This window comes from Laceyella putida (assembly GCF_042665195.1).
GTDB lineage: Bacteria > Bacillota > Bacilli > Thermoactinomycetales > Thermoactinomycetaceae > Laceyella > Laceyella putida.
Map to the genome: position 1 here is coordinate 1 of NZ_JBHTBW010000012.1, position 57,671 is coordinate 57,671.

General features: G+C 47.0%; 52 protein-coding genes and 3 pseudogenes. 20 read left to right on the forward strand and 35 right to left on the reverse strand.

Annotated elements, in window-relative coordinates; genetic code table 11:
* From tnpA to metA, 5 genes and pseudogenes are all read right to left on the reverse strand, one after another.
* Nucleotides 1-372 (reverse strand): annotated as a pseudogene (tnpA, locus tag ACFQNG_RS04620) (IS200/IS605 family transposase); the annotation flags it as partial.
* Nucleotides 260-595: a hypothetical protein gene (locus tag ACFQNG_RS04625; RefSeq protein WP_379863775.1), complete on the reverse strand. Its 336-nt coding sequence runs from the start codon at nt 593-595 to the stop codon at nt 260-262. The pseudogene tnpA and the gene ACFQNG_RS04625, both read right to left, overlap by 113 nt.
* A 78-nt stretch (nt 596-673) precedes the next feature.
* Nucleotides 674-886 carry a hypothetical protein gene (locus tag ACFQNG_RS04630; protein ID WP_379863700.1) on the reverse strand — a complete coding sequence of 71 codons (213 nt, stop codon included), beginning with the start codon at nt 884-886 and terminating at the stop codon, nt 674-676.
* A gap of 115 nt (nt 887-1,001) precedes the next feature.
* Nucleotides 1,002-1,898 (reverse strand): hypothetical protein, encoded by an 897-nt coding sequence (locus tag ACFQNG_RS04635; protein WP_379863702.1) that lies wholly within the window; start codon nt 1,896-1,898, stop codon nt 1,002-1,004.
* 475 nt (nt 1,899-2,373) lie between these two features.
* Nucleotides 2,374-3,291: a homoserine O-acetyltransferase MetA gene (metA, locus tag ACFQNG_RS04640; protein WP_379863703.1), complete on the reverse strand. Its 918-nt coding sequence runs from the start codon at nt 3,289-3,291 to the stop codon at nt 2,374-2,376.
* 427 nt (nt 3,292-3,718) lie between these two features.
* Here metA and ACFQNG_RS04645 point away from each other — a divergent pair, with 427 nt between their 5' ends.
* Complete coding sequence (locus tag ACFQNG_RS04645; protein WP_379863704.1) at nt 3,719-8,035, forward strand: alpha-amylase family glycosyl hydrolase; 4,317 nt, start codon at nt 3,719-3,721, stop codon at nt 8,033-8,035.
* 356 nt (nt 8,036-8,391) lie between these two features.
* Entirely contained in the window at nt 8,392-9,408 is a 1,017-nt protein-coding gene (locus ACFQNG_RS04650; protein ID WP_379863705.1) for an acyltransferase, read from the forward strand.
* Between the two features lie 51 nt (nt 9,409-9,459).
* Here the strand turns inward: ACFQNG_RS04650 and ACFQNG_RS04655 are convergent, their stop codons facing one another.
* Nucleotides 9,460-10,701, reverse strand: a complete 1,242-nt coding sequence (locus ACFQNG_RS04655; RefSeq protein ID WP_379863706.1) for an NAD(P)/FAD-dependent oxidoreductase — start codon at nt 10,699-10,701, stop codon at nt 9,460-9,462.
* A 146-nt stretch (nt 10,702-10,847) separates the two neighbouring features.
* Between ACFQNG_RS04655 and ACFQNG_RS04660 the strand changes: the two genes are divergently transcribed.
* Nucleotides 10,848-11,534 (forward strand): Crp/Fnr family transcriptional regulator, encoded by a 687-nt coding sequence (locus ACFQNG_RS04660; protein ID WP_379863708.1) that lies wholly within the window; start codon nt 10,848-10,850, stop codon nt 11,532-11,534.
* Nucleotides 11,535-11,800: 266 nt separating this feature from the next.
* Here ACFQNG_RS04660 and ACFQNG_RS04665 read toward each other — a convergent pair whose 3' ends face one another.
* Both ACFQNG_RS04665 and ACFQNG_RS04670 read right to left on the reverse strand, forming a co-directional pair.
* The gene (locus ACFQNG_RS04665; protein ID WP_379863710.1) at nt 11,801-12,031 is read right to left on the reverse strand and encodes a GNAT family N-acetyltransferase; all 231 of its coding nucleotides are present in this window, start codon (nt 12,029-12,031) and stop codon (nt 11,801-11,803) included.
* A 92-nt stretch (nt 12,032-12,123) separates the two neighbouring features.
* Nucleotides 12,124-12,261: pseudogene (locus ACFQNG_RS04670) on the reverse strand (GNAT family N-acetyltransferase); the annotation flags it as partial.
* 282 nt (nt 12,262-12,543) lie between these two features.
* Between ACFQNG_RS04670 and ACFQNG_RS04675 the strand changes: the two are divergent.
* A complete protein-coding gene (locus ACFQNG_RS04675; RefSeq protein WP_379863712.1) occupies nt 12,544-13,245 on the forward strand; it encodes a CAP domain-containing protein in 702 nt (233 codons plus the stop codon).
* Nucleotides 13,246-13,430: 185 nt separating this feature from the next.
* Here ACFQNG_RS04675 and ACFQNG_RS04680 read toward each other — a convergent pair whose 3' ends face one another.
* Nucleotides 13,431-14,777: a vWA domain-containing protein gene (locus ACFQNG_RS04680; protein ID WP_379863713.1), complete on the reverse strand. Its 1,347-nt coding sequence runs from the start codon at nt 14,775-14,777 to the stop codon at nt 13,431-13,433.
* 235 nt (nt 14,778-15,012) lie between these two features.
* On the opposite strand from ACFQNG_RS04680, the gene ACFQNG_RS04685 reads away from it, so the two are divergent.
* Entirely contained in the window at nt 15,013-15,489 is a 477-nt protein-coding gene (locus ACFQNG_RS04685) for a hypothetical protein (RefSeq protein ID WP_379863714.1), read from the forward strand.
* Nucleotides 15,490-15,652: 163 nt separating this feature from the next.
* Here ACFQNG_RS04685 and ACFQNG_RS04690 read toward each other — a convergent pair whose 3' ends face one another.
* Complete coding sequence (locus ACFQNG_RS04690) at nt 15,653-16,483, reverse strand: aldo/keto reductase (protein ID WP_379863715.1); 831 nt, start codon at nt 16,481-16,483, stop codon at nt 15,653-15,655.
* Nucleotides 16,484-16,653: 170 nt separating this feature from the next.
* Here ACFQNG_RS04690 and ACFQNG_RS04695 point away from each other — a divergent pair, with 170 nt between their 5' ends.
* On the forward strand, nt 16,654-17,319 hold the full coding sequence (locus tag ACFQNG_RS04695) for a DUF2690 domain-containing protein (RefSeq protein ID WP_379863716.1): 666 nt from the start codon (nt 16,654-16,656) through the stop codon (nt 17,317-17,319).
* A gap of 85 nt (nt 17,320-17,404) precedes the next feature.
* On the opposite strand, the gene ACFQNG_RS04700 is transcribed toward ACFQNG_RS04695, so the two are convergent.
* Nucleotides 17,405-17,614: a cysteine-rich CWC family protein gene (locus ACFQNG_RS04700; protein WP_379863718.1), complete on the reverse strand. Its 210-nt coding sequence runs from the start codon at nt 17,612-17,614 to the stop codon at nt 17,405-17,407.
* Between the two features lie 181 nt (nt 17,615-17,795).
* Nucleotides 17,796-19,016, reverse strand: a complete 1,221-nt coding sequence (locus ACFQNG_RS04705) for a cytochrome P450 (protein ID WP_379863720.1) — start codon at nt 19,014-19,016, stop codon at nt 17,796-17,798.
* A gap of 103 nt (nt 19,017-19,119) precedes the next feature.
* On the opposite strand from ACFQNG_RS04705, the gene ACFQNG_RS04710 reads away from it, so the two are divergent.
* From ACFQNG_RS04710 to ACFQNG_RS04720, 3 genes are all read left to right on the forward strand, one after another.
* Entirely contained in the window at nt 19,120-19,647 is a 528-nt protein-coding gene (locus ACFQNG_RS04710) for a PadR family transcriptional regulator (RefSeq protein ID WP_379863722.1), read from the forward strand.
* A gap of 296 nt (nt 19,648-19,943) precedes the next feature.
* Entirely contained in the window at nt 19,944-20,870 is a 927-nt protein-coding gene (locus ACFQNG_RS04715; RefSeq protein ID WP_379863724.1) for a DUF4349 domain-containing protein, read from the forward strand.
* 258 nt (nt 20,871-21,128) lie between these two features.
* Nucleotides 21,129-21,548 (forward strand): hypothetical protein, encoded by a 420-nt coding sequence (locus tag ACFQNG_RS04720; protein WP_379863726.1) that lies wholly within the window; start codon nt 21,129-21,131, stop codon nt 21,546-21,548.
* Between the two features lie 50 nt (nt 21,549-21,598).
* Here the strand turns inward: ACFQNG_RS04720 and ACFQNG_RS04725 are convergent, their stop codons facing one another.
* The 4 genes from ACFQNG_RS04725 to ACFQNG_RS04740 all read right to left on the reverse strand — a co-directional run bounded on the left by ACFQNG_RS04725 (nt 21,599) and on the right by ACFQNG_RS04740 (nt 25,122).
* The gene (locus ACFQNG_RS04725; RefSeq protein ID WP_379863728.1) at nt 21,599-21,841 is read right to left on the reverse strand and encodes a hypothetical protein; all 243 of its coding nucleotides are present in this window, start codon (nt 21,839-21,841) and stop codon (nt 21,599-21,601) included.
* Nucleotides 21,842-22,168: 327 nt separating this feature from the next.
* The gene (locus ACFQNG_RS04730) at nt 22,169-22,987 is read right to left on the reverse strand and encodes a YitT family protein (RefSeq protein ID WP_379863769.1); all 819 of its coding nucleotides are present in this window, start codon (nt 22,985-22,987) and stop codon (nt 22,169-22,171) included.
* Nucleotides 22,988-23,197: 210 nt separating this feature from the next.
* Entirely contained in the window at nt 23,198-24,043 is an 846-nt protein-coding gene (locus ACFQNG_RS04735) for a YitT family protein (protein WP_379863770.1), read from the reverse strand.
* A 224-nt stretch (nt 24,044-24,267) separates the two neighbouring features.
* Entirely contained in the window at nt 24,268-25,122 is an 855-nt protein-coding gene (locus ACFQNG_RS04740) for a tyrosine-type recombinase/integrase (RefSeq protein ID WP_379863731.1), read from the reverse strand.
* 213 nt (nt 25,123-25,335) lie between these two features.
* On the opposite strand from ACFQNG_RS04740, the gene ACFQNG_RS04745 reads away from it, so the two are divergent.
* On the forward strand, nt 25,336-25,578 hold the full coding sequence (locus ACFQNG_RS04745; RefSeq protein ID WP_379863732.1) for a hypothetical protein: 243 nt from the start codon (nt 25,336-25,338) through the stop codon (nt 25,576-25,578).
* A gap of 83 nt (nt 25,579-25,661) precedes the next feature.
* On the forward strand, nt 25,662-26,669 hold the full coding sequence (locus tag ACFQNG_RS04750) for an endonuclease/exonuclease/phosphatase family protein (protein WP_379863771.1): 1,008 nt from the start codon (nt 25,662-25,664) through the stop codon (nt 26,667-26,669).
* 301 nt (nt 26,670-26,970) lie between these two features.
* Here ACFQNG_RS04750 and ACFQNG_RS04755 read toward each other — a convergent pair whose 3' ends face one another.
* The 9 genes from ACFQNG_RS04755 to ACFQNG_RS04795 all read right to left on the reverse strand — a co-directional run bounded on the left by ACFQNG_RS04755 (nt 26,971) and on the right by ACFQNG_RS04795 (nt 37,177).
* Nucleotides 26,971-29,652 carry a S8 family serine peptidase gene (locus ACFQNG_RS04755; protein ID WP_379863733.1) on the reverse strand — a complete coding sequence of 894 codons (2,682 nt, stop codon included), beginning with the start codon at nt 29,650-29,652 and terminating at the stop codon, nt 26,971-26,973.
* Nucleotides 29,653-29,933: 281 nt separating this feature from the next.
* Nucleotides 29,934-30,326: a hypothetical protein gene (locus ACFQNG_RS04760; protein WP_379863734.1), complete on the reverse strand. Its 393-nt coding sequence runs from the start codon at nt 30,324-30,326 to the stop codon at nt 29,934-29,936.
* A gap of 28 nt (nt 30,327-30,354) precedes the next feature.
* The gene (locus tag ACFQNG_RS04765) at nt 30,355-30,819 is read right to left on the reverse strand and encodes a protease complex subunit PrcB family protein (RefSeq protein WP_379863735.1); all 465 of its coding nucleotides are present in this window, start codon (nt 30,817-30,819) and stop codon (nt 30,355-30,357) included.
* 591 nt (nt 30,820-31,410) lie between these two features.
* Nucleotides 31,411-32,250 carry a 1,4-dihydroxy-6-naphthoate synthase gene (locus tag ACFQNG_RS04770; RefSeq protein WP_379863737.1) on the reverse strand — a complete coding sequence of 280 codons (840 nt, stop codon included), beginning with the start codon at nt 32,248-32,250 and terminating at the stop codon, nt 31,411-31,413.
* Nucleotides 32,247-32,951: a futalosine hydrolase gene (locus ACFQNG_RS04775; RefSeq protein ID WP_379863738.1), complete on the reverse strand. Its 705-nt coding sequence runs from the start codon at nt 32,949-32,951 to the stop codon at nt 32,247-32,249. Before ACFQNG_RS04775 ends, ACFQNG_RS04770 begins: the two co-directional genes overlap by 4 nt.
* A 273-nt stretch (nt 32,952-33,224) precedes the next feature.
* Nucleotides 33,225-34,283 carry a HEAT repeat domain-containing protein gene (locus ACFQNG_RS04780; protein WP_379863740.1) on the reverse strand — a complete coding sequence of 353 codons (1,059 nt, stop codon included), beginning with the start codon at nt 34,281-34,283 and terminating at the stop codon, nt 33,225-33,227.
* Nucleotides 34,284-34,574: 291 nt separating this feature from the next.
* A complete protein-coding gene (locus ACFQNG_RS04785) occupies nt 34,575-34,835 on the reverse strand; it encodes a hypothetical protein (RefSeq protein WP_379863742.1) in 261 nt (86 codons plus the stop codon).
* A gap of 162 nt (nt 34,836-34,997) precedes the next feature.
* The gene (locus tag ACFQNG_RS04790) at nt 34,998-36,044 is read right to left on the reverse strand and encodes a DNA polymerase IV (protein WP_379863743.1); all 1,047 of its coding nucleotides are present in this window, start codon (nt 36,042-36,044) and stop codon (nt 34,998-35,000) included.
* A gap of 230 nt (nt 36,045-36,274) precedes the next feature.
* Nucleotides 36,275-37,177: a LysR family transcriptional regulator gene (locus tag ACFQNG_RS04795; protein ID WP_379863745.1), complete on the reverse strand. Its 903-nt coding sequence runs from the start codon at nt 37,175-37,177 to the stop codon at nt 36,275-36,277.
* 380 nt (nt 37,178-37,557) lie between these two features.
* Here ACFQNG_RS04795 and ACFQNG_RS04800 point away from each other — a divergent pair.
* The 6 genes and pseudogenes from ACFQNG_RS04800 to ACFQNG_RS04825 all read left to right on the forward strand — a co-directional run bounded on the left by ACFQNG_RS04800 (nt 37,558) and on the right by ACFQNG_RS04825 (nt 46,890).
* Nucleotides 37,558-39,558 (forward strand): annotated as a pseudogene (locus ACFQNG_RS04800) (YhgE/Pip family protein).
* Nucleotides 39,559-39,835: 277 nt separating this feature from the next.
* Nucleotides 39,836-41,053: a cytochrome P450 gene (locus ACFQNG_RS04805; protein WP_379863746.1), complete on the forward strand. Its 1,218-nt coding sequence runs from the start codon at nt 39,836-39,838 to the stop codon at nt 41,051-41,053.
* A gap of 655 nt (nt 41,054-41,708) precedes the next feature.
* Nucleotides 41,709-43,133: a PTS mannitol transporter subunit IIBC gene (locus ACFQNG_RS04810; protein ID WP_379863747.1), complete on the forward strand. Its 1,425-nt coding sequence runs from the start codon at nt 41,709-41,711 to the stop codon at nt 43,131-43,133.
* Between the two features lie 64 nt (nt 43,134-43,197).
* The gene (locus ACFQNG_RS04815; protein ID WP_379863748.1) at nt 43,198-45,291 is read left to right on the forward strand and encodes a BglG family transcription antiterminator; all 2,094 of its coding nucleotides are present in this window, start codon (nt 43,198-43,200) and stop codon (nt 45,289-45,291) included.
* 5 nt (nt 45,292-45,296) lie between these two features.
* Complete coding sequence (locus ACFQNG_RS04820) at nt 45,297-45,728, forward strand: PTS mannitol transporter subunit IIA (RefSeq protein WP_379863749.1); 432 nt, start codon at nt 45,297-45,299, stop codon at nt 45,726-45,728.
* Between the two features lies 1 nt (nt 45,729).
* Nucleotides 45,730-46,890, forward strand: coding sequence for a mannitol-1-phosphate 5-dehydrogenase (locus ACFQNG_RS04825; protein WP_379863750.1), 1,161 nt, complete (start codon nt 45,730-45,732; stop codon nt 46,888-46,890).
* A 101-nt stretch (nt 46,891-46,991) separates the two neighbouring features.
* Here the strand turns inward: ACFQNG_RS04825 and ACFQNG_RS04830 are convergent, their stop codons facing one another.
* Nucleotides 46,992-47,240, reverse strand: a complete 249-nt coding sequence (locus ACFQNG_RS04830) for a hypothetical protein (protein WP_379863751.1) — start codon at nt 47,238-47,240, stop codon at nt 46,992-46,994.
* A gap of 264 nt (nt 47,241-47,504) precedes the next feature.
* On the opposite strand from ACFQNG_RS04830, the gene ACFQNG_RS04835 reads away from it, so the two are divergent.
* Nucleotides 47,505-47,915: a VOC family protein gene (locus ACFQNG_RS04835; protein ID WP_379863752.1), complete on the forward strand. Its 411-nt coding sequence runs from the start codon at nt 47,505-47,507 to the stop codon at nt 47,913-47,915.
* A 117-nt stretch (nt 47,916-48,032) separates the two neighbouring features.
* On the opposite strand, the gene ACFQNG_RS04840 is transcribed toward ACFQNG_RS04835, so the two are convergent.
* From ACFQNG_RS04840 to ACFQNG_RS04870, 7 genes are all read right to left on the reverse strand, one after another.
* Nucleotides 48,033-49,193 carry an NRAMP family divalent metal transporter gene (locus ACFQNG_RS04840; protein ID WP_379863772.1) on the reverse strand — a complete coding sequence of 387 codons (1,161 nt, stop codon included), beginning with the start codon at nt 49,191-49,193 and terminating at the stop codon, nt 48,033-48,035.
* Nucleotides 49,194-49,270: 77 nt separating this feature from the next.
* A complete protein-coding gene (pxpA, locus tag ACFQNG_RS04845) occupies nt 49,271-50,035 on the reverse strand; it encodes a 5-oxoprolinase subunit PxpA (RefSeq protein ID WP_379863753.1) in 765 nt (254 codons plus the stop codon).
* A 22-nt stretch (nt 50,036-50,057) separates the two neighbouring features.
* The gene (locus ACFQNG_RS04850) at nt 50,058-51,071 is read right to left on the reverse strand and encodes a 5-oxoprolinase subunit C family protein (protein ID WP_379863755.1); all 1,014 of its coding nucleotides are present in this window, start codon (nt 51,069-51,071) and stop codon (nt 50,058-50,060) included.
* On the reverse strand, nt 51,068-51,766 hold the full coding sequence (gene pxpB / locus ACFQNG_RS04855; RefSeq protein WP_379863756.1) for a 5-oxoprolinase subunit PxpB: 699 nt from the start codon (nt 51,764-51,766) through the stop codon (nt 51,068-51,070). Before pxpB ends, ACFQNG_RS04850 begins: the two co-directional genes overlap by 4 nt.
* A gap of 16 nt (nt 51,767-51,782) precedes the next feature.
* Nucleotides 51,783-52,574, reverse strand: a complete 792-nt coding sequence (locus ACFQNG_RS04860; protein WP_379863773.1) for an IclR family transcriptional regulator — start codon at nt 52,572-52,574, stop codon at nt 51,783-51,785.
* 782 nt (nt 52,575-53,356) lie between these two features.
* On the reverse strand, nt 53,357-53,920 hold the full coding sequence (locus tag ACFQNG_RS04865) for a GDYXXLXY domain-containing protein (protein ID WP_379863757.1): 564 nt from the start codon (nt 53,918-53,920) through the stop codon (nt 53,357-53,359).
* Complete coding sequence (locus ACFQNG_RS04870; RefSeq protein WP_379863758.1) at nt 53,917-55,020, reverse strand: DUF2157 domain-containing protein; 1,104 nt, start codon at nt 55,018-55,020, stop codon at nt 53,917-53,919. Before ACFQNG_RS04870 ends, ACFQNG_RS04865 begins: the two co-directional genes overlap by 4 nt.
* A 110-nt stretch (nt 55,021-55,130) precedes the next feature.
* On the opposite strand from ACFQNG_RS04870, the gene ACFQNG_RS04875 reads away from it, so the two are divergent.
* Complete coding sequence (locus tag ACFQNG_RS04875) at nt 55,131-55,322, forward strand: IS3 family transposase (protein ID WP_379863759.1); 192 nt, start codon at nt 55,131-55,133, stop codon at nt 55,320-55,322.
* A 90-nt stretch (nt 55,323-55,412) separates the two neighbouring features.
* Nucleotides 55,413-55,847, forward strand: coding sequence for a VOC family protein (locus ACFQNG_RS04880; RefSeq protein ID WP_379863760.1), 435 nt, complete (start codon nt 55,413-55,415; stop codon nt 55,845-55,847).
* A gap of 385 nt (nt 55,848-56,232) precedes the next feature.
* Here the strand turns inward: ACFQNG_RS04880 and ACFQNG_RS04885 are convergent, their stop codons facing one another.
* Both ACFQNG_RS04885 and ACFQNG_RS04890 read right to left on the reverse strand, forming a co-directional pair.
* Nucleotides 56,233-56,514, reverse strand: a complete 282-nt coding sequence (locus tag ACFQNG_RS04885) for a hypothetical protein (RefSeq protein WP_379863761.1) — start codon at nt 56,512-56,514, stop codon at nt 56,233-56,235.
* Between the two features lie 109 nt (nt 56,515-56,623).
* A complete protein-coding gene (locus ACFQNG_RS04890; RefSeq protein WP_379863763.1) occupies nt 56,624-57,076 on the reverse strand; it encodes an SRPBCC family protein in 453 nt (150 codons plus the stop codon).
* Nucleotides 57,077-57,671: the final 595 nt, after the last annotated feature.

Sequence of the window (57,671 nt, forward strand, 5' to 3'; positions counted from 1 at the left end):
TTTCACTTGATACATTTCCTTCTGTACTAACGAAAAAAGAACGTGTCCAAAGACTTACCAGATGGACAAGTGCTTAAATTCTTGTCTCAGTCTTCTTGAAGTCACTCCTTTCACTTTTGCCATGATATCAGATGGTGAATGAGTGGGAAGACAGTTCAATAACAAATGACAATGATCAGGCATGACTTCCATAGCGACAATCACCCATTCATTCTCTTCACAAATTTCGGTCACCCGTTCCTTGAATCGCTCTTCTACTTCATTCACCAGTACTTTTCTTCGATAGCGCGGACAGAAAACAAAATGATAGTTGATTAAAGAGACGTTGTTCTTCTGTCGTCTTGTTCCATATCCAGATCCTAACCGTTCGATCCGCAAACTGCAACATCAAAAGATAAAAAATAGTTGCTCTAAGCATCCCCTTTATGGGATACCGAGCAACGCCGTCTTTCATCCCACGATTGAAACCGTGGGCTTTCAGCCAGCAAAAATCTGTAATACAATAAGAAAAATCAAAAGGCGGTGAAGACACTCCCATGGATAACCAACGCTTTCCCAAAAAATGGGGTTGTACAACTGGCACTGCGATCATCACCTGGCCCACATCCAAATGCTCAAGCGGCGACTAGGTTGGTGACAAACCAAGCGGCCAACATGCCGGCCGCTTGGTTTATCAATATTCGCCCTTGTCCTCTATCTCCCCGAGCTCATGACTCATCAAATATTCCGTCGCCTCTTGGGCATCCCTCGTTAAAAATGGATTTTTGCCCGGTTTGTAAATAATCCACCCCAGCAGTTCCACATCAGCCACATAGCGATCAATCGTAAACGGACCAAAACGAACAGGTTCTCCGATCTCAATCCATTCCAAGATCCATTCTATCATCGCCGCCAACTCCGCACATCATTTTACAATATTAGACGAGCTTTCATGCTATTTTGTTTCAATTTTCATCAAAAAATCCCCTTTTTTTGTTCGCTATAAAACCCTTTGATTTTTTTCAGCAATTGAACGTCTCACTCCACTTTTTTTCATCAACTTTCTCATTCTCATAAAACTCCCTGTTAACGAAAATGATTTCCTCCTGTGTCACTTCCATTTCCCATTGCTTGACAAACCCGTCCTCTTCATCAACCTCTTGGTATGTCACCACACCCAAGCACTCTGTTCGGTCACCATCCACATAGGGATGAATCCAATGCAGAAACAAGCGGATATAATCGGGGCCGCAGTCATGTTGCGGGATATAGGAATTCAGACTGACAACATATTGACCTTCCCGTTTCACCAATTCGTGAAAGGAATCCTTCGTCTCATTCGCCACAAAAGCAAACATCTTTTCCCAGCGTGAATCTTTTTCGAAAAAGCGGTGTTCAGGCACCGGAAAGTCTGGTTTCTCTTTTGGATAAGACATGAGATAACGCAAAACTTGCACAACTTGATGTGTCACATCCTTTTTCAACCAGATGGTGGTCCGAAAATGTTTAACCACCATGGGCGGCCCCATCAACTGTTCATCGATCCATTCACGCTCCCGCAGGTCAAACACCCTGCCCGAATCGTGAAAACCGATATAAGCCGGCAACGGCCAATCCATTCCGCCCGCATCAAGCCAACAATCGGCGATCCAGTCAATCATGGCATATTCCGCTACATAAAAATCGTCATCTTCCCCGACATCATCCCAACCAATATTATCAATGGAAATGACCTGTCCGATTTCACCCACTTCACTCAAACATGTATCCATCAAGGATAGAGTGAATCCGTAATGACCGTCATATCCATGAATCTCCATATACACATATACCGCCTCTTCCGGCAACTCCACTACTCCCGCGAACGCGGTTCGGAACTTCTCAATCGTTTCCTCCCTTTGCGGCCATAGCTTTTTCATGGCGAGCGCTCTGATCTCGCCATCCTCCTTATCTCAGCAAGAGTATATCATTTTTCAACCAGATTCTAATCCGCATATGACAAAACAGACTGCCGCAAACACCTGCGGCAGTCCATATCCAACCTAATCTAATCAAACACAAGCGGCAACTCTTTCTCCACTGGGTAAAAATTGTTCAGCATGACCAATTCCACTTCGACTGCATGATCCAAATGCTTGACCGTTCAGAATCGGCTCATTTCGTCTTTGTCATATCGCTTCATCCTTTGTCTCCTTGTTCATGTGTTCGCTAAGCCGGATTTCTCTTATTCAACAGTTTTCGCAAGGGAAGGATTGTCCAAACGCTGGGTTTAGCATGAACCTGCCCATCACCTGCGGATTCCCATCGGTTGGGATGCCCAATCCCTTACCCCCTGATGCACACGGCAAAAACGGCCTGCAAGCGCTTAGGCGAGCAGGCCGTTTGCCAACCCTATCATTTAATTTGATTCAAGTCATATGGCGTCTCTTGATACACGTAATAGTTTAGCCAGTTTGAGAACAACAGGTTTCCATGGGCGCGCCATCTTTGCATCGGCTGCTCTTTGGGGTCATCATGCGGGAAATAATGTTTAGGGAGCTGGATGTTGATCCCTTTGCTCAAATCACGCTCATATTCTTCTTTCAACGTAGTTAAATCATATTCGGAATGGCCCGTCACAAAAATCTGACGCCCGTCTTTACTCATCACGATATAGACGCCCGCTTCAGGTGATTCCGCCAAAATCTCCAACTCCTCCACCTTCTCGATATCCTCCCTGCGCACTTCGGACAAGCGGGAATGCGGCACATGGAAACAATCATCAAATCCACGCAACAATTTGGTGTTTCTCTTGCAGATGACATGCTCAAACACGCCGAAACACTTTTCCGCCAACCTATATTTGGGGATGCCATAGTGATGATACAAAGCGGCATGCGCACCCCAACAGATATGCAGTGTGGACGTCACATGATGAAGCTTCCAATCCATAATCTGCTGCAACTCTTTCCAGTAAGTCACTTCCTCATATTCCAAATGCCCCACCGGTGCGCCCGTAATAATCATGCCATCATATTTTTGGTGCTCTATCTCATCAAACGTTTTATAAAACATGGCGAGATGTTCGGGTGGTGTGTGTCGGGTGGTATGGGTTTTGGGATGAATCAGGTCAATTTCCACCTGTAAGGGCGAATTGCCAAGTAACCGCAAAATTTGGGTTTCTGTTGTGATTTTGATTGGCATCATATTCAGGATGACGATTTTCAACGGGCGGATGTCTTGCCGAAACGCATCGCTCTCGCCCATGACGAATATATTTTCGTTATTTAGAATTTTGATCGCTGGCAATTTGTCTGGAATCTTAATCGGCACCAGTATCCCCCCCTGCTTCCTTATCCATCGAGTTGGCTCCAAATCTACTTTCACTATCATAACACAAACGGGCGATAATGAATTTCTACAAGTTATTTCAAAAGTCGAGAGCGGAAAAACCTTATCCCGATGAGCGCCGATGGACAAGTGATGCGAATGGGAAAGCGGTTTTGGAGCGATCGCCATAGCCATTTCTCCATCCAAAAGATGGTTTTGAAATCGCTTCTAGTTATTTCAAACAATGAGCCCCCCTTTGCCAAGCGATGCGCTTAAAAAACGGCCCCTCATCCTTTTTCCCTCCTTGGCACGCCATTGTTTAATTAATTAAAAAAATGCGATTGACTCTATTCTTCTCTTTATTTGTTATGATATAAATAAATTGAATAATGCAAACGATTTCATGACGACACAAAGGAGGTCTCACACCTTGTTCAATAAATCCTTTCATTTATTGCTCCTTATTTTTTGTCTAGTTGTGCAAACGATTTCATTAACAAGTAGCCCTACCCTCTTCGCCGCGGAACGAACCGTCACCTTAGTCGGAACGCTGCAGGATGAACTGGGTGGCTCAAGCGAATGGAATCCCGCCGATCCCAAGACCCTCATGGCCAAGCAAGCGGACGGCACCTACCAACTCACCGGTGTTCTTCCCGCTGGAACCTATGAATACAAAGTCGCCCTTAATGGCACATGGGATGAGAATTACGGTTTGGGCGGCAAACAGGGCGGCGACAATTATCAATTAACGGTCGATAAAGAAACCCCATTTACCTTCATTTACAATGATGAAACCCACCTCATCACCATCCCCCTGCCCAAAGACCAACAACCGCGCATCGTGGGGGATCTTCAGCCCGAGTTGGGAGCCGGCGCTGAATGGTCACCGGCCGAATCGACCGCCATATTGACAGATGATGATCACGACAATCTCTACACCTATACCGTCAAGGTTCCCAAAGGAAAGCATGAATTCAAGGTTGTTTTGGGCCACAGCTGGCAGGCGCCCGCCTACCCCTCGGACAATGTCGTCCTCCAAGTGCGGGAAGATGCGATCATTACCTTCACCTATAATCACGACACCAAAGCCGTCTATACCGATTACGACCCCGGGGTTCCCGATGGTTCCGTTCAGGCGAACGAACTCCGCCACGACACATGGGATGTGGTATACCGCAAGCCCTTCGGCGCCATTAAAACAGGCCAATCCGTAACTTTGCGGCTCGGCACCAAGAAAGGCGATTTGTCGCAAGCCAAATTATTCACCCGTAACTTGACCAGCGGCAAAACTTCGCTGATTCAGATGAAGCGGGCGGGTTGGACGGAGTTGGGCAAGAAACGGATCGAATATTGGGAGGCGACGTTTGCCCCCACGGAAAAAGGGGTGTTTGGCTATAAGTTTATCGCCCGCGATGGAAACAGTGTGAAAGAATATGGGGACGATCCCAAACAAGGCCACACCGGAACATCGGCGGATGCCAATGCGTCCTTATTCCAGCTCACCGTTTATGATCCAACATATCATACGCCCGATTGGATGAAAGAAGCGGTCGTCTATCAAATCTTCCCCGATCGCTTCTACAACGGCAACAAGCAGAACGACCGGGCGAAAGCCAACGCGCGCGGGCAAGAACCGATCGAGCACCGCAAGTGGAGTCAGTTGCCGGACAACCCCCGCATGAAAGAACAGGAGGGGTACGATGGGGACGGCATTTGGAGCAACGACTTTTTCGGCGGGGATCTCAAAGGGATCCAAGCCAAGTTGGATTACATCCAATCCTTAGGCGTCAATACCCTCTACCTCAACCCGATTGCGCAAGCGGTATCCAACCATAAATATGATGCCACCGATTATCAGGCCATTGATCCCATGTTTGGTTCACCCGCCGAGTTCCAAGAATTTGTCAAAGAGTTGCGCAAACGCCATATGCACCTGATTCTCGATGGTGTCTTCAACCATGTCGGAGATGACTCCATCTACTTTGACCGCTATGGAAAATACAAGACGGTGGGCGCATATGAATACTGGTCGCGTGTATATGACTTGGTCAACACCGGCGTCAAGGAAGAGGACGCGAAAAAACGTGCGGAAAAACAATTGCTGGCCGAAGGGCAATCGTTTAGCCCATACGGTTTCCACAACTGGTTCAACATCGAGAACAAAAAAAAGAACGGCGTCTACTCATACCAAGCGTGGTGGGGTTTCGACTCCTTGCCAGAGATTAAGGCCATTCCGGGTGAAGCGGTCGATCATCCGTCAGAGCTTAACAACAAGGATTTTGCCAACTATATCATGTATGACGATCACTCTGTCGCCAAGTCATGGCTGAACCGCGGAGCGACAGGTTGGCGCCTGGATGTGGCTAATGAAGTGGATCTCGAATTTTGGCGTGAGTTCCGCAAAGAGATCAAACAAGACAAAAAGAAAGAACCACTGATTCTGGGAGAAATCTGGGATGACGCTTCCGCTTATTTCTTGGGCGACTTGTTTGACTCCGTCATGAACTATCGCTTCCGGGAGGCGATGATCGATTATCTCAAAAACGGCAACGCGGAACACACCGCAGAGTCACTCACCGCCATTCAAGAAGATTATCCGCCGGAAGCCTTCCATGCGCTCATGAATCTGCTCGGCTCCCATGACACCCCTCGGGCGGCGTTCGTTCTGGGCAATGGCACAGATATCTATGAACGGGCGGAACAAGACCCGGCTTATGACCATGCCTTGGGCATCAAGCGTTTAAAGCTCGCTTCGATCATTCAGATGGGCTATGCCGGAGCGCCAACCATTTACTATGGTGATGAGGCTGGCATGACCGGTTCCAAAGATCCCGATGACCGTCGGACTTATCCATGGGGCAAGGAAGATCACGACTTGATCCGGCATTACCAGAAGATCGGACAGGTGCGCGGAAAGCATCAAGCCTTGTTTGCCCACGGTGATTTGCATCACCTCTATGCCCAAGACGACATTTTGGTCTTCAGCCGCAGCAAGGGCAAAGAATTCGCTTTGATCGCGACCAACCGGGGAAATAAAGCGAAAACGGTGGAGTTGGATGTGAAAGGCCTGATGGTCAACCACACCACGCTGGCCGACCAATTGGACACAAAGTATGTCACCCGTTCACATGATGGCAAACTGACGATCACCATCCCGGCCATGAGCGGCCGCATGTTGGTGAGCACCAAGCCGGTACAAAAACCGCCCAAACCGGTTGCCCAGTTGAAGGCGACAGCGGGAAATCATCAAGCCGTTCTGCACTGGAAAGGCGCCGCAAAAACGTTTCATGTATATCAATCAACGGTCCAAGGCGGCCCCTACCAAAAAGCGGCAACGACGAACCGGACACAAATCACCCTGAATGGATTACACAACGGACGCGCTTACTACTTTGCGGTCACCAGTGTGGACCAAGCGGGAAATGAATCGGCCAAAACCGTCACCGGCGCCGTTATTCCCCATATTCCGTTAACATCGGACAACACAAGCATAACCCATCTGACTTCGCTTCAGGACAGTGTGCTTGATTTGGCGAGTAACCAACGCGTTGCTGCGGAAATCTCGATCAAAGGCGCCACCGAACAAGGACAGGCGGAAGGCTTGTGGGCCCGGCTGGAAGTGAAAGAGCCGGGGTCCACTGAATGGACGCCTTATGAAGCCGTTTACTCGGGACAAAATGAGACGGCTAATCGTTTTGTGGCGGAATTTACCCCATTTGGCGACGGCACGTATTCATATCGGTTCGCTTTTTCTTCCAACCTGGGACACACATGGTTAACCAGTGAAACCCAAGAAGTCACGTTTCGGCAAGGGGAAGATCGTACGCCGCCCGCCACCGGTGTGACGCTGAAGCAACCGACACAGGAATCCGGACAAGTCAACCTATCCTGGAGCATCCAAGATGGCGATGATCCTTATCTCGCCGTCATCACACGGGACGGGAAGCCAATCACCACCTTGGCAGACATGTCGCAAAGCCACTATCAAGATCTGGACGTGTCCAACGGCACCACCTACCAGTACCAAGTCAAGCTGTATGATCGATATGGCAATGCCGTTTCATCCAATATCGTGAGCGTCACCCCCGACTTGGTCATGGTAAAAGTGACGTTTAAGGTGCATGTGCCGGATTATACCCCGCAAGATGTCAATATCACGATTCCCAACAGTGAAAATGGCTGGAACACGGAAGCTTGGACGATGTCGCGCAATGGGGCGGTCACGAATGATTTTGAATATACGACGGAACTCCCCGAAGGGGAACAAATCACCTATAAATATGTGAAGGGCGGCAGCTGGGAGCAAGAAGGCTTGGCCGATCATACACCAAACCAACCGGATGACGATGATGTGAGCTATTATGGATACGGGGCCACAGGAACTGATCTCCACCTCACCGTCACCAACCAGGGCGGTAATCAAATGATTGTACAGGATCACATCCTGCGGTGGATCGATCAACCCGTGGTGATCACTTCCCACACTGACGGGCAAACCGTCACATCCCCGACCATCACCTTAAGAGGAAACGCGATTAAAGAAGGGATGCTCACCATTAACGGGGAAAAGGTCACCATCCAACCCGACATGTCCTTTGCCCATACCCTCAACCTGAAAGAAGGAACCCATTTGATTCAACTCCATATTGAACCGTCTGAAGAAAACAAATCAACTATCTTCAAAAACGACGGTGGAGCCATCGCCAAAAACACGAAAGACCTTGCGTTCACGATCCACCGAAAATGAACCTCCCTCCGCCTGAAGAGGCGGAGGTTTCTTACCATCAGGAGCAACAGCACTTCTGCGTGGGTACCGGAATCATTTTACGTGATGACTGCTTATCCTCACCACAACCCCATATGATTCAGTTATCGCGGCTACAACACATTTTGTGTGATTTTTAGAATATTAATTCAAGAAAAACTGTTTCAATCAGACGTTTATTCACATGGATCAAAGGGTAAACATGAAAAAATACCCCAATGGTTAGAAATCTACCAACAACAAACCCCATTGGAGAACCAATTCAAATCGCCTGAAAAAGAAAAACAGAGGAACTGGTTCACTCTGTTTTTCTTTTTGTTGGCAGAAAGGAGCCTACTGTGAAAGAACGGATTGAAGAAATCCATGCATTAAAAGGCATCTGCATCCTGGCGGTCTGTGTCATTCATGCAACTGGGACATTTCTCTCTTTTTCCGCTGAACCCCAGAATGTTTTTTTCTTTCTGAACCACCTGAGCCGTTTTAGTGTACCCGTTTTTTTCCTTGCCTCCGGCCTTCTCCTCTTTTACCAATATCACGATCGCCACCCCTTTCCCTTGCGCCACTTCTGGCAGAAGCGGAGCGCTTTCATATTAATCCCCTTTGTGGTGTGGTCACTCGTGTACACCGGATATCTTTGGTGGGAAAATCCACATAACCTGGCTGTATCTTGGATTGACAATCTAACCCATATCGCGTTGGGACAAGGCTATTATCATCTATACTTTCTCTTTGTGCTGGTTCAGCTTTATGTGATTTTTCCCATCCTATTAAAGATGTTCCAGCGTTGGCCTGACTCGCTCGTACTGGTCACAACGCTCTGGGTCTCGATTCTGGCCCTGAGCGGCAATTGGCGCGAATGGACTTCCATGTGGGGGATTACCGTGGAAGAATACAGCATCCGTCGCTTTTTTCCGGTTTGGTTGTTCTACTTCAGTTTCGGAGGTTGGTTGGGCATCCATTGGCAGCGGGTGCGCGAAAGAATCCATCGCATCTCCTTCCCTGCCCTTGCCCTGACCGCGATCCTGCTCGCTTTTCTGATGACCTTGGAAGTGGGAATCGAACAGCGGAGCGGGTTCTACTCACTGGTGACCATCCCTTATTCAATCATCCTGTTTCTCCTTGTATACCGGCTCGCCAGAACCTTTTCTTTAACCGGATTGTCGCTGATTGGCCGTAACTCATTCGGCATCTATCTCATCCATCCCTTGATTCAGGCGCTCCTGGTGCAATTCAAACTCGTTCCCACCCCGTTTTACGGCTTTTTATGGCTGCTGTTGGCCATGGTCATCATCCCCCTATTCCTGACCATGGGCATCCTCAAGTGGCGATGGGGCGGTTATGTGGTGGGAAAATAGCCTTGCGATTGCCGAAATGCCCCAAACCAGCCTTGACGGCTGGTTTGGTTTTTACCCTTCCCCCATCTGCCGCTTCCAACCTTCGGCCACCTTCGCTTGATAATCCTCCACCTTAAATGCCCGATTATACAGCCCGATAAATCGTTCCTTCCCTTCATCATTCTCTTCAAGCCATTGGAAAAATCGTTTTTGTTCCGCCGTCAACGGGTGAAACTTGGTCATGGTCAAGGCCCACTTAAACAAAGAGCCAAAGTGATGGTCCAGTCGCTGTTCATACTCACCCGCCAGCGCGGCCTCCTGTGACTGCCAATCCGGATACTTGATCAACACTTCGGCCAAAAGTTCGGCACCCCATACAGCATCATGAATTCCCTGCGCCAGCGCCGGGTCCTTAAACATGGCCGCATCGCCCACCAACACCCAACCGGGACCCATCGCCGGATACCATACATTATCATAGAAAGGCAATCCCCGGACCGGCTCCTCCACTACCGCCCGCGCCAGCCGCTGATGGAAGGAAATCGGCTGAAAATTCTCTTTCAAAAATCGCTCGTACGCTTCCATCGGATGGCGTTGAAAGGCTTTCATCCAGGGTTGGTCCGTGTTGGGAAAGGAAACATAGACAACCGATTGTTGATGAGAAGTGGGAAAAACGACCAGCGTATAATCCCCGATCCGGTTCACCTCAAACGCCGGGGGACCTTCCCTCTCTAGGTGTGAAAGATAGCTGAAATAACAGGCGAAATCGGAAGGAACCGCCTGCTTGGGTGAAAGCGACAATTCCCGCCGCACCACGGAATGCCGCCCATCCGCTCCAATCACCATGCGCGCCGAAATGTCGCGCACCCTCCCTTGCCCATCACGCCCCCGGACACCTACCACCCTCCCCGCCCGCTTAAGTAGGGACTGAACACGGAACCCCTCTAAAAAAGAAACCGTCGGATATGAGACAGCTTTCTCCAACAAGGCCTGATCCAGCTCACTCCGCCGAATGCAATAGCCGTGGGACTCTCCCTGGACGATTGGCAAGTTGCCTTGAATCGACACTTCATCAAAACGCATGATCACTTCACTTACCGCCGGAGCGGACGTCTCCGCAAACAGTTTGCCGATGCCCAACGCTTTCAGATGATGAACCGTATTGTTGAACATCGCATGGGTGGATAGCGTCTCGCTGGGAAAGCGGGCGGCATCCACCAAACAGACCCGCACCCCGCTTTGGCCCAACCGCATGGCCAGCGTCGCCCCCGCACACCGGGCACCGACAATGATCACATCCACTTCTTTTGGCATGTGGCACCCCATTTCTTTTTCAGTCTTTCACAAGCTTCCATTCGTATTTTTGCAAGAACGGATCGCTTGTACGATAATAAAATAAAGCCAGATTTACATTGCACCCTTTTCCCGCACCCTATTCCAGCAGATGGAGGCGTTCACCCATGCATCATCCGATTGATCTTTTGCAAGGAGTCCCTTTGTTCTCCGGCCTGACAGACTCAGAACTGGAGAGGCTTTGGGAGATAGCGGACCATCGCAACTTCAACAAGAAAGAGGTCATCTTCACCGAAGGCAGCGAAAAAACGGCCGTTTATCTTATTAAAAGCGGGCTCGTTAAAACATATAAAACAGACGAGCGCGGCCATGCGCATATCGTCTCTTTGCTCCGCGATGGGGATCTGTTTCCCCACACCGGTTTTTTCAGCCAACACCCCTATCCGGCCACAGCCGAAACCATCGATCAGACGGAACTGATCGCCATTCCCGTCAAATCATTTGAAGCGCTCATGCTTGCCAATCCCTCCATGGCGGTGAAAGTCATGCGCGTGATGAGTGATAAAATCCTGGACTTGCAAAAGCAACTCCAGGAGTTAACGGGTTACGCCGCACAAAATCGGGCCATCACTTTTTTATTGGGACTGGCGGATAAATATGGGAAAAAACGAGAGGGAACCATCCGGATCGACATCCCGCTCACCCACCAAGACATGGCCAGCGCGATCGGCACCACCCGCGAAACGGTAAGCCGCCTCTTAAACCAACTCCGCAAAGACGGGTTGATTGATGTGGGGCGAAACCAATTCATCATCCTCGACAAGGATGCCTTAAGCCGTTGGGCAGGCCCATAATGGGTCATCCTGCTATCCTCTTCCCGTTCTGATTCCTTTTCGAACCACAGCTTGCCGGATTTCCCTTTTCCTTCAAAGGAGAACATCCAATCAACAGAGAGGGATTGTCCCGTTGCCAAAGAAACGATTCATCCGATCCAAGAATCAGTCCCACCACTGCGTGTATATGGGCGCAAAATCACGAAGCTTTTTTACCAACGGCCGTTTCAAAATCATCCCGATCGTTTGCATATCTTCAACCACGCCAATCAGAAAACCCGATTCTTTCAAAATCCATCCAATCGACTGGCGGGAGCGAGCGACTTGAAAAAGCCCACGCTTTTCTTCACATAGCCCAGCTTGAGATAAAAGCGGTGCGCCCCTTGACGTTGTTCGCGGTTACCGCTGTTGAGGGCAACGGCAACCGCCCTCTGACGTTTGGCCCAATGCTCCGCCTCTTCCACCAACGCCTTGCCGATTCCCCGCCCTTGATATCGCGAATCCACCACCAATGCCATGATGCGCAATAACATCCATCCCGCTCATACAACAAGTGAGTACTCAGGCCAACCATCCCGACAACCTGGCCATCCGTTTCCGCCACCAGCGTATGGTTATGCGGATCAGCGGCGATGCGCCGGTATCGTTCCCGCATCTCTTCCTCTGTGGTTGGATAACCCAATTCCTCCATCAATCGAGCAAGCACGGGTACGTCATGCATGTTGGCTTCTCTTATCCTCATCCCCATCCTCCTTTTGATCAATAATGGTTTACAAAAGCTTTGTTTCGTAAATCATTTTATGTACATCGATAAAAACCCTTTTCCCAAACATATAAAACACTTAGGATAGCGCCCTCATTCCATCCTTAAACAGGAGGTCAATCCCCCTGTGACTAGGGAGTGTCTGGCAAAACCCCGTTTTCATTTCCAATCATTTCTAAATAATTAGCCCTCTCACTATGTTATCCTTTAATAGAACAAGCTCAGCAAGCCTTGGCACGAGCGAATCTAAGCATAGGAGGGCTACTAATGAAGAAATATCGTTTCATAGCCGCACTGGCAATCACCGGCGCATTGATCGCAACCAATCCGGTCAGCACTTTCGCCGCCGACCAACAAGGATCGGGGACAGTCGAGAAGCTGAGCCCATCCCATTGCACTACCATTGATATAAGAACATTCCGAGATTTAGATATCGAAGCGCTTCTTAAACAATATGGCTTTCAATTGAATTCCCAATCCAAACCAGCGGCAATCACGGCGCAACCGCAAAAACAACCAACCGCCAGCAAAACAACGAAGCCAACATCCAATCAAGCAAAACCATCCCCAAGCCGACAAACAAGTTACAGCCTTAACCAATTTGAACAGCAAGTGGTTGATCTCACCAATAAAGAGCGCGCCAAATACGGTTTGCCCGCGCTGAAAATCGATGCCAAATTAAGCGAAATGGCACGCGCCAAATCGCAGGATATGCATGATCAAGGCTACTTCGACCACAACAGTCCCACCTACGGTTCGCCATTTGACATGATGAAGAAATACGGCATCCAATACCGAACAGCCGGCGAAAACATCGCCATGGGACATCGCACTCCTCAAGAAGTGGTAACCGGCTGGATGAACAGCGAAGGCCACCGCAAAAATATTTTGAACAAAAACTTCACCCATATCGGTGTGGGGTATGTTAAAGACGGCAACTATTGGACCCAAGAATTCATCGGCAAATAATGGATCCAAGGCGCCAAAAAAGAAGTGCGGAAAGCATATAGCCATAGGGGATCGTCCTTGACACACTGCACAATGGGGATGATCCCTTTTTCTTTTGCCATGACCACATTTCACAAGATGAAAAAGCCCACCCGGTCAAACCAGGCGGGCTTTCCCTTAATACCCCATTCGGCCGGGCACTGCCATTAAAAATTGACTTCACGTGAGTCCAAATCTTTTTGCGCTCCCTTGGTGATTTCATCCATCCGCTTTCTTAAACGATCATAATAGGCATCCAACTCTTTTGACTTCTGTTCTTTCAAATTGGAACGGAATCGGTCCAACAACTCTTCCCGCTTATCCACCCGGGCAAGCAATTCTTGCGCCACTTTCGCTGTCACGATTTGATTCTGTTCCAGCACTTCGACAGCATCTCTCAAGTGTCTCAGCTCAGGCTCCAAAACTTCCTCAAAATCACTCTTATAAAGCGGATGCCCCCTTTCCAACAGCCCTTCGATCGCCTTATCATCATCCATGGAACCCCATAAAATGCCATTATTATTCTCAACGCTCCACCAGTTGATCTGATTTTGGCGGCCAACATAATCCCAAATGCCCATGCCTTTTTTGATATCCGCACTGGACTTGGCGTCGGTGAATTGACCCCCTCCTGCTTCGGCCACTTCTTTCAATGCTTGTTTGCTCTGTTCATCCAAGTCGAACCCGATGATGTTCACCACCGCTTGGATGTTGGACTTATGTAACGCTTTCGCCTCTTTGACCGGATTTCCCCCGCAAGTTTCCAACCCGTCGCTCACCACATACACGATATTTTCCGCATTGGGATCATTCCCCAGGTCTTGCTTGGCCGCACGAATCGCCGCCGCGACGGGAGTCCACCCAACCGGTTTCAATTGATTTACCGCTTGGTTAAAAGCGTCCGCCCGATAAGGCCCGAGCGGATATAAAGTGTCGGTGCTGGCGCAAGAAACCGCTTTGTCCGCATCCTTGTTGCTCCCTTTATGTCCATACACCCGCAATGCCACTTGGGTGTCTTGTTCAAGGGAAGCGGCAAAGTCCAACACGGCTTTTTTGGCTTCTTCCATCTTGGTATTGCCATTCACTTTCGCTGCCATGCTGCCGCTGGCATCAACCAACACCACGACATGTTTTTCTTTTTTCTGCTTTTGTTCCTTTTTCACAATGCCTTCGTTGGGGTCAAAGTCCCCCAATTTGGTCAGCTTATACCGGGGTTGATATTGTTTCGCCTTTTTCACGACGGGTTCATAGTCCTCCGCCAACAGTTCGATCAAGCGATCATACGCTTCCTGTTCATCCATCTTTTTCGGCCATTTTTTCAGTTCCGCCGTCACTTTCGCTTCATCATATTTTGTTCCGGCATATTTTCCCGGCCCTTCAATCAGCATACCCTCCACCGTTGTCGCAGCATGTTTCTCTTTTGGCGGTTGGGCTTTATCCGCCATCCCCGAACAAGCGGATAGAACCAGCAATGAGCCGCAAAGCATGGCCGAGATTGCGCTTCCAGCTTTCATCCATTTTCTCTCCTTTAACTCCCTTGAATCGACTAGTCTACCAGTTCAAATATGTATTATATACAAGAAAATGACATGGGCAGAGACGCTTTTTGTCAAAATAATAAAAAATAAGCCAACCGTCCACTTCACTCCCATCCTAAAAGTTTATCTCCTGTTCAGCTTTCATTCATCTGTCATTCAGCTTGGCTTAGTATGATGGTGGCAATCGAGCTATTGCAGGAGGAATGGTAGGATGAATCGACTATGGCGGGCATTGCGCAAGTCCGTGCCGATGACGTTTCGTTGGTTTATGGCGTTCGAGTTTCTTATTTATGGAGGGGTCAAGCTGGCATTTGGGCAGTTCGGCCATATTCCGTTGGATGAAATCGCGCGGGTTGCGGCCGTGAAAGGGGAAGGCTTTGCCATCACCTGGGCTTTTTTCGGCCATTCCCGCCCTTATGAACTCTTCGTCGGCTGCGGGGAAGTGGTTTCAGGCCTCCTTCTACTCATCCCCCGCACAGCCACCCTGGGCGCGGTGGTTTATTTCCCCATCGCCCTCAATGTCATGTTTGTGAACTACTTTTACCGCATCGGGGTACATGACCTCAGCACGTTGCTGGTCATCATGAACCTTTTTCTTTTATGGTTGGATCGGCAGAAGCTCCTGATGATTTTCTGGAACAACGAATCATTGCCCACCCTTGAAAAGAAAGGAAGAAAAGCGGCATGACCCCCTTTGTGACCAATACGTTGATCATCCTGTTTGTGGTTATCACTCTTTTCTACCTTATCAAAGATTACATGGAAGAAAAGAAAAAAAACTAAGCATCCTTCCCATTCGCGAACAAGATCAATCCCCGGCCTCTTGATCTGGCCGGGGATACCATGGCAAGTTAAAATTTGAAATGGTCGGGATTTTGCCCGAAGCGTTGGTTCCGATTCAACCCGTCCAATTTCTCCATATCCTCCGTCGAGATTTCAAAATCGAAGATATCCGCGTTTTCGACAATCCGGCTGGGGGTGACCGATTTGGGTATCGTCACCACTTCATGTTGCAAATCCCAACGCAACACCAATTGCGCCGGCGTTTTTTGGTATTTTTCGGCCAGTTCCATAAGCACCGGTTGATTCACGACATTTCCCCGCATCAAGGGACTCCAAGCTTCAAACTGAATCGACTGCATCCGGCAGAAATGGCGCAGTTCCTGTTGCGTCAGCAAAGGGTGAAACTCCACTTGATTTACCATCGGTGTCACTTCAGAGTCCCGCAAAAGCTCTTCCAGGTGGTGAATGTGGAAATTGCTGACCCCGATCGCCCGGACCCACCCATCCCGGTACAGCTTCTCCAACGCCCGCCAGGTTTCTTTAAACAACCCTTTCACTGGCCAATGGATAAGATAGAGGTCCAGATAATCCAACCCCAACTTTTTGCGGCTGGTTTCAAACGCGGTTAACGTGGTTTCATACCCCTGGTCCGTATTCCAAACCTTGGTGGTGACAAAGAGGTTTTCCCTCGGTATCCCTGATCGTTTGATCGCGTTGCCCACACCCGCCTCGTTTTGGTAAAAAGCCGCCGTGTCAACGCTTCGATAGCCTGTTTGCAAAGCCACTTCCACCGCCCGCTCCACTTCACTCCCCTCTTGCGCTTTATACACGCCCAAGCCCAGCCACGGCATCTTTACCCCATTGTTTAACACAACGCCGTCCGCTATGTGATGAGCCATCTCGTTCTTCCTTTCTTATTCAACTTCTCATCGTTATTGAGGATATGATTATTATATCCTTCAGAACCCTCCCGAAAAAAGGAAGAAAGCAGATGGATGTGGCATATAAACCCACTGTTTATTGCGAATAATCATATAAAGGGATTTACCCAGAAGGAGGCTTCATCCATATGAAAAAAAGATGGGCGATATTTGCCGCCACTCTGCTCACTTCCAGCCTACTGGTGGACATGGCCGGTGCGGCGGAACAGGACAAGCCGGCCCCATCCAAATCAAAGGAACCCGTGAACGTCGAAGTGAAAGGCGATCTTATCCTAGAATATTATGAAGGGCCAAGCACCGTAAAACTCCCTTCGGAAAAAGAAATCTTCAAAAGACAAGGAAAACGCGCAACTGCCAAATCCCCGCAACCGTCCATCCAAGCTCTCGCATATGACAACACCGATCCTGAAACGACAGGTTGCGCCAACAATGCGATCACAGCCAGAAGCGTGTTGGTCAAGAACAAGTCCGGCACGGTCTTATCCACCACTGAACTCCGCTACAGTCCCGCCTGCCGCACCGCATGGGGGCGGATGTACGTAAAAAATTATCAATCCACGAACTATGGACAAGTCGTGTTGTATCGGTTGGAACAGCCCTATCCCGATGAAGCGCCCTACAATTGCCCCGACACCTGGCCGGAATGTTACCATTGGAAGACCGACACGTATGTTTCACCCGGAGACAGCAATTACACCAACCAATTCAATGATGCCGGAACGCTTTCTTTTGCCCACGGCATGATTCGCACCCGCACGGGAGGCATTTTCGAAGCTACCACCGCATCTTATTGATTGCGAGATTCCCTAACCATCCCACAAACAAATGCAGCCCGCAATCAGGCTGCATTTGTTTTGCCATGAATCGCTTTTGCACCGTTTATTCCTGAGGGATTCGCTGTATGAACCGATCGAGGCATGCTTTGCATATGCAAGCTTTTCCCCTTTGGTCCGTCGGCACGAGCGCCAACAGCCCGGCAGGAAAACGCTCCCGACTGCACCAGCATGAACCGATCGGCTGGCCCGCCAAGTTGCAACCGTTGCCCTTGCCGCAAATGGGGCAGGTAAACGGATTCTTTTCCCCGCTCAACCGACGCCCTCCTTTTTGCTCGCCCATGCTTGATATCCAGCCTTCGTGAATGCTCTTATCCGCCTCTTCCTTTTCATGATGCCAGATGATCATTTATACTTGATTCGAGTATACCGCACAGCGGTTGTTTTTATCATTGCATCGAGAATGTATCTGACAGTAACCGTTTCGCCTCTGCTGTTCAATCCTTTTCCAATCGGAGGGGGAAGCTCTTGAGAGATTGGCCCGACGCCGAATCTGTCAAATGTTCGGTCACCTCGAACGCCTCCACCATACGAATGTCGGCAAACCGTTTCACAAATGTGGTCAAAGCAATGTTCGCTTCCATTCGAGCCAGCGGAGCGCCCAGACAAAAATGCGGGCCAGCTCCAAAAGTGAGGTGGTGTTGATTGCCCGGACGATGGATATCAAACTCTTCCGCATGGGCAAATTGGGATTCATCCCGGTTGGCGGCGGCAATCCACGCCACAACCATTTGCCCCCGCTTCATTTCATGCCCAAAGACGGTGGTGTCTTGAGCCACCTTGCGGTCCATGGCGATCGGAAAGCGGAAGCGCAACACTTCCTCAATCATTTTGGGAACCAATGACAAGTCGGCCCGCAACTCCTGATAGATGCCCGGTTGATCAATCAACAAGGAGTAAAACACATTGGAAATCAGCGTAGTCGTGGTTTCATTTCCCGCGGCCAGCAGTCCCCTGCTGGTCATGACCACTTCTTCATCCGTTAATTGTTCGCCCTCAACCTCGGCTTTGGTCAAATCGGAGATGATGTCATCGGTGGGATGCTTCCGTTTCTCTTGCACGATGGGATACAAGTAGTCATGAAACTCCTTCACGGCCCGCGCTTTTTGCTGGACGATGTCACCATACGTTTCTTTCGCATACGGGAGAAAGAGGATGTCTGACCAGGTTTTGAACAGCTCCCGGTCTTTGGAAGGGACACCCAACAAATCCGCGATGACAATAATCGGCAGGGGAATCGCCAACTTCTGCACAATATCGACGGTCGTCTGGCCTTCCATATCCGCGACCAATTCGTCGGCAATGGCTTGGATTCGAGGCACCCACTCTTGCAGACTGCGGGGAGTGAACGCTTTGGCAAGAAGTGCGCGTCGATTCCGATGTTCCGGCGGATCGGAAAAGTTGACATTGCTTCGGTTATTGTTTCTGGGAACAGGAATCAAACTTCGTTCTTTCTTGTTGGAAAATAACTGGTGGTCAAACAACACGCGCTTGACATGTTCATATAAAAACACATTCCATACGTCTTGCTCGGCATCATAATACACAGGGCTATTTTCTCTCATCTCTTTATACCAAGAAAAAGGTTCCCATTGCGCTTGCTTTGATTTGAGCTTCGATATTTCGTGCAAGAGGATCGTTTGATTCGTTGTGTTCACAACAACCCCTCCTATCAGCAGCATCCCTTACATATGTTAATTTAACATATATAAAGGCACAGCGGAACTCATTCGAGCAAAAATTCCGAAAAGGGTGATATCGGTGTATGTGGAGATCTTAATATTGGAACAACTCCTGTCAGGCCCCAAACATGGCTATGAAATAAAGAAAAACATTCAAGAGGCGCTGGGGGAGGCGTTTGAAATCAACAACAATTTATTGTATCCCGCTTTGCGCCGCTTCCTGGAGATGGGCGCCATCTCCAAAGAAGTGGTCAAGCCTGAAGGTAAACCAAATCGCCACATCTATCTTTTGACCGATGTCGGGGAAGAAATTTTTTGTGAAATGATTCGCGAATTCCCAAGTAAAATGGCGGCCAACCGAACCGAATTTTTGGTGCGGGTGGCGTTGTTTGGCCGGTTGGAACACGAAATGCAACAAGAGATTCTACAAAAGAGACAGGAAGTGTTGGAAAAAGAACGGAATCATTATCACCATATTGAGAATACCCATCCGAAAAACCCCTTTGTCATCGAGGTGATTCGTTTCCAAAAGACGCAGGTTGAACATGAATTGGCCTGGATCGCGCACTTGAAACAACAAGTAGACACTATGGCCAACCATAGCTGAATACAGGGCCATCTTGGCCCCTTCTTTACCAGGTTGATGCATGTTTCCTTTTCTTTATCACATTCGTCAAAATTTAAAGTGAAAAACAACCAAAAAATCCGTTATATGCTCGAAGTATTTTAATGTAACCCATTATATACAGGTTGCCTCTTCCCCGTAAGCTTGATCACTTCAACCAATATTCACATTTTTCAAATAGGATTCCGCAACCTTACCAACACAAATACGTCACAATAAACCGAAAACCATTTTCCATCAATGTGAACTTGGTCTCAAAACCTCAAAGGAGGACAGCCATGCGTCTGAATAAACGTGGAAGCTTGACACTCATTTTTTTCCTCACCTTCACTCTATTGATCGGGTGCAGTTCAGAGGTGGAGCAATCGTCGAAAGTGGCGAACCCCAATATGGCATTTAACAGCACGGAAAGCGCCCAAACCGATTCGATGGCGAAACCGCAAAGCGGCCTTCACCCAACCTCAGCCTCTGACAAATTGCCGCCGACATCCCAAGTCACCAAAAAGATGATCTATACGGCCAAAATCAACGTGACGGTCAAAGATTACAAGACAGCGAAGACAAAGCTGGAAGAACTGGTGCAACAGCATGACGGGTACATGGTGAACAGCTCGGAAAAATCAAATAAAGCCATCAGGGGGAATTTTACCTTCCGCATTCCCCAAACAGAGTTTGACCCATTCATTAAAGACATTCCCAAATTGACGGATTCCGCTCCCCCCTCCATCGAAATCGACGGCAATGATGTCTCCGAAGAAATGGTTGACCTGGAATCCCGTTTAAAAGCCAAGCAAGCGATGGAAAGCCGCTTACTTGACTTCATGAAAAAGGCCTCCAAAACGGAAGATCTGCTGGACATCTCCAATCAGTTGAACTTGACCCAAGAACAGATCGAACAAATCAAAGGCCGGCTTAACTATTTGAACAATAAAGTGGATTTCTCCACCGTTCATATCTCCATGGAACAAGCAGTCGTCTCACCAACCCCGCCCGATCAATCATTGGGCAAGCAAATGGTCGAATCGTTCTTGGTAAGCATCTCCCGACTGGGAGCTTTTGGGGAAAGCCTGCTCATTTTCCTCTCCGGCGCCATTCCCGTCCTCTTCGTCCTGGGCGTGATTGGAGTCCCCGTTTACTTGTTGGTGCGACGGTTCAGTCGGAAAACGCATAACAGGGATGCTTCCTCCGGTCCGGATGACGTTTAATAAGATCCGGCGGACACATACGATAATGGACAATAAAAAAGAGAGTTGGGCATGCATGATCATGAACCCAACTCTTTTTTTATTTTCCGTGCATGATTCCATCTTTTCTCCAGTGCTTTGATCCATCCGCCTCCACACAACATCATGACTGATCCGGAAGACAGTCGATTTTATATACAATGGTTGGTTGGAGGGGAATTAAAGAAAAAGTGGTAATTAAGTACAAAGGATGAGCACGCGAAAGGATGGAGATGGAAAATGGCAACAAGATCAATCGATGAGTTAAGTTTACTGAGCACCCCCTTTCGGTCCAGATTGCATCAGTTTATGGGCAGTCTGACCAAAAAGCGGATTGTGTTGAATTGGCCCAAAGACAAAGAGCGCTTACAACGCAGGTTATATAAAGAAGATGTGCACAGTGACGCCCAGTTCCTATTGTATCTGGCCGATTATTTTCGCGAAATCAAGCCCATATTGATCCAATCATATCGGGAAGAGTATCCGGAAGATGTCCCAACCCCAACCAAATTGAAGGGATGGATGGAAGACTGCGCCATCGCTTCCAGTGTCCTCGGCCGCAAAAAAGAACGGAATGTTTGGCTGGAAATGATCCGGGTGTTTGAATGGTTAATGGAAGCCAATCTGATTCCCATCAATGATAAAAACGCGTTGATATGAAAAGGCTGAGGGTTCACCTCAGCCCGAGCGTTTCCATGCACCATGCACCTTTATCGCTTTTGCCTGCCCCGATTGGCAAGTTGAATGGCTTCATGAATCTGGCGCTCATATTCATCCTCTTTTTGCCGCTGTTCTTCGTGAAGCCGTTCTTCTTCTGCCTGAAGTCGTTTGCGTTCTAAAATTTCAAGATACTTCTCATCAAAATCATCCCCGCTGTACCCGGCAAAGACAGACATTTTCTCAACATCACTTTGTTCTCTTCGCTTCTGTCGATTTCCGCCAAAGAATGGCATGTGAACCCCCCCATCTTTTTTTGATATTGGGGATGTGTTAAATGGCAACGAACTCCATTTCCCAAATATTCCTAGTATGTAACGGACAAAAATTCGCCCTTTATTACTACTATGCGCCAAACGATCCGCTCAATTCAATAGCAATCTTACATTCTATCGATCATTCGCTCGGCCGTCAGCTTATAACCGCCCCGCTAGGGCATGTCTGGCAAATCAAGTTGATCGATAGGAGGCGGTGGAAAAACCTTTTCCCAATGAGCGCCGAAGGACAAGTGAAGCGAATGGGAAAACAGGTTTGGAGCCGCCGACATTTCTATCAAACACGCCCTAGTGAATATCGCGCTTTTTAAATCTCCCGCCTTTCACATCATGAATATTGCCGATGGCCAAGAAGGCTTGGGGATCAACATCTTCAACGATGGATTTCAGCTTGGCTTCTTCAAGCCGAGTGACCACACAAAAGATGACCTTTTTGGATTCACCCGTATACGCGCCTTCTCCACTCAAATATGTGACCCCGCGTCCCAAGCGGTTTAGGATGCACTCACCAAGCTGTTCAGGTTCATCGCTGATGATCCAAACCGATTTGGTTTCATCAAAGCCCTCAATGGTGATGTCAATCATTTTGAAAGCAATAAAATAAGCGATCAGTGAGTACATCGCCCGGTCCCAACCAAATACAAATCCCGCGCCACCCAAAATAAACAGGTTGAAAAACAGCACGATTTGCCCCACCGAAAAGGGCAACCTTTTGTTAAAAAGGATAGCGAGAATTTCCGTTCCGTCCAGTGAACCGCCGTATCGAATGACTAAGCCGACTCCTATTCCCAAAATGATTCCGCCAAAGACGGCCGCCAACAGAGGGTCATCAGTAAGCCCGGGAACATCATGGAGCAAGTTGGTCCCAATGGACATGATGATGACACCAAACAAGGTGGAGAGGGCAAAGGTTTTTCCAATTTGCTTATAGCCCAAATAAAAGAATGGAAGGTTGAGCACAAATAACAACACCCCCAGATTGAGTGTTGTCAGATGGGAGAGCATGATGGATATTCCCACAATCCCCCCGTCAATAACTTTGTTGGGAACCAAGAAAATTTCCAGACCAACGGCCACCAACATGGCTCCCAACAAAATAACGAAGATATGTTTGAAGAGTTTTCCTTTTGACCATTTCTTGTGATCGTATTTTTTGGATTGAGGTGTCACCGTTTCCAATAAAATTTACCCCCTTATAAAAAATAAAGGTTGAGACCATTTTTGACCATAAATAAAAAAGGAGCGTGCCATCAGCCCCTTTTTAACATTTGCTTTCTTTATTCGTTTATACGTTGCGGACAGGTCGTATGCATGACATCAGTGGATATCTTTCTTCTTAAATCGTCCACCCTGCACATCATAAATATGACCGATGGCCAGGAAAGCCTGGGGGTCCACTTCTTCCACAATGGTTTTGAGTTTCGCTTCTTCCAAGCGGGTTACCACACAGAAAAGCACTTTCTTCGCCTCTCCTGTATAAGCTCCTTCTCCGCTCAAGTAAGTTACGCCACGTCCTAACCGATTGAGAATGATCCTTCCCAATTCTTCCGGCCGATCACTGATAATCCAAACGGATTTTGTCTCATCAAAACCTTCAATGGTTATATCGATCATTTTAAAAGCAATGAAATAAGCGATCAATGAATACATGGCACGATCCCAACCAAACACGAACCCAGCACTACCGAGAATGAACAAATTCATAAACATCACGGTTTGACCCACAGAAAGAGGGAGCTTTTTATTGAACAGAATGGCCAGAATTTCTGTGCCATCGAGCGAACCACCATTTCGGATGACCAATCCTACCCCAATGCCCAAAATGATTCCGCCAAAAACGGAAGCCAATAGTGTATCCTTTGTAAGTCCTGGAACCTCATGAAGCAAATTGGTCCCGACGGACATGACCACCACTCCGAATAAAGTGGATAAGGCGAATGTTTTTCCGATTTGCTTGTATCCAAGGAAGAAAAAGGGGAGGTTCAACACAAACAGTAACACGCCCAAGTTTAAACCGGTTAAGTGTGACAGGATAATGGAAATCCCCACAATCCCTCCATCGATCACATGATTGGGAACGAGGAAAATTTCCAAAGCCACGGCCACCAAAATGGCTCCCAGAAGAGTGAAGGTAGATCGCTTAAAGAATTTGGCCTTTGACATTTTCTTATGAACTTGTTTTTCTTGGCTTACTTTTGCAACGGATGCTGTCACTTCCATTTCTCAACCCCGCTTCCTTTAAATGTTTTTTCATGCCGACACAACTGAACGGCCACGATCCAGACAGATGGGTCTGGAAGTTTCCTGTCGGGAACTGGACTAGGCTCACCAATAAGCGATATCAACGTCCTGAAAAATCGTAAAGGATGAAACGTTCCCATTATTTGTTAGATAAATGAATCAAAGACTTTTTCGATCGCTTGTTCCAATTCCTGTTCCGATGGTTTGGAGTACCTGCGTGTTAGATTGATGTCACTAAGGCCAACCAACGCGGCAACTGTGGCTATATCCACACCTGAACAGACTAATTCCCTACAATAAGTATGTCTTAGCTGATGAGGACAAACACCGTATTTTTCAAGAACCCTTTGAACCGATCGGATGGTAATGCGCTTTTTATAATTGGATAAAAAAAGTGCAGGATCATCATCTTCCCGTGTGCGGAGATAGGCGTATAGGGCGCTTCGGGCTTCTGGTGGCAATGGAACTTGACGCGCGACATTCCTTTGTCCCTTGCGAACTTTCACCGATCCACTCTGTTCAGTCACAGTAATATCCTCTTGATTCAATGCCACCAATTCAGAAACGCGTAGACCTGTATACAAAAGCAGATAGACGATGGCGATATTTCGCAAGTTGGCGGATCGTTCCACTTCACGAAGCAATCGGTTTCGTTCATTTCTTTCCAAGAATTTGGGAGCAATGTGGTGAATTTTCCTTGTTTCCGGTCGCCAAATATGCCGCAGGATCTCTTGGAATCCGAGAAACTTAACAAAAACGGATAAAGCGGCAAATTTGTTTTCGATCGTCGCAGCACAGTTGCCCTTCTGTTCAAGGTGATAAATGAACTGTTGAAGATCGACGCTCGTAAGCTGCCGCAAGCTCCCTTCATTTTGGTTTATCCATTGGACAAACTCATTGATAATGCGCATGTATTTATCAATGGTTTGCTTCCTTTTCCCTTTGGCTATTTGATCCTGGCAAAACCTTTCTATCACTTTCACGACACTTTTTTCGTCCATTAACTCACCTTCAAATTCCGGAGTGATTCGGGTTCTGAATATTGATTATAACACAAAACTGTCGTGAAAGATGAGTTTCACGACTATTTAATGCTGTTGATCAAGGATAGACAAAGCGTGAAACCTCTCTCCCCAGGCTATTGATTAAAAAAGTTATAACGCAATCACTTGTTTTTTGTATAATAATGAAGGATGCTCCGTAATGAAAGATCGATGATCGCCGTGGTTGACAAACCGTTGCACCGTAATCTTAAACCCCAATATATTATGGTCACCCCTGAAGAAGGGTTAAAAGTGACCTATTTGGGCATCACGGAGACCAGCCCCAACAAACCTCGGATAATTTCAAAATCTTACGACATCGATAAAGTGGCAAAAAAAGAACAACATCCGCTTGAACAAAAAGGGGTCATTCGATGCCATCAGCAAATGCCAATCTCAATGGCATATTTCTAATAAGAAAACACGATTCAGGAGGAGAACCATTGGTTAACAAAAGTCTAAAAGGATTCATACTCCTATGCATTCTGTCCCTGGCGATGATTGGCGCTTTTTTGTTGTACATGACGATAACCGATTATGAACCGAAGCCGGTCATTCCCCTCAAAGTCACAAACAACACGAACCATCTGTTAAAACCTGGAGTCCCCTTTACAGTGACCACGTTTAACATCGGCTATGCCGGTCTGGACAAAAACCAAGACTTTTTCATGGATGGAGGGAGCCGTTCCGGTTCAACCAGCAAAGAGCAAACGTTGTCCAACTTAAATGGGATTCTTAAGTTCCTGAAGAAAGAAGCCTCTTCTTTCTATTTGTTGCAAGAGGTGGATGTGGACTCATCCCGAAGCTTTCATATAAACCAAACCACCGCCATACAGCGTCAATTTCCTGGTTATGGCATGGTGTTCGCGCAAAACTATCTTGTGCCTTGGGTTCCCGTTCCCGTTTTTGATCCAATGGGGTCCGTCAACAGCGGACTGGTCACTTTATCCAGCTACAAGCTTAAGCAGAATACAAGATATTCCCTTTATGGCAAGGAAGATTGGCCGCAGCAACTGTTCGATTTGGATCGCTGTATCACGGAACACCGCATTCCCGTAGAAAATGGAAACGAATTAATTCTGGTCCATGTGCATTTGTCCGCCTATGACAAGGGCGGAAAGGTGAGAAAGCAACAACTGACATTTTTAAAAGAATTCATCCAGCGACATGTGAAAGCCGGCCATTACTTGATCATTGGCGGGGACTGGAACCACCTGATTCCGGGGACCAATCCCAAACGCTTCCAATCGACCGAATCTTGGCCCGAATGGATGCAAACCATCCCGCCGGATTTTTTGCCAAAAGGGTTTTCCTGGGTGGCCGATCCGCAAGTGCCCACCTCCAGAACGTTGGCAATCCCCTATAAGAATGGAGTCAATTTCAAATCCAATATTGACGGGTTCTTGGTTTCCCCCAATGTGACGGTAAAAAAAGTGTATGGCCACCCTCTTGAGTTTGATTACAGTGACCACAATCCGGTAACGGCTCAATTCATCTTAAATTAAACATGAATACGACATATCTAACTAGGGCGTGTCTGGCAAATCAAGTTGACCATTAGGAGAAGGCGGAAAAACCTTTTCCCAATGAGCGCCGATGGACAAGTGAAGCGAATGGGAAAACGGTTTTGGAGCCGCCGACATATTTTATCAGACACGCCCTAAAAATTAACGCCCTTCTCCAAATGATTAAGGTTGGCCGGGCGCAGGCGCAAAGGAAAAAGGTTAAGCGGTTCCCCTCATTCACAAAAACGCTACTGACCCGCCTAATCGGCAGATGTCAGTAGCGTTTTGCCTTCTCACATCACTATGGCAATTGAATCTCCACGTTTTTGGTGGTCACATGACTCGCCCAGTCCTTCACCCTGATGGTGACGGTGTTTTTGCCCGGCTTCAAATCGCCTTTTTTGAAGAAATGGCTAAAATCATACACGCCTTTTTCTCCACCGTTTATCTCATCAAATTCCCGCCATTTTTTCTCCCCCGCGAGACGCCAGTGAAGTTCGGACAGCGAGGGCTCCTTCACTTTGCCCGACAGTTTTTTTTCATCCGCCTTGATATCGGTGATGACAGGGGCTTGGGTATCCACAGATGCCCAGAACTGCGTTTCCGCTTTTTTGCCCAAGTAGGTGCAACTCACGTTGATCAGATAATCACCATCAGGCAACCTGTTTCCGGTGGTGTCTTTCCCGTTCCACAACCAGTCTGTATAGCCTGTGGCGGGATGGTCGGCCTTGTGAAGCGAATAGACCTTGGGTTCGTTTCCTTCCATCGATTCGGCGGTGATTTCCAAGGAGGCGGGGGAAACGGCCAAATAATAAGTCAGGAGCGTGAATTCGTTTTTCCCGTCCCCATCCGGAGAAAGGTAATACTCAGTCTGGCCCAAACCGGTGATGACCTGATATCCTTTTGGTTCGTTCAAGGCGATAAAGGGAACTTTCAATGCTTGGGTTCCTTCTTGCAGATAGACGGCGCCCGTATATGAACCGCGGGGCAAGGAGGTGTCAAAGCTCATGGACACGGGAAGTTGCCCCACTGACTTCGCGCCAACCGTGACGGAGGAAGGAACGGTCACACGGATTCCTTTTTTCCCGTTGTCCAACACTGCGCGCAGTTCATACCGTTTGGTTTTGTTGGATAAATTTTCGACTTGCAAGCGTCTTTCCATCTGCTGCACACCCGTTTTCGGCTGGAGCAAGCCGAAACTGAGGCTGCTTACGACCACCAGGGACTGCGTGCGGATGGCTTTTGGCAAATCAATGCGCCCAGCCCCTTGCGAAATGTAAGGATAGTGTTTGTTTTCCGTATCTTTTAAGTTGACCGCCGTGTTGGCCAACGCCGCTTTGACTTCGTCCGGGTTCCAATCGGGGTGTTTTTGCAAGAGCAATGCGGCGGCTCCGGCCACATGCGGGGCGGCCATGCTCGTTCCGCTCATCTTCCCGTAGCCCGTTTTTTCCACTTTGCGAGGGAGCGTGCTGACAATATCCACGCCGGGCGCCGTCACATCAGGCTTGATTTCCCAAATTCCGGTCGCCGGTCCGCGCGAGCTGAAGTCCACCATCTTTTCCCGTTTGACAGAACTCAGCTGAATTTGCGTTTTGCCGGAGGCAAGTTGTTGCATGAGGTGGGCGCCAAATCCGCCGGAAAGGGTCGCGGTGGGAACAAACCGTTTTGTGTCCGGTTCGCCCATTTCGTTTGGCATCATCGGATAAGCGAACCAATCCCCGCTTTTATTGTTATAGACGATGACGGCCAAGGCTCCGGCCTTTTTGGCCCGTTCAGAAACGGACTCGACAACATCGCCGCTCCGTTTGACCAGAACGATTTTGCCTTTGGCGTCAATCTTTTGGAAATCCGCTTTTTTGCCGGTTCCCCCATCCACCAGCGAATAGGTGCCGTTTAGCGGAAAGGTTGGGGAGAAGGTGATCAGATTCATCTCCATTTTCTTATCGTCCCCAACCGCTTGCGCGACCGGTGCGGGAACGACTTTCGTCGACGCGCCCACGGAAATCGGCTTGGAGGAAGCGGCGGGAGAACCGACGCTCCAAACGGCCGGACCGGCGTTTCCGTTGGCAAGGACGACCACTATTCCCTTTTTGATCGCGCGCTCAAGGGATTGGGAGAGGACTTCATCCGGAACATTCACATCCATGCCCAGTGACAAATTCATGACATCGGCTTTGTCTCTGACCGCTTGATCGATTCCGGCCATGATCCAATCCGTGGTTCCGCCGCCATCGGCTCCCAATACACGGTACGCCAAAATGGAAGCGTCTGGGGCCACTCCTTTGATTTTTCCATTGGCCCCGATGGTGCCGGCCACATGGGTGCCATGTCCCATTTCATCTTGTGGGGTTTTGTCGTTTTCAACGAAGTCATATCCGCCGATCACGTTCTTTTTCAAATCGGGATGTGTCGCATCCACCCCCGTATCGATCACAGCCACCTTGATTCCTTTTCCAGTGACGGATTGTTTTTGTCCGTCTCTCATTTTCCAGACATTCGGCGCACCGATCAGAGGGGCGCTCTCCGTCATCAATGCTTTATATTTTCGAATGGGGTAAATCCGTTTCACTTCCGGAAAAGAAGCCAGTTTCTGAAGGTCTTCCCCTTTGAGCGTGACAGCCATTCCTGCAAAAACGGTGTCATACGTGTTTTTCACTTGCAAGCCGGGAGAGAGCTCCTTCAACTCCGCGATCAATCTTTTCTGCTTTTGAACCAACCCTTGACGGTACTCCCCTTCGCTTTTGGCCGACACTTTATTGACTTTAACCAAAGAACCATATAAAGCCGTTGGCGCTTCACCCATTTCAACGATGACGGAAACATGTTTTCCTTTGGAAGCCGACACACCCGGCGCCCATTTTTGCTTTAGCGCCGCAACCGGCTTGTTGGGCGCGGACGACGCGGTAACATCGGTCGGATTGCCCCATCCAAGTCCGGTTAGAACAAGGGAAGCACTCACAACAACAGGGAAAAGTTTATTCAATGTTCAACTTCCTCCATCCAATTTGTAATATTCCGACGAACGAAAGCGTCATGCTGACATGAAATGAACTCATTCCATATTTGCTTCGATCACTCTCTCTTAACTATTTAAAATATGTATTAAGTATAAATCACGCCCGGAAAAAGTTGTTGCAAAAGTGTTGCATTAGTGATGCAAAAGTTTTGAGTTAACAAATTTGTTGAATTCATCCTTGCTTCTCTGAGGTCCAAACACAAAAAACCCCCGCTTTCACCGCGGGGGTACTCCGCATCGCCATCTCCCTATTCGGCTGTTGCGCAATTTGTATTTTTAAGCTCAGAAGCATGTATATAACGGAAACCCATGAAGGTGTTAAAGTAATACCATTTATTTGTCCCTTTCACGGTTTCTCCCGTTACGTACCCGTCAAGCCACAGATTCGTCCCTTCCGCCAGCCTCATCTCCACTTGCGCATCTAAGCTGGGCCCTGTTCTGACTGATGCCCCGTGATCAAATACAATCGCTTCAAGATGGCCGTTCGCACACACAGATGTTTTTTTCATGGCGTCTTGTGGGTCAAACCTAGACTGTACCGATACCTTGGCTGGAATATTGACCTCTTGGGCTGATGTGAAAGACGTAAGCAACGACATGCAAAAGAAAGTTAAAGTAATGAGCGTGAACAATTTTTTCATATAGCGACCTCCGACCCCATACCTGATCTCATTGATTTGATCTTCGTCTATTTTCAATCAATCCGGACAAATCTCTAATTTTGTGTGTGGGGTCTGGGATTGATATTACCTTTACCGGACTTGTCAATTGTTGAACGAGAACCGCATTTGAATTCGGCCTAACTTCACTAGCCCAAATGGCCATTTGGCCGGAAGAGACGAAGATGCCATCTATGTTAATTGAATACCCGGTTGTCGGGCGAACCCCCAATGACAAGATCGCATAGGTTCTCCCATCTTTGTGGACCAACGCCGAACCACTATCATCCCGCCATTGAAGTTCATCTATTTTGTATTGCACTTCAAAAGGTAAAGAATCAAGATTTTCTTCAACGTTAAACGAGGTTTCAATAGATTCTTTCACAGACGCATGAGCAACCGTCGTATTGCCTCCCCACAAAGCGGTCACCAACATGAAAGCGAGCAAGCAAAAACTCAGGCTTTTTCCAATCATCTTCAAAACCCCTTTCTAATATTTGATACAAACTTATAATATCATAATACTTCAGAATATTTATATATAAATCTAAATAAAATAATTTTAATATCTAAACAAGATTCGCTAGGCCATAAAAAGTGATTCCCCCAATAAATCAAGCCTTATCAGTCCATCCCCACTTTTTGATTATATTCATTTGGTTGATTTTTGAATAATTATTCACAAAAATTAATAACCAAAAAAATTAATTATTAAAAAATGACAAATATTTTTATTGCTTCTCACGCTCCGCATGTTCAAGCTACTCCCTTCCTGTCAAATTTCAACGCTCCCAACTCTCTCCTTTGATTAACCCCTTTTAGTTACGCTTTTTTCCCCGGCACAAAAAACCCCCGCCACTCACTAGGCAGGGGTCGAACTTTATTGCATGTATATACAATTTATACCAGCCCCAAGGGCCTTGACAAATGTCGAATGATCATTATCACAATCAAAATGCCACTCTCAAAAAGGCATTCATTCCATTGATAACAGACATCCCGTTCTCCGAAACGAAGGGATGTGTTTTACTTCCCGCATTTGACTCATTGGGTGCCGCCGGCCCTGTCAACGCAGCGCCGCCGGATCCACCTCCGGCACTAGCCCTTCTTGCGCGGCCCGGCTTAGCAAGGCGTGAATCGCCGCATACCCGTCCTCGCCCAAAGCGGCGGTGAATCCGTTCACGTACAGATCAATGTGCGCTTGCGCTACCTCGGGATTCAACTCCTGGGCGTGGCGCAACACATACTCGCGCGACGCTTCTGGGTGCGCCCAAGCGTATTCGACCGACGCGCGGATCCAACCGGCGATCGCATCCAGATCCAGTGACCGACGGGCGATGATCGCCCCCAGCGGAATCGGCAGGCCGGTATCGTCCTCCCACCATTTGCCCAAGTCGGTCACGAGGGCTAACCCATACGAGGGGTAAGTGAAGCGTGCCTCGTGGATCACCAGTCCGGCATCAACCGCACCATCGCGCACCGCCGGCATGATCTCGTGGAACGGCATGATCAGAATCTCGCCCACGCCTCCTGGCACATGCTGGGCTGCCCATAGCCGGAACAGTAGGTAAGCGGTTGAGCGCTCACTAGGTACGGCCACCCTGCGACCGGACAGCGCCGATGGGTCTTTGGCGCTGGCTGAACCGCTTCTCGTCAGTACCAGCGGACCGCAACCTCTGCCCAACGCCCCCCCGCATGGCAGCAATGCATACTCAGACAGCACCCACGGCAAAGCGGCGCATGAAATTTTGAGCACTTCCGGTCCATTGGAGCCGGCGGCTAGGCTGTTGGTGACATCGATGTCCGCATATGTAACGTCCAATTTCGGCGCGCCGGGCAGCAACCCGTGCACCCAGGCGTGGAAAACAAAAGTATCATTGGGGCAAGGAGAGAAGGCAATTCTCATATCAACACCTCCAGTAGCACTGAGCTGGCTGCTTCCAGCGCGTCCAGCGCTTCATTGATCCGCCATGCGGCTCGATCCCGTGGACCAACCGGGTTCGAAATGGCGCGGATCTCCAGAATGGGCACACCGCGATCATGAGCCGCGGTAGCTACGCCAAAACCCTCCATCGCCTCGGCGGCCGCCCCCGGCACCCTTGCGGCCAATTCCGCGGCGGTGGCTGCCGTACCCGTCACGGTTGACACAGTGAGCACCGGACCAGTAGTGACCGCAAGTCCAGCCCCGCGCAACGCTTCTGCCACCCGTATCACCAGACCGGCATCGACCCGGACGCGGGTGGAACCGAAGCCCAGCTCGTCCAAGTTACGGAAACCTTCCGGTGTCTGCGCTCCCAAGTCGGCGGCGACGATCTCATCCGCCACCACCAGCGAGCCCACCTCAGCCTTACCAATAAAGCCGCCACCGATGCCGGCTGTCACCACCAAGTCGTACTCGGCAGTTGCCAACACCTTTGCCGTGCTAACCGCAGCCGCTGCCGTTCCGACGCCGGCCACCAACACATCAAAGTTGCTGGCGCCGCGGAGCCCGCGCAACACCGCATCCCTCTCGGCCGAAACCGCAGTCATCACGAGTACGCGCATGCCCGGCCCCCGCTGTCTCGAACCTGAAACAACAGGAGTTTCCGCATTCAGATCATCATTCATCTTTACAATCTCCTTTATTTCGATGTACATATTATAAATTGCATATGAATTGACATCAATTGATTTGGGTTTCCCTGCTTTTGCAAAACCTTGACGGGGCACCCCATTCATATCCATCATACTATAACATCTTTTCCGGCGTCGCGTTTGCACAAGCGATGTCAGGAAGAGCAAAATCGGGCGATTGAACCAAGGTGCCAACTGCATTTTAGTTGGCGTCGACTTAGGGATGATCGCAAATGGATCCTGATGACATTCCAGTGATACTGAGATTCAACAAACAGTGACTATAAATCTTTCCGTCAACTCTTGCTCTATTTTGGCTTCCAATAAACTCCTTACCGCATAAAACATTGATAAATGCCGTTCTTTATCCTCTGCATCCGATATGTTCTCACCGACCAATCCGATGATAGAGTCATCTTGATAAGGTGTGGACCATGAAAATAAAACGCGATAAATATCCGCATAGCTCTCGGAAGTGATTCGCGCAAACTTGATCGGTATGTGGTTGTCAAAAATTTTGCATTCCAACAGGGCGTGCAGCACAAACAACCGATGCCTCAAATCAGCTGTCTCGTATGGATGCCGAACCATCTCTTTTATTTCTTCGAATAATTCCCCAAAAGAGATTTGCAAGTGCTGCATCCCAAAGTAAGCCCAACGCCTTGTTCCAGTGGCTGACCCATCCGCTTCCCAGCGCTCATCCCAGAGAATCTTCTTGTACAGCTCTCTTGTTTTTTCGCCGTAAAGGGCAATGCCAAACAAGATGCCCGCATTGCAATCGACCGATGCGATTGTGGAACCCCAATGATATAACTGATCGATCAAATCTTCCCTTTTGGTCTTACAGCTAAGGACAGGAACAAATTCATTAAATAACGGTTTCCCCATGCAAGATTGAATCTCTTGATAAATTTCCTCCTCTATACCTTGGCAAGATAAATGGACAAGCCCAAGACATGCCTCAGTTGACAAATGCCAATCATTTTCTTTTATATAATTCAGCAAGATCGGTTGTGACTGTTCATATTCCAAATAACCCAAACAAGACAGAATCTCTTCCGGCATATTTTTTTTCAGTTTTTTATGCTCAAAGCATTCACGGTAAATGCGATCGGCTGTTTCTTGATTTCCATGCACCCTAATGGGATCAAGAAGATGCCGGCGATCAAAATCGGTTGGATCTTCTAAAAACAAATCAAGTAATGGGTTCACATCCTCTATGCTTCCGTGCTTTCTGATAAACCGGGCGGCAGCCAATGCGACAGGAGTCGAGCGTGACTCCTCTGATTTGAACATGCGGATGAGCATTTGCGTTGCTGCAAGCATACGTCCCCTCCCTTGCTTCTTTCATCATGCTTCCCAATATAAACGACCGATTTGTTCCAGTAAACCAAATCCCTTTAAGATGTAAGTCGCAAAAGAGGAGTTGCAGTCGGTGCCTAAAGAGTGTTTTCTATTTAGGGCGTGTCTGATAAAGTTTTGGATTTGTGATCATGGCATCGATTCTCGGATATCGGGATAAGCTGAACATTTGGCGAAATCATCGCGGGATCAGCCGGTCTCTATTGGGTCTGAAAAGTAAAAAAAAGACTTTTTACAGAAGCCTTCTTTATCAACCTATTCAAATCCAACAAAATGAGAGCTCTGACCAAGATCTATATCTTCCCAATTCCCCTGGGCATCCCTTCGTCTCATTTCAATCGCTCCATCAAAGGTTTCTACCTCGATAAGATATTCTTGTGAACGAAGCGCGGCCTTAAATTCGTATACATGGCCACCGAAATCGTCCCAATATACTTCTTTGATATAACACACCTCTGTATAATCCAGAGATTCCAAAATAGATGTCACTTCTTTGATAAGCAGTTCATCTTGCAAAATCACTTCCCCCCAACTTACATTATTATTTCCTCGTCAATCGGTTCTGTAGTGTTCAACCCTTTGAACCAACTTTTGTTGGTGGATGTATTTATGTATATAAGAAATATAAGCCCATTCCATTTTATCCACCATCTCCTTAACCTTTCCCCCACAAAACACTCACTCGTCCTCCCAAGAAATGGTCAGCTGTTCGTACTCTTCGGTTGCTGAATTCAAAAAATTGGAAAAACACACACCAACCAAGCGGACTCCGGCAGTGTAGTCAAACGCGTCAAGCAACTCTTCGATCAATTTTGACCAATTGGTATCAGGATTTGTTGTTCGTTGTTTGGAACGCAAGGTAAAATCGGCGTACTTAATTTTTAGCGTCAGTGTCTGTGGGGTTATGCCCTCGTCTGCCAGATCCTTCTGTATCTCTGCCAACAACTCTCTGGCGATTTGTGCAACCGCCTCCTTATCGAACAGATCATCAGGCAAGGTCGTCTCCCGACTGATCGACTTCGGTGCACGATCCGTGACGATTTCCCTGTCGTCCTGCCCTCTCGCCCGATGGTACAAGGCGTAACCGAACTTGCCGAACATCTGCACAACCTCATCAAGGGTTAACCGCCAAAAATCTTTAATGGTAAAGATATTTTTTTTCGCCAACCGTTCCTGTGATTTTTTGCCTATGCCGTGAAGGGTGCTAATGGGGAGTCCCCTCAATATATCAAGTGCTTGTTCAGGTCGTATGATCACAAACGCATCCGGCTTTTTCAGATCACTGGCGATTTTGGCCATTGACTTGTTGTATGAGAGACCGACACTACAAGTGAGCCCCGTCTCCGCCCGAATCCGCCGCTTGATTTCGCGGGCCACTGGAACCGCATTTTCATAATGGGAGACGTCCAAATATGCTTCATCCAACCCCACCGACTCGAAACGGTCGCTGTAAGCAGCAAAGATATGGCGAACTTCCGCTGACTTTTCCACATATCGCTCATACCGTACCGGCAAAAAAATGCCATGCGGGCATTTCTTTCGAGCGATAGCCACCGGCATGGCTGACCGCACCCCATACGCTCGTGCCTCATAACTGCAGGTGGAAACGACTCCACGGTTTTCCCTGCCGCCGACAATGACCGGTTTTCCCCGCAACTCAGGATGGTCAAGCTGTTCCACACTGGCGAAAAACGCGTCGAGATCCATATGTAAAATCTTTTTCATGGGTGGATCCCCTTCCATACAAACATATATTCCTATAATCTATTATGGATGGAATCCTGGGGTAATTCAATATCATCTCTTTGCCAAAGCGCCTTTCAACTCGCAAGGTGCTTTTAGCGTTCATATTAAAGTGCCCAATTTATTCAACAACTTTCATATGTCCGATTTATTGCAACAGATGAATCTGTAAATTCATCCTTATGCCCAGGCATCCCATCCTTATATTTCCATCACGGCATTTCTTCAAGCTGGGATGAAATGTTCGAGAAATACTTGATGACAAATTGACGAAACTGCTGGGCTACCGATGATAAGTAACGTCTTTTTGACCAACCTAGGCCTATGGTTCTTTGGCATTTTGGCTCAGTAATACGCAATCGTTTTGACACAGGGTCAGAATTCCACAGCAACGTTAAAGCGGGAACAAAAGTGATTCCCAAACCTTGTCTAACCAAGTCCCCTATGACCCCCGGTTCGTCGCCTTCGAAGGCAATGTGCGGTATAAAACCGGCTTCTCTACAAAATCCATCCGTTAAGTTTCGAAAGCCATACCCCGCATTCATACTGATGAATGATTCATCTTTCACTTCATGAAGATCGATGTTGTCACGTCCTGCCAACCGATGTCCAGGAGGGACAATCAAGAAAATTTCCTCCGTCATGAGTGGCTCCCAGACAATCTCGGGACCTTCGATCGGCACAGAAGAAATGCAAAAGTCGATTTCCATATTCTTCAGTTGACGTTTCATTGCAGAAGTAGACACTAGAAATTGTTGAAACCGAACATGAGGATATTGACTTAGAAATGAACCGAGCAAATCTGGAAGTATTCTGGGAATAGATACCGCCAATGTGATGGATTCTTGGCTAAGCCCCGCTAAATCTTTTAGTTCGCGTTTCCCTTCACTTAATTCATTAAAAGCTCGTTCCACACGCTCAAGAAACACTTTACCGAATGAATTCAGTTTTATCTTCCGTCCTTGTCGATCGAACAAAGGAACCCCTAAATCTTCTTCTAAACGAGCAATGGTTTTACTGAGAGAGGGTTGGGCAATTCGAAGTTCTTCTGCCGCTTTTGTCATGTGCTCCAATCTGGCAACTGTTTGAAAGTATTTAAGTTGAAGAAATTCCATACTCTGTCCCCTCCTTTTTGATAATTATAGACTAAAAGCAATAAATTTATAATCAAATATATATTTCACAATATAAAAGATAAAACGGTATAGTAGGAAGAGGCAAACGTAGTTGTAGCTGAATTCAAATTTAAAGAGTTGAATGGTGATTTATAAACCATCCCTCGAAGAGGGACCCGAATATGATGATGCGGCGGTAAAAATAAATCATTGCGGTGTCTATCACGGAAATAGCGGTTCCACCAAAAATAAAAGAATCAGAAAGGGGAAGGAATGATTAGAACCAGAACAAATGGCAAAGGTCGTTGCCTTTGGCTTTTGAAGAAGGCGGACGACGGTCGCGCTATTTTTAAGTTTTACATGATGGAAAGGGTATCAACATGAAAGGGATTCAATTAATATTTAAAGATTGGAAGTCGATGTGGACCAGTAAACATGGACGGATCGCCTTGGTTTTTCTTCTGATTGTTCCTTTGATTTATGCAGGATTTTTTCTGGCAGGATATTGGAATCCATATGAACGATTGGACCAACTCCCAGTCGCTGTCGTGAACTTGGATCAAGGTTCCGTGATGGACAAGAAGCCGATCCATGCAGGAAATGACTTTGTTGAAAAATAGAAGGAAAACAGAGATTTGAATTTTCAATTTGTTTCTCAAACGGATGCGGATCAGGGGCTAAAAGAAGGTAGATACTACATGGTTGTCACCATCCCCAAAGATTTTTCCCAAAAAAACAGTACGCTGCTGGATGACCACCCCCAACCCGCACAGCTTCTTTATAAAATTAATCCGGGCAAAAACTATGTAGCATCTCAGATCAGTACGACAGCCATGGAAGAAATGAAAACAAAAATCGCCAATAGCATCACGAAATCCTATGCCGATGGTGTATTCTCGAAGTTTCAAGAATTGGCGAAGGGTTTAGGCGATGCTGGTGATGGTGCCGGGAAGTTAAATCAAGGGACTACCCACGCCAAAAATGGAATGGTTCAACTGTCTGATGGAATACATCAACTAACTGATGGCTCCAAAGAACTTAAGGCCGGAAGCAAACAACTTTCTGTCGGCCAGCAAAAATTAAATCAAGGAGTTCAAGGGATTAAAAAAGGAACACTCACTTTATATAATGGCATGGCACAGCTATCCAAGGGGCATCAAACCTTGGAAACAGGAATGGAGCGATTAAATCAAAAAACAAAGGCATGGTCCGAGGGCAATGATAAATTGCTACAAGGACAAGCCCATGTGAACGACACGGCAAACGCTCTAAATAAACAATTGGAACAGTATATGCAAAATCACCCGGAAGCTCAGCAAGATCCCAGCTTCCAACAAATCGTTGCGACTTCCAATGGATTAGCCAACGAGACAAACGCATTGAAAAACAGTCAAACACAACTTGCACAAGGTGCAAAGAGCTTAGCTGAAGGACAAGCCAAAATCGAAGAAGGCATGAAACAATTTGGCGATAAAATGAACAAAGCAACCAGTGGAGCCAAACAATTATCTGATGGAACGATCCAATTCGCTAATGGATTTAATCAATGGAGCCAGGGATTTTCATCCTTACATGCTGGAATTAACAATCTGGAAAACGGTGGAAGGCAATTGGGTAATGGAGCCGATAAATTGACCTATGGACTGATCCAATTGACGGATGGTTCGCACGAGTTATCCACCAAATTAAATGAAGCGGCGAAGAAAACATCAGATATTCATAACAATGATGCATTAACCTCCATGTTTTCGGAACCTGTTCAACTCGTTAAATCGAGTGTGTCGAATGTACCCAATTACGGCACCGGCATTGCTCCTTATTTTCTGTCTTTGGCGTTTTATGTTGGCGGGATTATGGCTTCTAATATCCTTCCACTTGGACGAAGACAAGATCTCAAAGTCAGTGGAACGGTCCATTTTATCAATAAATTGGGTTTGGTTTACTCGATTGGATTGATTCAAGCGTTAATTGTAGATACAGTCGTTCTATTCGGATTCAAATTACATGTGGCGAGTACGCCTTTGTTTATCTTATCCAGTGTGATTATTTCCTTTACCTTTATGACCTTTATTCTCATGTTGGTAACTGTGTTTGGCATTGTTGGGAAATTTGCAGCCGTAACCCTTTTGGTTCTCCAATTAGCTACAAGCGGCGGAACGTTTCCTGGCGAATTGAGTACACCTCTACTGAGGGAGATTGGACAAATTCTTCCAATGGCTCACTCTCTTCGCGGACTTCAAGAGGTCATCTCTTTGGGTGATTGGTCTCAATTACAAGCACAATGCTGGATATTGCTATGTTATCTGATTTTCGCCGCTGGAATTTGCTGGATTGCCAACCACATCCAACACAGAAAAACTACCGCAGATCATATCCATTAATTTGGTGAAGGTAGGTGAAACAAAATGCACATCATAGGGGTCGACGCGATGAGAATAGGGATGGGATCATTTGCCCCTAGTGGGTGAAAGGGATCCTGCACCTAATGAAATACTGTGTGTGATAGGGAAAAATAATATTTCATTTCATTGTGTGGCCGCATAAGCAGCCGGAATTTCCCGGCTGAGCGATGCAATGAGCGCTCATGCAACCGAAACGGGGAATGATGCAGTATGAACAAGAACGATGATTAATAACATAAGCAAGGAGGCTACACCCATGATCAAAACAAAGAAAACGGGACGCTACGCCAACATCATACCAATGGCAGAATTGAACACGAAAGAAAAACGGCTTAACCCTTTCCCGATCTACGACCAACTCCGCCAATCGACGCCGGTCCGATACGATGAAAGCCGCAGCTGCTGGGACGTGTTTCGGTATGAGGACGTCCATCGCATTCTGAAAGACCCGGCCACATTCTCCTCAAAACGGGGAATGGACATTCGAAAAAGGGAAAACATCTTGATCATGGATCCACCGCGGCACACGCAGATGAGAGGATTGGTCAACAAAGCGTTCACACCAAAGGTCGTCGCTGATCTGGCTCCCCATATCACATCCATCACCAATGCGTTGTTGGACGCGGTGCTGGATCATGGCAAAATGGATATCGTATCCGACCTTGCCGTTCCGTTACCGGTCATCGTCATTGCGGAATTGCTTGGCGTTCCTACGGAAGATCGCCAGCTTTTTAAAGAGTGGTCTGATATCCTTGTCAAGGGACCGGACGAGAATACAGAAGAGGCGTTTAATCAGGTTGTGGCCGAAAATGCCCAGGCATCGGAAGAGTTGAGCGCTTACTTTGCCCGAATTGTTGAGCAACGCCGCTCAGAGCCGAAAGATGACCTGATTTCGTTGCTTCTGGCAGCCGAGATCGAAGGACAGAAGTTAAACGATGAAGAAGTGATTGCTTTTTCGATTCTCCTATTGGCAGCCGGAAATGAGACGACAACCAATCTCATCGCAAACGCGGTCCGCCGCTTGACGGAAGACCAAGCGCTTCAACGGCAATTGAAAGAAAACCCGGATCTCATTCCCAGCTTTATCGAAGAAGTGCTTCGTTTCTATCCGCCGGTTCAGGCCATCGGACGGGTGGCCACGCGGGACGTTGAAATTGGCGGCATGCAGATAAAAGCTGGGGATCAAGTGATCTCCTGGGTCGCTTCAGCCAATCGCGATGAAGCTAAATTCAAAGATCCGGGTAGTTTTGTGGTTGATCGAAAACCGAATCCCCACCTTGCGTTTGGCTTTGGCATTCATTTCTGCCTGGGAGCCCCGCTTGCGCGGCTGGAAGGGCAAATTGCCCTTCGCACCATACTGGAACGCCTGCAGGATATTCAATTTGTCACCGGATCAGAATTGTCGTATATTCAAAGCCCATTTGTCTATGGTGTGAAACAGTATCCAATCACATTTCAAGCAATCGACAGATAGACGACAAAAGGTCATCCTCTTTCATTATAGAATAAGACCTTACTAAAGACTTGAGCGCTGCTCAAGTCTCTTTTTTCATTTACTTCAGTGGGTTTCACTTGGTCTGCTGACTTGAGACTCCACACGGCTGAAGCCGTGGGATTCTTGGGTAGTTAGCGCACTCAATCCATTTCTGCTTCATGCAACTCCCAAGTTCAGGGCTGTCTCATCAGCCCGTCCCATGCAGTTCTACAACTCATGTTGCATGTACCCACATGGGCGGAACGCCTATTACCAGCGTTCTAGTTCCGTTTTACTCACTCTCATGATTTTACCCAGTGGGATGAGCACCGCTCATGCGTTAGATTATACTGAAAATTACCGCTCTTAACAATACCATAAAGGGATTACCGAGGAACGCCGACTTTCATCCCATCCTTGAAAGAGTTGGGCTTTCAGTCGGCAACTTCTGTAATACAGCTCTTTTTCATCGCGATTCCCCCATTATTCGTTCACAGAAGAAAAACGAATAAAAGTGCATAATTTATTTTTGTCAACATCGATCATGACGAAGCTATCTTTTCATTTTGTTGAACTGGAAATGATATCGCTTTACTATATAGACAAAGGAGTTATCCATCCTTTTTAATAATTTATGTTTAGAAAGGAGATTTTTATGGGCGGATCTATTGAAAGCGCTGAAAACAACTCAAATATCCGTGTCAGTATTCAAAAATTCGGTAGATTTTTAAGCGGAATGGTTATGCCCAATATAGGAGCATTTATCGCGTGGGGCCTCATTACCGCTTTGTTCATTCCAACAGGTTGGATCCCCAATGAAAAATTGGCTGAACTGGTCGGGCCGACCATCAAATACTTGTTGCCTCTGCTCATCGGGTACACAGGTGGTAAAATGGTATACGATGTTCGAGGCGGAGTGATCGGTGCTCTGGCAACGATGGGAATTATCGTCGGCACGGAAATTCCGATGTTTTTGGGAGCTATGATTATGGGCCCTCTGGCCGGTCTGGTGATCAAGCTGGTCGATCGGCTTTTCAAAGGAAAAATTCCCGCGGGCTTTGAAATGTTGGTCAATAACTTTTCGGCGGGAATTGTCGGTGCGATATTAATCATTTTGGGTTATGTTGCCATTGGACCTGTGGTGGCCACTTCAACCCAGTTACTGGCATCCGGTGTGGAATGGATTGTCCATGCAGGTTTGCTGCCTTTGGCCAGCATTTTTATCGAACCGGCAAAAGTATTGTTCCTCAATAACGCGATTAACCATGGCGTACTGAGTCCCCTGGGATTAAAAGAAGCGTCAGAAGCAGGCAAGTCCATCTTTTTCTTGCTTGAACCAAACCCGGGGCCTGGATTGGGTATTCTGCTGGCCTACTGGCTATTCGGTAAAGGATCTGTCAAACAATCAGCTCCAGGCGCCGCCATCATTCACTTCCTGGGTGGGATTCACGAGATTTATTTCCCATATATCCTCATGAACCCACGATTGATCCTGGCGGTAATCGCGGGAGGAATGAGCGGGGTATTCATCTTCCAAATGCTGAATGCGGGGCTTGTGGCCGTACCATCCCCTGGAAGCATTTTTGCGCTGATCGCGATGGCTCCCAAAGGCGGTCTGTTCTCGGTATTAGCCGGTGTTGCAGTAAGTACGGCTGTTTCATTCCTTCTCTCCGCCGTTTTCCTCAAAACCAAGTCGGTTACAGATGAAGAAAGCTTGGAAAAAGCCGCTGAAAAGATGCAAGACATGAAAGGAAAGAAAAGCGCGGTTGTGGATCAGGCCATTCTTCAACAAAAAGAAACGGCTTCTGTTAAAAAGGTTGTATTTGCTTGTGATGCGGGAATGGGTTCAAGTGCGATGGGGGCTTCTATTCTGCGAAAAAAATTCAAGGACGCGAATATCGCCGTTGAAGTGACCAATACCGCCATTAATGATATTCCGGAAGATGCGGATATTGTAGTCACTCAAAAAACGTTAACTGACCGCGCCAAAGCCAAAGCTCCGCATGCTGAGCACATTTCAGTTGACAATTTCTTAAACAACCCAAAGTATGATGAATTGACCAAACGACTTAGCGAGTAAAATAGAAGATAAACACTGGTTTCATGTCAGTGTTTATCTCTTTATGAAACTTGAGGTAATGATGATGAATATCTCCTCTAGACAGCGCCATATCCTTGAAATCTTGCTAAGAGAGCCTGATGGAATGACCATCGGAAAAATAGCGGAAGAAGTTCAAGTCAGTTCCCGCACTGTTCATCGGGAATTGAAAGAACTGGAAAAACTGATAAAAACATATGAATTGAAACTTAAGAAAAAGGCCGGAACGGGGATTTTTATTCAAGGGAAAAAAGAGAAATTGAATGATTTGAAGCAAGCATTGTTCGAGATCACTCCCATTGAATACACGCCGGCCGAAAGAAAAACCGTCATTTTATGCACCCTATTGGAAGCTACGGAACCAGTAAAAATCATATCGCTCGCCTATGATTTAAAAGTGACGCCCGCTACAATCAGCCATGATCTCGATCAACTGAGCGATTGGGTTAAACAGTTTAATCTTGAATTGATTCGGCGCCGCGGATATGGGATAGAAATCACCGGAACCGAAGCATCCAAAAGAAAAGCAATCAGTGCGTTAATCTTTGAGAATCTAAACGAGTCGCAGTTTATAGAGCTATTGAAAGAAAACATTCAAAATAAGTCCCTTCACACGATGGATACCGCATCAGAAAGATTGCTCAATCTGATCCCAAAAGAAAAACTGATTGCAATTGAAAATGCATTGCGTAACGTGAGCGAACTTCTTCCTTATCCCTTGGCCGATAGTGCTTATATTGGGCTTGTCATCCATCTCTCTCTGGTCATTGAACGGATTGCTAAAGGAGAAAAGATCAAGATCGACCCCATCTATCTGAAAGAACTTGAGGATACACCTGAGTTTCAAGCAGCCAAACAGATTGTGGCGCAAATGGAATCTTATTTTGGTCTTCCATTTCCAATGGATGAAATAGGATATGTAACCATGCATTTAAGAGGGGCCAAGCTCAGGCTTTCGCAGACCGGGCTACTGGAAGAACCCAACGCCGAATTAACAGCGATTGCCAAGAATCTCATACACATTTGTGAAGAAAAGATGGGAGTAAATTTAAGCGAGGATCGTTCATTGCTTCAAGATCTCATTGCACACCTGGAGCCGGCTATTCACAGAATGAAGCGAAACATGAAAATACGAAATCCTCTGCTCAACAAAATTAAAGAGGACTACCCGGATTTATTCCAAGTCGTTCAGCAAGCGACCAAAATGGTTTTCCCTTATTTGCAAGTGCCTGACGAAGAGATTGGATATTTAGTCATGCATTTCGGTTCCTCATTGGAAAGAACGATAAGGGCAAAAAAGCGTTTTCGTGTCTTGATCGTGTGTTCAAGCGGGATCGGTTCTTCGAAAATGTTGGCGAGCCGTCTGAAAAGTGCAATCCCTGAGATTCAGGTACAACGGAATGCATCCGTGTTTGAGCTAAACAACATCGATGGAAATGAATACGACTTTATTGTATCCACGATCCCCATTCCGTCTAAAAACCCTGAGGATTATATCCTAGTAAGCCCAATGCTGACGAAAAAAGAAATTGAGAAGATCCATTCTTTTTTAAGAGGATATAAGCCTTCATCCATTGTGAAAACCCGGCAAGCGCCTCAGGCAAACAGCCTGTGTCAGCTTGAATCCTTGCACACTTCACTTGGACACGCCATCGATTTGATGAAGAACTTTCACTTATTAAAAATAGAGAATCAAAACATGGGCTTAAAAGAGATCCTTTTTCAAGCATGCGAGACGTTGGAAAGCCAAGGCATCCTAAAACAGAGCGAATCGGTTGTTGACCAGTTGCTCGAAAGGGAGAAGCAAGGGGGACTGGGGATTCCTGACATAAAGCTGGGGCTGTTTCATTGTCGCAGCGATCGAGTAACCAAACTCTCTTTGACCATGTATGCCTTGAGTGATCCGTTTCTTCTCAAATCCATGGATGAAGGAACCGTCGAGATCGATAAGATTCTTCTTATGTTGAGTCCCGTTTCGGTCCCCAATGAGGCCGTAGAAGTTCTAAGCGAAATCAGCGCATTGTTGATCGAGCCGGAAACCAGAAGAATACTTGAATCCGATGATCAGTCCCTCATCCAGCGATATTTTGTTCAACACTTATACCGATTTTGCTCACAAAAAATGAACAACAAGGAGTGATCTTGATGAGTATCTTATCCAAAGATAAAGTCATCTTAAATAAAAAAGTAAAAACTAAAAAAGAAGCGATTGAATGGGCAGGGAAACTGTTGGTCCAAGGGAATCATGTCACACACGAATATATTGACAAAATGATCGAGCGTGAAGAAGATCTGACAACATATATGGGCAATGGAGTCGCCATTCCTCATGGCACAAGCGATGCCAAACAATGGATTCGCTCCACCGGAATCTCCATTGTACAAATTCCTGATGGAGTTGATTTCGGAAATGGCAATACCGCTTATCTGGTAGTCGGCATTGCCGCAGTCGGTGATGAGCACTTAGAGATCCTCTCGAATCTCGCCATTATCTGTTCTGAAGAAGAAAACGTAAAGAAAATGGTTCAATCCAACTCTGCCGAAGAGTTGATTACCCTTTTGGAAGGGGGAATGTAATGTGAAGGCATTACACTTCGGTGCGGGAAATATCGGCAGAGGATTTATCGGCGCATTACTGAATCGTGCCGGATATGAAGTTTGTTTTGTGGACGTAGTTCATGAGTTGGTTGATGAAATCAATCGAAGACGGGAATATACGGTAGAAATTGCCGATGCCGGTCATGAAAAAATCAAAGTAAGCGGCGTCAGAGCGATCAACGGACAAGATCTAAACGCTGTAGTAACAGAAATGCTTGAGGCGAACCTAGTAACAACGGCGGTCGGTCCCAGTGTTTTAAAATTGATTGCTCCAACCATCGCAAAAGGGCTGGCTGAACGAGTCAAAAAGAATTCACAACCGCTTAATATCATTGCTTGTGAAAATGCAGTGGGCGGAAGTTCTATTTTAAAAGAACACGTTTATCATCATTTAAACGAATCAGATCGAAAAAAAGCGGATGAGCTTGTCGGGTTCCCGGATGCGGCAGTGGATCGCATCGTTCCATTGCAAAAGCATGAAGACAAACTTCTAGTCACCGTAGAGCCTTTCTTTGAATGGGTAGTTGACCAGTCCAACATTGTGGGGGAAGTCCCCGATATTGAGGGAATCATCTATGTCCAGAACCTTAAGCCTTATATCGAACGCAAGCTATACACAGTGAATACCGGCCACGCCACTGCCGCTTATCTTGGATATCATTTTGGATATAAGACCATTGATGAAGCCCTGCAAGATGAATATATCCGACATGTAACCAAGCAAGCGGTAATGGAAACAAGCCGTCTGCTGATAGCCAAATATCACTTTAATCCCGAACAACAAGAGCAATATATTGATAAAATTATGAATCGCTTTTCCAATCCCCATCTTTCTGACGAAGTGACGAGAATCGGTCGGTCACCGATACGAAAACTGGGACCCAGCGACCGTTTAGTCGGCCCTGCCGTTCAATCATTGAATTATGGGATCATTCCCGAACATCTATGCATTGGAATTGCCGCGGCTTTCCTGTTTAATGATGAGAAAGATGATGAAGCTGTGAGAATTCAGAAAAACATAAAGGAAAAAGGGCTGGCTGAAACCATTCATCATTATACAAAAATCGGTCCGGACTCCCCATTGTTTCAATTAATCAGGGAAAAGTTAGATATATTAAATGAAATGAGAGCAGTTCAATAAACCATATCTATAAAGAAACGGCTTTCTTTTTTAACCAAATTAAAAAGCCCCAAACCCACTCTTGGCTGGGGCCTATCCTATTTCCCCAAATCCCCCCAATTTTAAATGTACTCCCATGCATGGTCTTTGCTCAAGGTTCCTTTATCATCACTATACTTGATCGCCATGATTGCTTTCTCTTGTGCTGCGCACCATGACGGAGGATACACTTCTCTTACTGATATGGTCATCTCATAATATTCTTTTTCATTCTCTTCTGGATCAACTAAATAAGCATTAACCTCTCCGTCTTCTGAAACATAGTCACCATCTATCTTTTTTCCCCTTTTACTGAATTGCCACCTCCACAATATATTGTCCCGACATCAACTCACTCTAAAGAAAAATTTGTGAGCCCTACCCCATCCATCGTACATATCAAGTCATAGATCCTTTCCACAGGGCTGAAGGATAATGTTTTTTTGATGGTGACGGCACCGGTTCAAAATGATAGCAGTTGACAATATAGATCCCCTCTTAGATAATAGTAATATACATACGCGAACGTATGTTTCTATGTATAGAAAAGATCATTTGCGGTTATACTTGCATTGGATTAAAAGGAGTGGATTTTGTTGGGAAATTCAAATCAAAAAATTACTACGTTTCTCATGTTCGATGGCAAGGCTGAAGAAGCAATAAATTTTTACACCTCGTTATTTAAGCAGTCAGAAATAATTAGCATTACTCGATATGGAGCGAACGAAGATGGTGAAGAGGGGACGGTGAAACATGCTACCTTTTCACTATGCGGACAAGAGTTTATGTGTATAGACAGTAGCGTGAAGCATGAGTTTACATTTACTCCTTCAATATCAATGTATGTAACATGTGATACGGAAGAAGAGATTGATCAACTCTTTGAGAAGTTAACTCAAGATGGCGGAGTTTTAATGCCGTTAGGATCTTATCCATTTAGCGAAAAGTTTGGTTGGGTTGTAGATAAATTCGGTGTTTCATGGCAATTAAATCTTGCAAAAAGCTAATAGAATAACGAATGGGATGGGATGATGACACATCCCTGAACTTGGGCGTTGTCATAACGGAAACGGACTGCGGACGCTAACGTCCCAAGAATCCAACGGCTTCAGCCGTGTGGAGTGTCAAATGAACAACTTCGGTATTTCTTTCAAAAGAGTGACCCCTCCCATGTAAGACATCACACCAACAACCAAAGCACCGAAGATCGTCAACCACAACGGATGTTTGTAATTGCCGACAATCTTACTCTTATAGGCTGCTATCAGCATAATACCCAGGGCGATCGGAAGGATAAAACCGTTCAACGCCCCTACTAAAATCAGGGTTTTGACAGGACGCCCGATTAAAGCGAATACGATCGTTGACACAATAATAAATCCGATAATGATCCATTTATGGTTCTTTTCCAACTTTTCGCTGAAGGTTCGAATAAACGATACTGACGTATAAGCAGACCCAACAACAGATGTGATCGCTGCCGCCCACATCACAACTCCAAACAACTTAAACCCGATATCGCCTGCTGCCAGTTTGAATACAGACGCCGGCGGATTCTTCGTATCCAAAGCCAGACCGGCAGCTACCACACCAAAAGCGGCTAAAAACAATACGGTTCGCATCATAGCGGTGATCAAAATACCTGATACGGAGCTTCTTGTAACTTGCGGCAGGGCATCCGGACCTTTCATTCCGGCATCCAGCAAACGATGACCACCCGCAAATGTAATATATCCGCCGACTGTCCCGCCAACTAATGTAACAATCGCCATGAAGAACGCTGCCCTGTCTTTTTCTTCTACAACGGGAGCGAAAGTTCTGATTACTGCCTCTCCTACAGGTGGAGCAGATTTAATCGCTACATACAAGGTAAGACCGATCATGAGAAGACCGAGTATCTGGGTAAAACGGTCCATTGCCTTGCCCGCTTCTTTCGATAGGAAAATCCCAATTGCAATGAGCGCACTTACAATCGCACCGGTCTTAACATCAATGCCAAACAACACATTAAATCCAAGTCCGGCACCCGCTATGTTCCCAATGTTAAATGCAAGACCGCCGATAACAATCAATAAGGCCAGGAAATACCCAAGTCCCGGGAACACCATGTTGGCAATGTCTTGCGCTCGTTTCTCCGAAACCGCAATAATCCGCCAAATGTTGATCTGGGCACCGATATCAAGGATAATGGACGCCAGAATCACAAATCCAAAACTTGCAGCAAACTGTGACGTAAATACGGAGGTCTGGGTCAGGAACCCCGGACCGATTGCCGAGGTCGCCATCAGAAACGCGGCTCCGAGCAGCAAACTCCAGTTGAATTTCTTGTCCAATGGAAACTTCTCCTTTCAAATCGTTCGTTTTATCTATGTCCAACCGCCTGAACGTTCACCCCGGAAGCCGTGAGAAGTTCTCGTATTTGACGGACAAACACCAAAGCGTGTGGGCCATCACCGTGGATACAAACGGTATCAGCCTTGATAGCAACCTCTGTTTTTTGTTGAGATAGCACTTTTCCTTCTTTGACCATGCGGACGACCTGTTGAACCGCTTTCTCACAGTCGGTGATTAAAGCGTCAGGTTGACGGCGTGAAGTCAAAAAACCGTCCTGCTGATAAGTTCTATCGGCGAAAACTTCATTTGCAGTACGGAGTCCGATTGACTCCCCGGCTTTCACCAATTCGCTTCCGGAGAGACCGAACAGAATCAATTCAGGGTCTACTTTGTACACCGCTGCCGCAATGGCTTTTGACAATTCAGGACTTTTCGCGGCCATATTGTATAAAGCCCCGTGCGGTTTCACATGCTGCATGGTTCCGCCTTCCGCTTTCACAAATCCGTATAAAGCTCCAATCTGATAGACAACCATGTCATATGCTTCTTGCGGTGAGATGTCCATATTCCGCCGTCCGAAACCAACCAAATCAGGCAGTCCCGGATGGGCTCCGATGCCAACGCCTTTTTCCAGGGCGAGTTGGACTGTCTTGCGCATCGTGTTCGGGTCCCCGGCATGAAAACCACAGGCGATGTTTGCCGACGTCACAAAACGGAGAATCTCCTCATCTGCGCCCATTTTGTAGGCGCCAAAACTTTCCCCCATGTCGCAGTTCAAATCCACTCGGAACATAACGATTCCCCCACGAATTTTCTCAAGCTTCTCTTTGCGCTTTTAACGCAATGCCTTGTCTTAACATCTGAATTTCCATTTCTCGAATCCGATACAGCTCTTGAGCTTCTTCCAGAGTGACCTCCTGAAAACGGATCTTCTCACCCGGCTTGACCTGGGCAATGAGTGGAAGATCGACACTGGCCACGTGGGCAATTTTGGGATATCCGCCTGTTGTCTGACGGTCTGCCAGCAGTATGATCGGATTTCCCGCGGGTGGTACTTGTATCGTACCGGCCGACACGGCTTCCGATACGAGTTCCAGCGGTTCGGATAACCTTACATGCGGGCCTTCCAGTCGATATCCCATCCGATCCGAATGCAGGGTGACGTGAAATTCCTGCGAGAAAAATTTCTCCCTGCTGTCCAATGTGAAGCGATTAAATTGGCTGCCCGGCAATACACGAACTACAGGATTCTTCCTGTAAGCGGGAAGGATGTCGCTGCTTACGGACCACTCACTGACGAAAAACGACTGGCTTCCAGCTGTTTTAGAAAGGTGACGCATTCTTTTGGCGGCCTGCTCGGAAGGTGTCCGGAGATTCAGAACATCTCCTTCTTTCAAGGCTCGTCCCTGAAAACCACCAATCCCGGCACGCAGATATGTGCTACGGCTCCCCATTACTTGCGGAATATCAAACCCTCCGGCCACTGTCAAATAGGCTCGACAGCCCGACACAGGCGCTCCAAATTCCAAGACACTTCCCTTTCTCACAAAGACGGGGCGCCATCCGGGAATCTTATGTCCGTCGATCTTCGGGAACAAATCTCCACCACAAATCGCAATTAATGAATCATCCTGAAACAAGAGCGATGGCCCCAGCATCGTAATTTCGAGAGCACCTTCTCCTTCTTCGTTACCAACCAACAGATTCCCGGCCCGTAGAGCGAACGGATCCATGGCACCGCTCACAATGACCCCGTGCTTTTGCATTCCGAATCTGCCAAGATCTTGAATGGAAGTGAGCAGCCCTGCCCGGATGACCTTTATACTCATTGGGCATCCTCCTTCCAAGCATCGTATTCCTCTCGGGATATCGGTCGAAACCGCACAAGATCCCCCGCCTGCAGCACACTGGGAGGATTTTTATTGGGTCGGAAAAGGGCCACCGGCGTCCGACCAATCAGCTGCCATCCACCCGGGGTTTCAATCGGATACACTCCAGTTTGAGTGCCAGCAATTCCGACCGTACCAGCGGGGATGGAGAGACGGGGAGACTCTCGCCTCGGTGCCGCAATGCGTTTAGACATTCCTCCCAGATAGGGAAATCCGGGAGCAAACCCGATCATATACACCAAGTACTCACCGTTTGAATGGATGTCAATCACTTCATCCGGTGTCAGTCGGTTATGTTCCGCCACAAACTCCAGATCCGGACCAAACTCTCCCCCGTAACAAACGGGAATTTCAACTGTTCTTGGTTCGACATCCATTGGATTTTCCAGTTTTGAAACGATTTGTTCCAACATGGAACAAACGGCTTTATAAGAAGTTTTCAAAGGATCATAAAATACGGCAACTGTTGTAAACGCGGGGACCTGCTCTATCATTCCGGGGATCGGATGTTGATCCAACAATGTTGCCAATGTTTTGACCTTACGGTGTGTTTCGAGATCAATTGTTTGGCCTAATTGAATGATAACAGCAGCGTCTCCAAGTGGAGTCAATTCAATAAAGGTTGCGTTCGGCACCCTCCCACCCCCATTTTTAAGTTTTGTGCCCTCGTGCTTCCGATGATTTATACTGTCCTTGCCATCCTAGTTTGCGCGAAATTTCATTGGCGGTAGCCTGCACCTTTTCGATCAGGATCGGTAAGCGATCTTCTTGAAAACGAGCCACCGGGCCCACAATACTGAGACCCGCCGCCAACTGTCCCTCATGATTAAAGATTGGCGCCCCAACCGCAGATGTATAGTCATGGAGTTCAGAATGACTTATGGAATATCCTGTCTTTCTCGATTCTGACAATACGGTCCGTAACCGGTCAGGATCCGTTATCGTCCCGGAACCAATTGGCTTAAGCTCTATCTCATTCAAATACTGATCCCGTTCTGAATCAGGCAAAAAGGCCAACAGGATTCGTGGACACGCCCCCGCATACATTGGCGCTCTTCGGCCAATTGCGGTATATACCCGGACTGGCTGGTTGGTATCCACTTTCTCAATATAGATGGCTTCATTACCGTCCCGAACAATTAAATTCACCGCTTCCCCAACCTCGTCACGAAGACGTGTCATAACCGGAAGCGCCAGTTGGCGAATATGCAACCGCTCCGCCACGAGTTGTCCAAACTGGAGGAACAGCAATCCAAGCGAGTATTTGCCTTCTTCGTCCTTCGTAAGAAAGCCTATTTGTTCAAGGGAGCCGACCATACGGTGGACCGAAGTCTTCGGAATATATGAAAGCTGTGCCATTTCCTGCAGGTTCAAGCGATCATGCGTAAGAAACAGATTCAGAAGTTCCATCGCCTTGACAACCGTCTTGTTTTTATGCTGCACGAATTGCCCTCCTTCCAATGGATACATTTCAAGAAACTTGGTGTTCACTTCTCCTGCGTCAGGGGGATGGAACAACCAGCGGAGCACTCACGCTCAACTCCTTTTTTAGCACCAGCTTGGCCAGCCGCTTCGGGATTGAGTTCGGTCACGGATGTTCATCAATTAACCGTACAAGCTCACAAATTTCGTTCAGCTTCAACATATTGTTGCCTCCAGTTAAAAAATGTTAAATATATCCGTTCCGAATTTCGGGATTCAAATTCCGAATTACGCAATGTCTGTTGTATAAATATTACGATTAATCTAATAAAAAAACAAGAATAAAACAATCAACCATGCGATTCACAAGTGTAAACTCAAATGATACAAATTCGGTTTGTGAGACAAAAAATAAACCCGTCTACATAGACGAGTTTTTGGGATTCACTTCCTCGCACTTCGATTTACAAAATAAAAATACCTCTCTGGTGCTTACTTACTTCACCATCGGAACAATTGAAGAGAGGATCCATCTTCACTTACCCAGACCCTCTCCATAGTTAGAGGTGAAATTTAGTGCCTATATGATAATGCCGGGTGTTGTTTAGAGCTTTTTGGTTGGACTTTTGTTTGCCGTATCTTGCTAGGGCGTGTCTGGCAAATCAAGTTGACCATTGGGAGAAGGCGGAAAAACCTTTTCCCGATGAGCTCCGATGGACAAGTGAAGCGAATGGGAAAACGGTTTTTCCGCTCATCCACGACTTTTGAAATAACTTGTAGGCATGGGAATGAGTATTTGGGCATCAAGGGGCAGGTTTGACATCCACGAGAACTCCATATCCTCCCTTCACTTTCACATCAGCCCAAACTTTTCCTTCCCGCGACAGTTTTTCCAATTCCATACCGTGTCCTTCCTCGACATAATACCGATCCAATTGGTAATCAATGAGGTAGTTCTTTTTCCCCTCATCATTCAGGCTTTGTGAAAATGGAAAAAGTTTACCCTTGAGATAAAGGGAAGTTTGAGGCTTTTGCTCGGAGACTTTGGTGACAACGACCGTTTGGCCATGTCGCCTCAGGGAAACGTAAACCGGAAAACCGTCATTGTCGGGATCTTTTTCTACTTTTTGCGCCAAATCTTCCTCGACCAAGGAAGCATCCACTTCTTCAATCGCCAATCTGAGCTGGACATAATCCCCGTAAAATAAGTCTTTAGGATCGACCGGAATCGTTTGAAGCGTGATTCGTTCCCCACCGTACAAAGCCAACAGCGGCTGAACGGTCATGGAAAGCAGGACACCCACCGGAACGAGGAGCGCGATCCAAAACCAGCGATTTGGAAAAGAGTGTTTCGCGTTCCGCTTCATCGCCGACTCCCCCTTTTTTTTCGGCTTCTTTCAATCCAAAACCCAAATGTAATCAGCAGACCGCCTGCCAAAAGAAAATAAAGAGATTTCGGCAGGAAATCATACGACAGGTCGAGATAAAAACGAAAAATGAGTCCACAGGAGATGATGACAGCAGGAAGGCTTCCCTGTTTAAGCAAGTAGAGGATCAAAGCGAGATACAAAGCGGCAACCAGAATACCCACTCCCTCAAAACCAAATAGGTCTTCCCATACTTTCCAACAATCCGGAAAGGTAAGGGCAATCGCGGCCAATCCGTGGATCAATGCACCTTGCCACTCCAGCACGGCAGCGTACCTGCGGTAAGGAAGAAACGTCATCGCCACTCCGATCAGCATCAGGATCAGCGAAATCATGCCACCATGTATATCCAAATGAACCAAGGAGGACCAAGCCCAAAAAATCGCCAACCCATTGGCAAAAGCAAACACGAGCTTGGATTTCCCCAACCTTTGTTCATTCAACCAGTAACTCAACGGGATCATAACCAACGTCAAAAAAGGATAGGGTTCACCATGGTTCCAAGCAGCCGAAATATAAACGCCCATCAAGATGATGGAAAATATCGCCACCCATCTGTCTTTCAAGTACAAGACAAGCGGAATCGCCCCGATCGTCCATGCCAGAAAAGCATTTTGGTAACTAGAAGAAAAATGGAACATCTGCCCGATCAAGAATATCCCCGCTCCATATATCGCCAATCCGATATAATACAAACTTTTCGACGTTTTGGGATAAGATGGTTCCATCCTCCATCCCGCCGCGTAAGCCCCTACCAACCCGAAAAGAATGAGCAGAAACTTCATCGTTTTGGACAGATCACTCCAATTGCCGGCAATGAAACTCAGCACCCCGGCCCCGACCAGCAGCGCCCCAATGACCAGAAGAACGCGGATAAAATTGAACCTAACCCGCACTTCATAAACCGATAACATCCTGTGCACCCGCTCCGCATCGACCAGTCCTTCTTGTTCAAAATAGGATAGCTCTTGCCTCAGCCATTCAAACGCAGAAGAGGATATGGACCTTTTGCCTTTTTCATTCGATTCTTTCTTTTCCATCCATCAAGCTCCTTTCTTCATGGAAACAATCCAGGTATACGGAAATTTCCCTCCCTTTATGATCTGAAACCTATTGAAAGCTGAATCATGACACCTGGCAGGATTGGCCAATGGTTGACGCAGCCACTGGTGCCCGAGCGGCGAAAATTGGAGCATTTCATGCCCGAAATAGTGACTCCTATCGGTCGCCTTTTCTTATCCTCAATTACATAGCCTTTTACAATAATGAAAGACCTCACTCTGCGCTTGGATATCTGTCGCCGCGAGAATTTCGTCAATCTGTAACTTCAAACGTTGCATAATTGTCTGGACATATAGGGTTCATTAAGCGGATAACAATTAACCATGAGATGTAAATTAGAACGTTTATGAAACTAAAATGGAGGTATTGTATGGTTCCACAAAGAGTAAGCTTGATAACAATAAGTACAATAAATTTGCCAGAGCTTAGGTCTTTTTATAAACGATTGGGTTGGGAAGAGACAGATGTAAGTTCTGATAACTATGCTGTTTTTAAGACGGCGGGAGTTCTTCTTTCGTTATTTCCAGTTGAAGAACTAGCTAAGGAAGCGCAAATTGAAATCTCTAAGTCCACCGATTATTTTCGAGCAGGTGTAACCCTTGCCATTAATGTTGACAAACGAGAAGAGGTAGATACAACTATCGATACCATTCGAAATGCAGGAGCGAAAATTCTTCGAGAGCCAAGTGATGCTTTTTGGGGAGGAAGGACAGCATATTTTTCAGACCCTGAAAATAATCTTTGGGAAGTCGCTTGGAACCCAAATGCTCTATTTGATGAACGTGGAGCGATGCTATCATTTTAGGGGAGCCGTCGTTTTTCCTCGGATTTGCCACGGGTGTAACATCGGGTGCTACAACCGGTGCCCACCCTCAATCCCGAACTATTTTTTGTGGCCACTCTCCAGATCCTCTCCTTTTTCCGTTCAGAGTGGATCAGCTGGTACCGGCAGCGCACGGCACAGCTACTATGCAACTATAATTCAGCAGGTTGTTTGAATATGACAAAAGGCATTGTGGTTTCGCAATACCTTTTACTATATTTGCCAAGAGTATTATAACAAAATGATCTATGTAGGGTTGTCTTTTATCGACCCACTTGCCACCATCGTTTACGGTAGATACCAGTGTATTCATTAATCTGATCCACGCACTTTTCCAATCGCTTGTTGATTTCCCACCCCTAGAATCTCATGACCTTCCATCCATGTTAAGATAGGCCGCTGTTTTCTTTCTGTCTCTCTTTTTTTGTTCAGGACTGGTGTGGAATTCTGCCCTGTCACATTCTATGGCCAAACGGTATTTATTGATAACTATATCCACCTGATACCCACACGTCTCATATTCCGCTCGCACCTTATAACCTTCACGTTTAAGCGCATCGTAAAGCCGGATTTGAATGGGACTGCGGCTACATTTGATTCGTTGCCAATCAGGAAAGTGTTTGGTGCGGAACAGTTGCTTCAAGTACATCCCGATCCAGATGAGGTAGTCTTTATTGCGGCGAAATTCAACGCCGAATTTGCTTACTGCGTTTCCCCCTACTCTTTATCTTTTTGAGAAAACCGTTCTCCCTCCACCCCTATTCAGGTTTTATCATTACCCGCTGGTCGAGCTGCTCCAGCACAAACGGCCATGCCTGTTCGTGCTGGTCTCTCGACTCTTCGTCCGGAAACCCTGCGTGTGTGAGTCGCAAATGTGTACCGTTGCCGTAAGGCGTAAATTCAACTGTGACAACCGTTTCAGCTCCTTTGGTTCCCTCCGCCCCGGTAACCCATGTCATTTCGACAAGACGATCGCGCTCGAGCCTCAGGAAACGACCGTAGTGGGGATGACGCTTCCCCTCAAAATGCGTCTCAAAGAAGAATACGGTGTTGACCTCCCCCTTCATCAGCACCGATCCCGGCGCCGCAAACCAGCAGTCGAACTGCTCCGTCCAAGCTCGGAATAGCACATCGGACGTTGCATCCATCACGCGTTCGACCGTCAGGCGAAACGGCCTTGTTGAAAGATCAGGTACAGTAATAGGCATCATCGTGAAGCCCTCCAATTCCTTTGCAAATAAATAAAGATGTGAATACCGGAGTATAACATGCCCATCAAGCTAAGAAAAAATAGCCCCCAAAACAAAAAAATGGGCTATGTTGTAGATAGGATGAATTTTTTTCGTTTTGGGGATATGAGGAGATCTTAACTTAATGGTAACATTTGGCAGGTTGGTTTGGATTAATCTGGTGGGAAATTGTCTTCCATAATCATCCGATCCATTCGCATATCGAGTGGGATAATGCATAAGGATCCCTCACAGCTAGTTGGGTAAAACCAGCAACAAAAGACTAAATTGGAAAGCTCTAAATAGCAGAGCCGGAACTTATTTCCCTTTAGTTCAAGTGAAAATGCTGATTTTCGACTTGCTTTTATCCCGAAAAGGCACTAAGTTCCGATTCCATTTTCATTTCCGGCACTTTACCCCTTAACAACCGGTTGCTGGGTCTACTCCCAATAGTTAGAGATTCCATGGCGTTTATCTGTGTTATGGACTTGGTTAGGAAAGTACTAGCGATATTTTCACTCATGTCCGTAGAAAATGAAGAGGGATCTCACACGGGGATTTTTATGAATATTTATTT

Coding starts and splice junctions, on each gene's coding strand:
- ACFQNG_RS04695 (WP_379863716.1), top strand. CDS start 16,654: ATGAAAAAAAGATGGGCGATATTTGCCGCCACTCTGCTCACTTCCAGC.
- ACFQNG_RS04770 (WP_379863737.1), bottom strand. CDS start 32,250: ATGAGAATTGCCTTCTCTCCTTGCCCCAATGATACTTTTGTTTTCCAC.
- ACFQNG_RS04655 (WP_379863706.1), bottom strand. CDS start 10,701: ATGCCAAAAGAAGTGGATGTGATCATTGTCGGTGCCCGGTGTGCGGGG.
- ACFQNG_RS04870 (WP_379863758.1), bottom strand. CDS start 55,020: ATGGAAAAGAAAGAATCGAATGAAAAAGGCAAAAGGTCCATATCCTCT.
- ACFQNG_RS04660 (WP_379863708.1), top strand. CDS start 10,848: ATGCATCATCCGATTGATCTTTTGCAAGGAGTCCCTTTGTTCTCCGGC.
- ACFQNG_RS04850 (WP_379863755.1), bottom strand. CDS start 51,071: ATGAGTATAAAGGTCATCCGGGCAGGGCTGCTCACTTCCATTCAAGAT.
- ACFQNG_RS04875 (WP_379863759.1), top strand. CDS start 55,131: ATGGTTGACGCAGCCACTGGTGCCCGAGCGGCGAAAATTGGAGCATTT.
- ACFQNG_RS04685 (WP_379863714.1), top strand. CDS start 15,013: ATGAATCGACTATGGCGGGCATTGCGCAAGTCCGTGCCGATGACGTTT.
- ACFQNG_RS04760 (WP_379863734.1), bottom strand. CDS start 30,326: ATGAAAAAATTGTTCACGCTCATTACTTTAACTTTCTTTTGCATGTCG.
- ACFQNG_RS04735 (WP_379863770.1), bottom strand. CDS start 24,043: ATGTCAAAGGCCAAATTCTTTAAGCGATCTACCTTCACTCTTCTGGGA.
- ACFQNG_RS04865 (WP_379863757.1), bottom strand. CDS start 53,920: ATGAAGCGGAACGCGAAACACTCTTTTCCAAATCGCTGGTTTTGGATC.
- ACFQNG_RS04635 (WP_379863702.1), bottom strand. CDS start 1,898: ATGAAAAAGCTATGGCCGCAAAGGGAGGAAACGATTGAGAAGTTCCGA.
- pxpA (WP_379863753.1), bottom strand. CDS start 50,035: ATGTTCCGAGTGGATTTGAACTGCGACATGGGGGAAAGTTTTGGCGCC.
- ACFQNG_RS04815 (WP_379863748.1), top strand. CDS start 43,198: ATGAATATCTCCTCTAGACAGCGCCATATCCTTGAAATCTTGCTAAGA.
- ACFQNG_RS04885 (WP_379863761.1), bottom strand. CDS start 56,514: ATGTACTTGAAGCAACTGTTCCGCACCAAACACTTTCCTGATTGGCAA.
- ACFQNG_RS04665 (WP_379863710.1), bottom strand. CDS start 12,031: ATGGCATTGGTGGTGGATTCGCGATATCAAGGGCGGGGAATCGGCAAG.
- ACFQNG_RS04805 (WP_379863746.1), top strand. CDS start 39,836: ATGATCAAAACAAAGAAAACGGGACGCTACGCCAACATCATACCAATG.
- ACFQNG_RS04790 (WP_379863743.1), bottom strand. CDS start 36,044: ATGAAAAAGATTTTACATATGGATCTCGACGCGTTTTTCGCCAGTGTG.
- ACFQNG_RS04810 (WP_379863747.1), top strand. CDS start 41,709: ATGGGCGGATCTATTGAAAGCGCTGAAAACAACTCAAATATCCGTGTC.
- ACFQNG_RS04715 (WP_379863724.1), top strand. CDS start 19,944: ATGCGTCTGAATAAACGTGGAAGCTTGACACTCATTTTTTTCCTCACC.
- ACFQNG_RS04745 (WP_379863732.1), top strand. CDS start 25,336: ATGATCGCCGTGGTTGACAAACCGTTGCACCGTAATCTTAAACCCCAA.
- ACFQNG_RS04690 (WP_379863715.1), bottom strand. CDS start 16,483: ATGGCTCATCACATAGCGGACGGCGTTGTGTTAAACAATGGGGTAAAG.
- ACFQNG_RS04820 (WP_379863749.1), top strand. CDS start 45,297: ATGAGTATCTTATCCAAAGATAAAGTCATCTTAAATAAAAAAGTAAAA.
- ACFQNG_RS04720 (WP_379863726.1), top strand. CDS start 21,129: ATGGCAACAAGATCAATCGATGAGTTAAGTTTACTGAGCACCCCCTTT.
- ACFQNG_RS04675 (WP_379863712.1), top strand. CDS start 12,544: ATGAAGAAATATCGTTTCATAGCCGCACTGGCAATCACCGGCGCATTG.
- ACFQNG_RS04890 (WP_379863763.1), bottom strand. CDS start 57,076: ATGATGCCTATTACTGTACCTGATCTTTCAACAAGGCCGTTTCGCCTG.
- ACFQNG_RS04740 (WP_379863731.1), bottom strand. CDS start 25,122: ATGGACGAAAAAAGTGTCGTGAAAGTGATAGAAAGGTTTTGCCAGGAT.
- ACFQNG_RS04725 (WP_379863728.1), bottom strand. CDS start 21,841: ATGCCATTCTTTGGCGGAAATCGACAGAAGCGAAGAGAACAAAGTGAT.
- ACFQNG_RS04680 (WP_379863713.1), bottom strand. CDS start 14,777: ATGAAAGCTGGAAGCGCAATCTCGGCCATGCTTTGCGGCTCATTGCTG.
- ACFQNG_RS04780 (WP_379863740.1), bottom strand. CDS start 34,283: ATGCTTGCAGCAACGCAAATGCTCATCCGCATGTTCAAATCAGAGGAG.
- ACFQNG_RS04840 (WP_379863772.1), bottom strand. CDS start 49,193: ATGGCGACCTCGGCAATCGGTCCGGGGTTCCTGACCCAGACCTCCGTA.
- ACFQNG_RS04775 (WP_379863738.1), bottom strand. CDS start 32,951: ATGAATGATGATCTGAATGCGGAAACTCCTGTTGTTTCAGGTTCGAGA.
- ACFQNG_RS04630 (WP_379863700.1), bottom strand. CDS start 886: ATGATAGAATGGATCTTGGAATGGATTGAGATCGGAGAACCTGTTCGT.
- ACFQNG_RS04880 (WP_379863760.1), top strand. CDS start 55,413: ATGGTTCCACAAAGAGTAAGCTTGATAACAATAAGTACAATAAATTTG.
- ACFQNG_RS04795 (WP_379863745.1), bottom strand. CDS start 37,177: ATGGAATTTCTTCAACTTAAATACTTTCAAACAGTTGCCAGATTGGAG.
- ACFQNG_RS04750 (WP_379863771.1), top strand. CDS start 25,662: ATGATTGGCGCTTTTTTGTTGTACATGACGATAACCGATTATGAACCG.
- ACFQNG_RS04765 (WP_379863735.1), bottom strand. CDS start 30,819: ATGATTGGAAAAAGCCTGAGTTTTTGCTTGCTCGCTTTCATGTTGGTG.